This window comes from Collinsella sp. AF19-1LB, from assembly GCF_003459655.1.
In the GTDB taxonomy this organism is placed as follows: Bacteria; Actinomycetota; Coriobacteriia; order Coriobacteriales; family Coriobacteriaceae; genus Collinsella.
The window spans coordinates 1-56,101 of the sequence record NZ_QRWO01000003.1 but is presented as its reverse complement, the minus strand read 5'-3'; the positions used below and the strand labels follow the sequence as shown (position 1 = coordinate 56,101).

The 56,101-nt window shown below is 59.9% G+C and carries 52 protein-coding genes and 1 riboswitch (1 of these 53 cut by a window edge); of the genes, 27 read left to right on the top strand and 25 right to left on the bottom strand.

Translation table 11 applies throughout. From position 1 onward, the window contains the following. Nucleotides 1–2,304, bottom strand: the 5' portion of a protein-coding gene (locus tag DWX39_RS01625) for a transporter substrate-binding domain-containing protein (protein WP_117758275.1). Its footprint begins 501 nt before the window's first position; 2,304 of the gene's 2,805 nt are visible here — the first part of the coding sequence; its start codon is at nucleotides 2,302–2,304; its stop codon lies off the left edge, out of view. Nucleotides 2,305–2,517: 213 nt separating this feature from the next. Between DWX39_RS01625 and DWX39_RS01620 the strand changes: the two genes are divergently transcribed. The 3 genes from DWX39_RS01620 to DWX39_RS01610 all read left to right on the top strand — a co-directional run bounded on the left by DWX39_RS01620 (nucleotide 2,518) and on the right by DWX39_RS01610 (nucleotide 4,943). After that, a complete protein-coding gene (locus DWX39_RS01620) occupies nucleotides 2,518–2,943 on the top strand; it encodes a potassium channel family protein (protein ID WP_055252221.1) in 426 nt (141 codons plus the stop codon). Nucleotides 2,944–2,979: 36 nt separating this feature from the next. Continuing rightward, nucleotides 2,980–3,513, top strand: coding sequence for a TIGR00730 family Rossman fold protein (locus DWX39_RS01615; RefSeq protein WP_117758274.1), 534 nt, complete (start codon nucleotides 2,980–2,982; stop codon nucleotides 3,511–3,513). A gap of 125 nt (nucleotides 3,514–3,638) precedes the next feature. Next, nucleotides 3,639–4,943 (top strand): chloride channel protein, encoded by a 1,305-nt coding sequence (locus DWX39_RS01610; protein WP_117758273.1) that lies wholly within the window; start codon nucleotides 3,639–3,641, stop codon nucleotides 4,941–4,943. A gap of 94 nt (nucleotides 4,944–5,037) precedes the next feature. Here the strand turns inward: DWX39_RS01610 and DWX39_RS01605 are convergent, their stop codons facing one another. From DWX39_RS01605 to DWX39_RS01590, 4 genes are all read right to left on the bottom strand, one after another. Then, nucleotides 5,038–5,913, bottom strand: a complete 876-nt coding sequence (locus DWX39_RS01605) for an EamA family transporter (protein ID WP_117640579.1) — start codon at nucleotides 5,911–5,913, stop codon at nucleotides 5,038–5,040. Nucleotides 5,914–5,981: 68 nt separating this feature from the next. Next, nucleotides 5,982–6,680 carry an ABC-2 transporter permease gene (locus tag DWX39_RS01600; RefSeq protein ID WP_117758272.1) on the bottom strand — a complete coding sequence of 233 codons (699 nt, stop codon included), beginning with the start codon at nucleotides 6,678–6,680 and terminating at the stop codon, nucleotides 5,982–5,984. Further along, nucleotides 6,677–7,558 carry an ABC transporter ATP-binding protein gene (locus DWX39_RS01595; RefSeq protein WP_117758271.1) on the bottom strand — a complete coding sequence of 294 codons (882 nt, stop codon included), beginning with the start codon at nucleotides 7,556–7,558 and terminating at the stop codon, nucleotides 6,677–6,679. Before DWX39_RS01595 ends, DWX39_RS01600 begins: the two co-directional genes overlap by 4 nt. A 23-nt stretch (nucleotides 7,559–7,581) precedes the next feature. Next, entirely contained in the window at nucleotides 7,582–7,962 is a 381-nt protein-coding gene (locus tag DWX39_RS01590; protein ID WP_117758270.1) for a GntR family transcriptional regulator, read from the bottom strand. Between the two features lie 559 nt (nucleotides 7,963–8,521). Here DWX39_RS01590 and DWX39_RS01585 point away from each other — a divergent pair. From DWX39_RS01585 to DWX39_RS01575, 3 genes are all read left to right on the top strand, one after another. Continuing rightward, on the top strand, nucleotides 8,522–10,135 hold the full coding sequence (locus tag DWX39_RS01585) for a peptide chain release factor 3 (RefSeq protein ID WP_117758269.1): 1,614 nt from the start codon (nucleotides 8,522–8,524) through the stop codon (nucleotides 10,133–10,135). A 156-nt stretch (nucleotides 10,136–10,291) separates the two neighbouring features. Then, a complete protein-coding gene (locus tag DWX39_RS01580) occupies nucleotides 10,292–11,014 on the top strand; it encodes a VUT family protein (RefSeq protein WP_231501599.1) in 723 nt (240 codons plus the stop codon). Nucleotides 11,015–11,023: 9 nt separating this feature from the next. Beyond that, entirely contained in the window at nucleotides 11,024–11,704 is a 681-nt protein-coding gene (locus DWX39_RS01575; RefSeq protein ID WP_117758268.1) for an SDR family NAD(P)-dependent oxidoreductase, read from the top strand. Between the two features lie 50 nt (nucleotides 11,705–11,754). Here the strand turns inward: DWX39_RS01575 and DWX39_RS01570 are convergent, their stop codons facing one another. Beyond that, the gene (locus DWX39_RS01570) at nucleotides 11,755–12,480 is read right to left on the bottom strand and encodes a uracil-DNA glycosylase (protein WP_117758267.1); all 726 of its coding nucleotides are present in this window, start codon (nucleotides 12,478–12,480) and stop codon (nucleotides 11,755–11,757) included. Nucleotides 12,481–12,568: 88 nt separating this feature from the next. Beyond that, complete coding sequence (locus DWX39_RS01565; RefSeq protein WP_117758266.1) at nucleotides 12,569–13,471, bottom strand: DMT family transporter; 903 nt, start codon at nucleotides 13,469–13,471, stop codon at nucleotides 12,569–12,571. 158 nt (nucleotides 13,472–13,629) lie between these two features. On the opposite strand from DWX39_RS01565, the gene DWX39_RS01560 reads away from it, so the two are divergent. Further along, nucleotides 13,630–14,496 (top strand): LysR family transcriptional regulator, encoded by an 867-nt coding sequence (locus tag DWX39_RS01560; RefSeq protein ID WP_117758265.1) that lies wholly within the window; start codon nucleotides 13,630–13,632, stop codon nucleotides 14,494–14,496. A gap of 27 nt (nucleotides 14,497–14,523) precedes the next feature. Here DWX39_RS01560 and DWX39_RS01555 read toward each other — a convergent pair whose 3' ends face one another. Beyond that, complete coding sequence (locus tag DWX39_RS01555; RefSeq protein WP_117758264.1) at nucleotides 14,524–15,906, bottom strand: MATE family efflux transporter; 1,383 nt, start codon at nucleotides 15,904–15,906, stop codon at nucleotides 14,524–14,526. A gap of 178 nt (nucleotides 15,907–16,084) precedes the next feature. Between DWX39_RS01555 and DWX39_RS01550 the strand changes: the two genes are divergently transcribed. Then, the gene (locus DWX39_RS01550) at nucleotides 16,085–16,897 is read left to right on the top strand and encodes a putative RNA methyltransferase (RefSeq protein WP_117758263.1); all 813 of its coding nucleotides are present in this window, start codon (nucleotides 16,085–16,087) and stop codon (nucleotides 16,895–16,897) included. Between the two features lie 125 nt (nucleotides 16,898–17,022). On the opposite strand, the gene DWX39_RS01545 is transcribed toward DWX39_RS01550, so the two are convergent. Continuing rightward, the gene (locus DWX39_RS01545; protein ID WP_117635536.1) at nucleotides 17,023–17,424 is read right to left on the bottom strand and encodes a hypothetical protein; all 402 of its coding nucleotides are present in this window, start codon (nucleotides 17,422–17,424) and stop codon (nucleotides 17,023–17,025) included. Between the two features lie 227 nt (nucleotides 17,425–17,651). Between DWX39_RS01545 and DWX39_RS10955 the strand changes: the two genes are divergently transcribed. Both DWX39_RS10955 and DWX39_RS01540 read left to right on the top strand, forming a co-directional pair. Then, nucleotides 17,652–17,795, top strand: a complete 144-nt coding sequence (locus DWX39_RS10955) for a hypothetical protein (RefSeq protein WP_158555292.1) — start codon at nucleotides 17,652–17,654, stop codon at nucleotides 17,793–17,795. Nucleotides 17,796–17,858: 63 nt separating this feature from the next. After that, nucleotides 17,859–18,563: a class I SAM-dependent methyltransferase gene (locus DWX39_RS01540; RefSeq protein ID WP_117758262.1), complete on the top strand. Its 705-nt coding sequence runs from the start codon at nucleotides 17,859–17,861 to the stop codon at nucleotides 18,561–18,563. 67 nt (nucleotides 18,564–18,630) lie between these two features. On the opposite strand, the gene DWX39_RS01535 is transcribed toward DWX39_RS01540, so the two are convergent. Beyond that, entirely contained in the window at nucleotides 18,631–18,927 is a 297-nt protein-coding gene (locus tag DWX39_RS01535; protein ID WP_055310006.1) for a hypothetical protein, read from the bottom strand. A gap of 76 nt (nucleotides 18,928–19,003) precedes the next feature. Here DWX39_RS01535 and DWX39_RS01530 point away from each other — a divergent pair, with 76 nt between their 5' ends. The 4 genes from DWX39_RS01530 to DWX39_RS01515 all read left to right on the top strand — a co-directional run bounded on the left by DWX39_RS01530 (nucleotide 19,004) and on the right by DWX39_RS01515 (nucleotide 25,518). Then, entirely contained in the window at nucleotides 19,004–19,492 is a 489-nt protein-coding gene (locus DWX39_RS01530; RefSeq protein ID WP_117736485.1) for a GNAT family N-acetyltransferase, read from the top strand. A 304-nt stretch (nucleotides 19,493–19,796) separates the two neighbouring features. Continuing rightward, nucleotides 19,797–21,800 carry a translation factor GTPase family protein gene (locus DWX39_RS01525; RefSeq protein WP_117758261.1) on the top strand — a complete coding sequence of 668 codons (2,004 nt, stop codon included), beginning with the start codon at nucleotides 19,797–19,799 and terminating at the stop codon, nucleotides 21,798–21,800. A gap of 93 nt (nucleotides 21,801–21,893) precedes the next feature. Further along, nucleotides 21,894–23,012: an AAA family ATPase gene (locus DWX39_RS01520; RefSeq protein WP_117736484.1), complete on the top strand. Its 1,119-nt coding sequence runs from the start codon at nucleotides 21,894–21,896 to the stop codon at nucleotides 23,010–23,012. Nucleotides 23,013–23,022: 10 nt separating this feature from the next. Next, complete coding sequence (locus DWX39_RS01515) at nucleotides 23,023–25,518, top strand: excinuclease ABC subunit UvrA (RefSeq protein ID WP_233504163.1); 2,496 nt, start codon at nucleotides 23,023–23,025, stop codon at nucleotides 25,516–25,518. A 29-nt stretch (nucleotides 25,519–25,547) separates the two neighbouring features. On the opposite strand, the gene DWX39_RS01510 is transcribed toward DWX39_RS01515, so the two are convergent. The 4 genes from DWX39_RS01510 to DWX39_RS01495 form a co-directional block, all read right to left on the bottom strand. Further along, nucleotides 25,548–26,147, bottom strand: a complete 600-nt coding sequence (locus tag DWX39_RS01510; RefSeq protein ID WP_117736482.1) for a tRNA (cytidine(34)-2'-O)-methyltransferase — start codon at nucleotides 26,145–26,147, stop codon at nucleotides 25,548–25,550. A gap of 95 nt (nucleotides 26,148–26,242) precedes the next feature. Further along, on the bottom strand, nucleotides 26,243–27,373 hold the full coding sequence (locus DWX39_RS01505; RefSeq protein WP_055252195.1) for a GTP-binding protein: 1,131 nt from the start codon (nucleotides 27,371–27,373) through the stop codon (nucleotides 26,243–26,245). A gap of 86 nt (nucleotides 27,374–27,459) precedes the next feature. Next, on the bottom strand, nucleotides 27,460–27,801 hold the full coding sequence (locus tag DWX39_RS01500; protein WP_022093957.1) for an arsenate reductase family protein: 342 nt from the start codon (nucleotides 27,799–27,801) through the stop codon (nucleotides 27,460–27,462). Beyond that, nucleotides 27,798–28,442 carry a flavodoxin family protein gene (locus DWX39_RS01495; protein WP_117758260.1) on the bottom strand — a complete coding sequence of 215 codons (645 nt, stop codon included), beginning with the start codon at nucleotides 28,440–28,442 and terminating at the stop codon, nucleotides 27,798–27,800. The genes DWX39_RS01500 and DWX39_RS01495 overlap by 4 nt, the downstream gene beginning before the upstream one ends. A gap of 334 nt (nucleotides 28,443–28,776) precedes the next feature. On the opposite strand from DWX39_RS01495, the gene DWX39_RS01490 reads away from it, so the two are divergent. After that, nucleotides 28,777–29,097, top strand: a complete 321-nt coding sequence (locus DWX39_RS01490) for a DUF3784 domain-containing protein (RefSeq protein WP_055252192.1) — start codon at nucleotides 28,777–28,779, stop codon at nucleotides 29,095–29,097. Nucleotides 29,098–29,381: 284 nt separating this feature from the next. Here the strand turns inward: DWX39_RS01490 and DWX39_RS01485 are convergent, their stop codons facing one another. Next, on the bottom strand, nucleotides 29,382–30,911 hold the full coding sequence (locus DWX39_RS01485; RefSeq protein ID WP_117758259.1) for a diguanylate cyclase domain-containing protein: 1,530 nt from the start codon (nucleotides 30,909–30,911) through the stop codon (nucleotides 29,382–29,384). A 126-nt stretch (nucleotides 30,912–31,037) separates the two neighbouring features. Then, nucleotides 31,038–33,755 (bottom strand): EAL domain-containing protein, encoded by a 2,718-nt coding sequence (locus DWX39_RS01480; RefSeq protein ID WP_117758258.1) that lies wholly within the window; start codon nucleotides 33,753–33,755, stop codon nucleotides 31,038–31,040. A gap of 319 nt (nucleotides 33,756–34,074) precedes the next feature. Here DWX39_RS01480 and DWX39_RS01475 point away from each other — a divergent pair, with 319 nt between their 5' ends. Then, nucleotides 34,075–34,944, top strand: coding sequence for a patatin family protein (locus tag DWX39_RS01475; RefSeq protein ID WP_187365011.1), 870 nt, complete (start codon nucleotides 34,075–34,077; stop codon nucleotides 34,942–34,944). Between the two features lie 101 nt (nucleotides 34,945–35,045). Here the strand turns inward: DWX39_RS01475 and DWX39_RS01470 are convergent, their stop codons facing one another. From DWX39_RS01470 to thiM, 3 genes are read right to left on the bottom strand one after another with little or no spacing between them, the layout of a single operon-like run. Next, nucleotides 35,046–35,741 carry a thiamine phosphate synthase gene (locus tag DWX39_RS01470; RefSeq protein WP_006234517.1) on the bottom strand — a complete coding sequence of 232 codons (696 nt, stop codon included), beginning with the start codon at nucleotides 35,739–35,741 and terminating at the stop codon, nucleotides 35,046–35,048. Continuing rightward, nucleotides 35,738–36,079, bottom strand: a complete 342-nt coding sequence (locus DWX39_RS01465) for a thiamine-binding protein (RefSeq protein WP_233502661.1) — start codon at nucleotides 36,077–36,079, stop codon at nucleotides 35,738–35,740. The genes DWX39_RS01470 and DWX39_RS01465 overlap by 4 nt, the downstream gene beginning before the upstream one ends. 3 nt (nucleotides 36,080–36,082) lie before the next feature. Continuing rightward, entirely contained in the window at nucleotides 36,083–36,922 is an 840-nt protein-coding gene (gene thiM / locus DWX39_RS01460; RefSeq protein ID WP_233502662.1) for a hydroxyethylthiazole kinase, read from the bottom strand. A 51-nt stretch (nucleotides 36,923–36,973) separates the two neighbouring features. After that, nucleotides 36,974–37,084: riboswitch (TPP riboswitch) on the bottom strand. 163 nt (nucleotides 37,085–37,247) lie between these two features. Between thiM and DWX39_RS01455 the strand changes: the two genes are divergently transcribed. From DWX39_RS01455 to DWX39_RS01440, 4 genes are all read left to right on the top strand, one after another. Beyond that, nucleotides 37,248–38,156, top strand: a complete 909-nt coding sequence (locus DWX39_RS01455) for an HAD-IIB family hydrolase (RefSeq protein ID WP_158549063.1) — start codon at nucleotides 37,248–37,250, stop codon at nucleotides 38,154–38,156. Between the two features lie 10 nt (nucleotides 38,157–38,166). Further along, complete coding sequence (locus tag DWX39_RS01450) at nucleotides 38,167–39,063, top strand: LysR family transcriptional regulator (RefSeq protein WP_117563541.1); 897 nt, start codon at nucleotides 38,167–38,169, stop codon at nucleotides 39,061–39,063. Nucleotides 39,064–39,218: 155 nt separating this feature from the next. Further along, nucleotides 39,219–40,352 (top strand): 5-methyltetrahydropteroyltriglutamate--homocysteine S-methyltransferase, encoded by a 1,134-nt coding sequence (locus DWX39_RS01445; RefSeq protein WP_233502663.1) that lies wholly within the window; start codon nucleotides 39,219–39,221, stop codon nucleotides 40,350–40,352. 123 nt (nucleotides 40,353–40,475) lie between these two features. Continuing rightward, nucleotides 40,476–41,810 carry a uracil-xanthine permease family protein gene (locus DWX39_RS01440; protein WP_117647422.1) on the top strand — a complete coding sequence of 445 codons (1,335 nt, stop codon included), beginning with the start codon at nucleotides 40,476–40,478 and terminating at the stop codon, nucleotides 41,808–41,810. A gap of 61 nt (nucleotides 41,811–41,871) precedes the next feature. On the opposite strand, the gene DWX39_RS01435 is transcribed toward DWX39_RS01440, so the two are convergent. The 4 genes from DWX39_RS01435 to DWX39_RS01420 form a co-directional block, all read right to left on the bottom strand. Next, on the bottom strand, nucleotides 41,872–42,537 hold the full coding sequence (locus DWX39_RS01435; protein WP_117655640.1) for an alpha/beta hydrolase: 666 nt from the start codon (nucleotides 42,535–42,537) through the stop codon (nucleotides 41,872–41,874). A gap of 207 nt (nucleotides 42,538–42,744) precedes the next feature. Further along, the gene (locus tag DWX39_RS01430; RefSeq protein ID WP_158561601.1) at nucleotides 42,745–44,499 is read right to left on the bottom strand and encodes a hypothetical protein; all 1,755 of its coding nucleotides are present in this window, start codon (nucleotides 44,497–44,499) and stop codon (nucleotides 42,745–42,747) included. A gap of 271 nt (nucleotides 44,500–44,770) precedes the next feature. After that, nucleotides 44,771–46,555: a hypothetical protein gene (locus tag DWX39_RS01425; RefSeq protein WP_117758256.1), complete on the bottom strand. Its 1,785-nt coding sequence runs from the start codon at nucleotides 46,553–46,555 to the stop codon at nucleotides 44,771–44,773. Between the two features lie 207 nt (nucleotides 46,556–46,762). Next, nucleotides 46,763–48,076 carry an NCS2 family permease gene (locus DWX39_RS01420; RefSeq protein ID WP_117582871.1) on the bottom strand — a complete coding sequence of 438 codons (1,314 nt, stop codon included), beginning with the start codon at nucleotides 48,074–48,076 and terminating at the stop codon, nucleotides 46,763–46,765. A 193-nt stretch (nucleotides 48,077–48,269) separates the two neighbouring features. Between DWX39_RS01420 and DWX39_RS01415 the strand changes: the two genes are divergently transcribed. Continuing rightward, nucleotides 48,270–48,689, top strand: a complete 420-nt coding sequence (locus DWX39_RS01415; RefSeq protein ID WP_117563534.1) for a peptide deformylase — start codon at nucleotides 48,270–48,272, stop codon at nucleotides 48,687–48,689. Between the two features lie 131 nt (nucleotides 48,690–48,820). Further along, a complete protein-coding gene (gene bsh, locus DWX39_RS01410) occupies nucleotides 48,821–49,786 on the top strand; it encodes a choloylglycine hydrolase (RefSeq protein WP_117758255.1) in 966 nt (321 codons plus the stop codon). A 102-nt stretch (nucleotides 49,787–49,888) separates the two neighbouring features. Here the strand turns inward: bsh and DWX39_RS01405 are convergent, their stop codons facing one another. Further along, nucleotides 49,889–50,800, bottom strand: coding sequence for a DMT family transporter (locus DWX39_RS01405; protein ID WP_117758254.1), 912 nt, complete (start codon nucleotides 50,798–50,800; stop codon nucleotides 49,889–49,891). A gap of 118 nt (nucleotides 50,801–50,918) precedes the next feature. On the opposite strand from DWX39_RS01405, the gene DWX39_RS01400 reads away from it, so the two are divergent. Then, a complete protein-coding gene (locus tag DWX39_RS01400; RefSeq protein WP_233508842.1) occupies nucleotides 50,919–51,776 on the top strand; it encodes a LysR family transcriptional regulator in 858 nt (285 codons plus the stop codon). A gap of 202 nt (nucleotides 51,777–51,978) precedes the next feature. Next, on the top strand, nucleotides 51,979–53,460 hold the full coding sequence (locus tag DWX39_RS01395; protein WP_117758301.1) for an aminotransferase class I/II-fold pyridoxal phosphate-dependent enzyme: 1,482 nt from the start codon (nucleotides 51,979–51,981) through the stop codon (nucleotides 53,458–53,460). 199 nt (nucleotides 53,461–53,659) lie between these two features. Here DWX39_RS01395 and DWX39_RS01390 read toward each other — a convergent pair whose 3' ends face one another. Further along, nucleotides 53,660–54,070 carry a peptide deformylase gene (locus DWX39_RS01390; RefSeq protein WP_117758252.1) on the bottom strand — a complete coding sequence of 137 codons (411 nt, stop codon included), beginning with the start codon at nucleotides 54,068–54,070 and terminating at the stop codon, nucleotides 53,660–53,662. 270 nt (nucleotides 54,071–54,340) lie between these two features. Here DWX39_RS01390 and DWX39_RS01385 point away from each other — a divergent pair, with 270 nt between their 5' ends. The 3 genes from DWX39_RS01385 to DWX39_RS01375 all read left to right on the top strand — a co-directional run. Next, entirely contained in the window at nucleotides 54,341–54,910 is a 570-nt protein-coding gene (locus tag DWX39_RS01385; RefSeq protein ID WP_117758251.1) for an MFS transporter, read from the top strand. Next, entirely contained in the window at nucleotides 54,901–55,230 is a 330-nt protein-coding gene (locus DWX39_RS01380) for a hypothetical protein (RefSeq protein ID WP_117758250.1), read from the top strand. The genes DWX39_RS01385 and DWX39_RS01380 overlap by 10 nt, the downstream gene beginning before the upstream one ends. 152 nt (nucleotides 55,231–55,382) lie before the next feature. Further along, nucleotides 55,383–56,101, top strand: a 719-nt coding sequence (locus DWX39_RS01375) for a hypothetical protein (RefSeq protein WP_117758249.1), incomplete at its 3' end; no start/stop codon positions are given.

The following is a 56,101-nucleotide window of genomic DNA, read 5'->3' as shown; positions in this document are numbered from 1 at the left end:
CTCACTCGAAATCTCAATCGTGCCGCCCATCATATCGATGAGCGATTTGACGATAGACATGCCAATGCCGGTTCCTTGGAACTTGCTGCGCGCATCGTCGCCTTCCTGGGCAAACGGCTCGTAAATGTGTGCCAAAAACTCGGATGTCATACCAATGCCGGTATCCGAGACGCTAAAGCAAAACACGGCGTGCTCGTCGTCGACCGGTTTGATGGTCGATGAGAACGTGACGGTGCCTCCGTGCTTGTTGTACTTGATGCTGTTGTCGAGCAGGTTGACAAGGATCTGCCGAATATGGGTGGGGCTGCCGATCATATATTGGTCGACAGCGTAGGGCTCGCTGGTGTCGAGCATGGTTATGCCGCGGTCCGATGCGCGGAGCTTGCACAGTACGAGCGCATTGTCGCACAGCTCTTTAAGGTTGAATGATTCGTGCTCGAGCGTCACTTTGCGCTCCTCGATCCTGCCCATCTCGAGGATGTCGTTAATCAGTGACAGCAGGTGATTGGCGGCAACGCGCGCCTTGGCGCGGCTTTCGCGGGCGACCTGCATGTCGCCTTCTCTCAATTCCTCAATTTCGATAAGGCCCAGGATGCCGTTGAGCGGCGTGCGGATGTCGTGGCTCATGCGCGTGAGGAAAGCGGTTTTGGCGGCGTTGGCGGCATCGGCTTTCTGCCGTTCCTCCTGTGCGCGGTAAAGCGACCAGACAAGGATGACGATGCCGGTGAGCAAAATGCAAATGACGACTGCCGCAATGACGATGCGGTTGCGGTAGAGAAGTCGGAACGCATCCGATTCTTGCGCCGAGTACGATGTGGGGAAATAGCTGTTTGCAGAGAGCGATTCACCTGCATTGACGATGCCCTTATTGATGATTCCCAGCAGCTCGGGCTTGCCGCGCGAAATTAAACACGATAGTTGTGCCGTGTTGGTGAGTTCCTGTGTTTCGAAATCCTCGATGTCGTAGATGTCGCGGAGAGTTTCCAGGCGCGTGCTGGGGACAATGATGCAACGTGCCTTCCCCTCATCGAGGGCTTTGAGCACCTCGCCGTCATTCGAATACTCGGTTACCGTTGCGTTCGGAAAGAGACTTTCGAGCTCAAAACGGTTAACGATTGTGCTCTTTGTACAAGCGATGTTCTTAAGGTCGCTGTTCAGGTTTTTGCCACTGTGAATGGCGGTCAGCGAAACCGTTCCCATCGAGTTTGACTGGATGACCCCTGTCTGTTCGGCGAGCCAGTAGTCGCGAAACAACGGCAGGGCGACATCGATGGTCCCGTTGGAAAGGGCTTTGATCATTTGCTTGTTGTTCGAGAGTGCGATTGTTTTGACCGTAATGTCAAACTTGTCGTGCAACGTCGTTGCAAGCGAGGCGAGCGACCCTTCCATCTCGCCGTCGTCATTTTGCGTACAGTAGGGAAGTTGGTTTTTAAGATAGCCGAGCGTGATGGTATTGCCGTTTTCTTTGAGCCAGGTGGTCTCGGTGCCGGTGAGCGATGACGAGCCACTGTTTTGGGTCGAGTAACTCGTTTTGACTTCCTCGTTATAGCGCGGGTTATCGCGGGCGATGGTCGTCATGGCGGCGTTGATGTCGTTCATCAGGTCAGGGCGGCTTTTGGGAACGGCAAAATAGTAGTCGCTCGAGCCTACGTAGAACATGGGTGACGCATCGGGCGACGAAATGGTGTCGTTCATGATGACGGCGTCGACCTCGCCGTCTGCAAGCGCCTCAAAGAGGGCGCTGCCGGTGTCGATTTCTTTATAGGTGCAGGTAACGTCTTCGTTGGCGAGCCACTGCTGGCCGACGATAGTTTGCATAACGCCAGAGTTGCAGCCGATGGTGAGGCCTTGGAGCGCCTGAGGGTCACCCTTGGCTAGATCGTCGCGGTCGGGCCTGGCGTAGATATAGTAGCGCTCGGTGCCCTCGGGATTTGAGGAAAAGAGCAGCTTCTGCTCGCGTTCTGCCGAATACGAGATGTTGGGCATGAGGTCGATTTCGCCTGCCTCGAGCATGTCCATAAGCTCGGAGAAGGTGCCGCTAACGTATTCGTATTGCCAGCCCTTTGTGTAATACGAGAGGGTCTGGAGGTACTCGTAGCCCCATCCCGAGAGGCGCTCGCCCGGCGTGCCTTCCTGGAAGCCTTTGTTGTTGACGAGCCAGCCAACGCGGACCGTCTTGACCTGGTGGTCGGAGTCGGCGGCAAAGGCGGGGGCAGGCATGACGGCGCTCAGTACGGTGAGTACGGCAACCGCGACGGCTAGGGTGCGATATAGAGCCAAACGAAGGATGGCGGAAGGTTTCACATGTAATCCTATCGAGTCGAGACAGTATCACATAAGGATACCAGCTCAACCTGCCCACTCAGCCACCGCACCGCTAAACGGTCAGGTAGTCATTGGGGACGTTCTTGTTTGACTAGTCATTTAAGAACGTCCCCAATGACTAGTTCCGTTTGCGGGGGAGGCGTGGGACAATACCGAGCGAATGTGATTGGGCGTCTGGGAAAAGAGGTCGCGATGAACAAGTTGAGGACGCTTGCTGACGTGTTGCGCCAGGCTGGCTTTGCGCGCATCACGGGCCTGTTTCTCGTCTTCTATCTGCTGTGCTCGACGGCCGTCTGGCTGTCCGAGCCCACGACCCTCACGTTTGGCGACGGCCTCTGGTTTAGCTTTGAGACCGTATCGACGATCGGCTTCGGTGATATCCCGGCCGAGACGCCGGTTGCCCGCGCTATCACCGTCGTTTTGAGCGTCATCAGCATCTTCTACATCGCCATGCTCACGGGCGTGGCGGTGAACTACTGCAACACGCTCATCAAGATGCGTCAAAAGGACACCATGGCGCGCTTTATGGACGATCTCGAGCATTTGGAAGAGCTCGATCGTGACGAGCTCGCCGACCTGTCGCGCCGTGTGCGCGAATATCGCCGACGCCAACGCTAGAACGGGCGACGCGCGTCACGACGAGGGGGACTGAATATGAATATCACGGTATACCTGGGCGCGAGCGTCGGCAACGACCCGGCGTTTCTGCCTGCAGTGCGAGAGCTCGGCACGTGGATTGGCTCCAACGGCCACGCGCTGGTATACGGCGGCTCCAAGTCGGGCCTGATGGGCGCGCTTGCCGATAGCGTGCTCAATGCTGGCGGGCATGTGACGGGCGTTGAGCCGAGCTTTTTTATCGAGGCAGAGTTTCAACACGACGGTATTGACGATCTCATCGTGACGAGTGACATGGCCGAGCGTAAGGCCAAGATGATCGAGCTCGGCGACGCGTTCATCGCCTTCCCGGGCGGTACGGGCACGCTCGAGGAGATTGCCGAGGTCATGTCCGCCGTGTCGTTGGGGCATCTCGATGCGCCGTGCATCCTGTACAACCTCGGGGGCTACTACAACGATCTTAAGTCGCTGCTCGGGCGCATGATCGACAAGGGCCTATCGAGCCCGCAGCGCCAGACCGGCATCTACTTTGCCGACGACCTGCGTCAAATCGCATCGATTATCGGCGCCTAAGCCTTAGGCTCATCGCTCGTGCGGCACCCAACGGCACCGTTCGCGGCGTAGATGGTTAGCCCGCCCGAGGCCTGCTCGTCCTACAATAAAACGTATCTTTGTCGATTTGACCACGGGAGGTCCCGATGGATACCCTTGCAAAACCCAAAAACCGTGCGCTGTTCTTAGTGAGCGTGGCTGCGACCGGTGCGTTTGCGGGCACCGCGGTCTGGCTGTTCTTCTTTGCGATGGAGCGCGGTATCGACTATCTATGGACCGAGATCCCGCATATGCTGGGCGTCGCTTCACCCGAGCTCGCGAGCGGCCCGTTCGGGTTTTTGCCGTATCCGTTTTTCGTCTGCCTGCTGGGCGGCCTGCTGATCGGCCTGTACGAAAAGATGACGGGCACCAAGACCGATGACCTCAACCAGGTAATGGCCAAGGTTAAGCAAGACGGTCGCTATCCGTACGACAACCTGGGCAAGCTTTCGCTCGCGGCGTTGCTGCCGCTGCTGTTTGGCGGAAGCATTGGACCGGAGGCCGGCCTGACCGGCGTTATCGCGGGTCTGTGCAGCTGGGTCGGCGACCGCATGCGTCGCTTTGGAGCTGAGTTTAGGGAGCTCACGCTGCTGGGCACCCAGGCTGCTCTGACGGCACTCTTTACCGCGCCCGTGTTTGGCTTTGTGGCGCCGCTCGCCGGAAGTGCTGACGGTCAGGGTGCCAACGAAGACGAGGATTCCGCCTCCGACGAGATCACCATCAAGCTGCCCAAGGCGCAAAAGACCGTGGTCTACGGCATCGCGATTGCCGGCGGTCTGGGTACCTACCTGCTGCTCGGCCAGCTTATGGGCGGCGGCATGGGCATGACCAGGTTCGAGTCCGCTCAGGTGGGCAACCTGGAACTTGTCTGGCTCATTCCGCTGGCGTTGGTCGGCACCGTATGCGGCTGGCTGTACTTTGTCTCTGAGCACGCGAGCGAAACGTTTGCCCGGGCCATAGGAGAGCGTCCTGTCGTTAAGGCAATGCTGGCCGGTCTGGTACTTGCCGCCTGCGGTACGGCTCTGCCCTACACCATGTTTGCCGGCGAGACCCAAGCCGACGTGCTCATGGAGACCTATCTGACCATTCCCGCCGGCGTGCTTATCGCGACCGGTCTTGTTAAGGCCATGCTGACGCCCGCCCTCATCAACCTTGGTTGGCGTGGCGGCCACTTCTTCCCGGTTATCTTCTCGGGTGTGAGCCTGGGCTATGGTCTTGCCATCCTCACCGGCGCCGATCCGGTCTTTTGCGTCGCCGTCTGCACCGCCTCGACGATGGGCGTCGTTATGCGTCAGCCGGTCATGGTTGTGGGCCTGCTGCTCATGTGCTTCCCGCTCAAGGGTATCGTCTGCATGATCATCGCCGCCGTCATCGCGGCGGGCATTCCGCTGCCCAAGCCGCTGCGCAAGTAGCACGGTAGCGCGCGGGCAATACAAACATCTCAAGCCCGGTGTGGGCGCTGTGTCACGGATTTGCGGGTGGACTGAATCTCGCCTGACACCGACGCTACTTCCAAATCGCGAGCGCGGCGGTGCCCAGCACGATGAGGAAAAGGCCGATGGCGCTTCGATGCGACAGCTTTTCGTTGAAGGCCAGTCGTGCGAACAGCACCGATACGACAATCGATAGTTTGTCGATTTGCACGACGACGCTCACCTGGCCTGCAGCGATGGCGTAGTAGTACAGCAGCCACGACGCGCCGGTCGCAATGCCCGATGCCGCAAGAAATGCGAGTTCGCGCGGGTCAATGCGCGCGACCTGCTCCAGCTTTCCCTTGGCAGCCACGATTGCCCATGCCATAACAAGTACCACACAGGTGCGGATTGCCGTGGCCAGGTTTGACTCGACACCTTCGATGCCGATCTTGGCGAGGACGGAGGTGAGTGCCGCGAACACGGCGGCGCCGAGGGCGTAAGCGAGCCAGGCTCGGTCTTGCTTTTGCTCTGCGCCGACGGACTGCTTTTTCTCGATCATCAAAAACGTGCCGAGCGTGATAACTGCGGTTCCCACGAGCTTGACCGCCAGGTTGCCTGTCTCACCAAAAAGCACTATGGCGATCAGCACGGCGAGCACGGTGCTCATCTTGTCGACGGGTACAACCTTGTTGACGTCTCCGATGCTGAGCGCCTTAAAGTAACAGATCCACGAGGCGCCGGTGGCGAGTCCCGAGAGGGTGAGGAATAGCCAGGCTTTGGCGGGAATGGCGCCGATTGCTCCGATGGATCCAGAAATGCCCGCCATTGCCCAGGCAAATACGAGCACCACGCAAGTACGGATGGCGGTTGCAACGTCGGAGTCGGTGTGCCTGATGCCGCATTTGGCCAAAATGGATGTGATGCCGGCAAAGAAAGCTGATGCAAATGCTGCTGTAACCCACGACACGGGTTGAGCGCCTCCTCATAAAAGACCGCGCCAGATCTGCGGCGCATGCCCGATGATACCGCGCTTGCCTACAGGTCGCGTGCTCGATAGACCTTGGTACTGATGGCGCAACTCAGTGCAAAGAGCACGAGGGCCAGTACGGCAATTCCTGCGCACAGGCAGCCGAGGACGGCGGGATCGGGATTCGCCCCAGCAATCGACATGAGCCAGTTGCTGATGGGGTTGGAGGAGCTCAGTGTGGCCATGGCAAGGCATCCGAGCAGGGCAAACAGGCCGACGGAAAGGCGCAGCGCCTCCATGTGTCCAAATCGAAAGAACAGCGGCTGTGCCAGAAACACCATCATGAGGGAGATGAGCATCGATGCGGCGGAGGCTATCGTGGTCTCAAAGACGATCTGTCCCGTCGAGGGCATGCCCATGTGATCGAAGAACGGAAAGGTGATGATGCTCAAAAGCGCGGCGGCGCAGGTCATAACGGCCGAGAAGGCAATGATGCTCAGGTAGCGTGCACAGATGATGTCTTTGCGCGAGATGGGCAGCGTCGCCCGATAACGCTCCCATCCGTTTTGATTGTCGAAGCCGGCCAGCGAACTCATGACTATGATGGGCGACATGGCACTGACCGCGCAGGCGCCGGCGCTCATACCGGAATCGCCATCCGATGCGTTGGCGAGGGCCAGTACGACGAAGATGAACAGGCCGACGCCCGCGATGCTCGGGGCGAGCGTGCGAACGATGGCGAGCTCGGACATAAAGGCGCGTTTCATTTCGAAGCCCCTTTCAGCATGAGGCGAAGATAGTCATCAATGGTTGCCCGATCGCAGGGAATCTCTGGAAAGGCCTCGAGCGTTTCGCGACGGTCGGGCACAAGCACGTCCACGCTGTAGGCGTGGTGGGCGGCGCGGGCGTCTTCGACGCAAGCCATAAGCTCGGCGGCCTGTGCCTGAGTGCAGTGAGCGATGCCAGCACGGTCAGTAATGTCCTCGCGCGGCAGGTCAAACACAATCGAGCCGTTATCGATGCAGATGACGCGGTCGGCGGTGTGATCGAGGTCGGACGTAATGTGGCTCGAGAGCAGCACGCTGCGCTGGCCGTCGGCGACAAAGGCAAGCAGCTCGTCGAGCAGTTCCTCGCGCGCCATGGGATCAAGGCCTGCGGTGGCTTCGTCCAAAACGAGCAGCTTGGCATTGTGACTGAGTGCGCAGGCAAGCTGCAACTTCATGCCCATGCCGCGGGAGAGGTCCTTGACCTTCGTCTTGGGATCGAGGCCAAATCGGTCGATGAATCCGGCGAACGTTTCGCAGCTCCACGTGGGGTACGCCGGGCCTACGAGCCTCTCGACCTGGCCCACCTTGAGCGTGGAGGGGAAGGGGCATGTGTCCAGGACAAGGCCGACGCGGGAGCGCAGGTGGCGCTGTGCCTCGTCGGGCGCGTTGGCGTCGCAGCGCTGTCCAAGCAGATGCGCCTCGCCGGCATCGAGCTTTATAAGCCCGAGCGCGGCGCGAATGGTCGTCGTCTTGCCGGCGCCATTTGCGCCCACAAAGCCAACGATCTGGCCGGGCTCCACGGCAAGTGTGACGTCTCGCAGTGAAAAACGGTCGCTCACACGGCGTGAGATGCCTTTGAGTTCTAGAAGGTTTTGCATGGTATAGCCTTTCTTGCAGATGGCTACTGCATGGTTTCGGGGGCTATCAGGTCGAGCATCTCGTGCAGCTTGTCGCGCGTAACGCCCAGGGCTTCGGCTTGGCTCGCCGCTTTCGCAAGCAGTTCTTCGATATGGCAGAGCTGGTTTTCGCGCAAGAGCTCCTGGTTGCCCTCGGCGACAAAACAGCCCTTGCCCTGCACGGTGCAGATAAACCCGAGCTGCTCCAGGTCGGCGTAGGCGCGCTTGGTGGTGATGACGCTCACGCCAAGATCGCTCGCGAGCGCGCGGATGCTGGGGAGTTTGGCTCCCGCAGTGAGTGTGCCCGAAAGGATCTGAGCTTTGACCTGTGAGGATATCTGTTCGTAGATAGGCTTATCGCTCGAATCGGATAGGATGATGTCCACAGCGGCTCCTTAGCTGTTGGGTTACACGTGTATATAACCGGTAAGCACAGTATATATACACTATGCACAGTTATGCAAGAGCTAAATGTGGAATAGCCCATCGGCGCCGCGCTTGCTCCAAAACAATCTCAATCTGTAACACCTGGGTCCGTTTTGGGTCGCCTGCTGTTACAGATCGAGATCTTATTTGCCCGCTTGCCTATTTGTCTCAGTCTGTAACAGTAAGAGTCGATTTGCGCGGCTAGATGTTACAGATTGAGACATTGGCTCCCTGCCTTCCTGTTTATCTCGATTTGTAACAGCTAGACCCAATTTGGGCGGTCAGATGTTACAAATCGAGATTGTGCCGGCGGGCCTGCCGGTTTGTCTTGATCTGTAACAGGTAGAGGCTCAAAACCCGTCTTACTGTTACAGATCGAGACAGTCCTTGAGGCGACTGCCAGGTGCACAGCGAGCTTGGCTAATGAATTTGTCCTGATAGGTGCCCTATGGCGGGATTTCGCGGCTACAATGGTGCGGTTACAACGACGTAATGCACTCAATGCAAGAAAGGATCCGCATGGCAAGCCTGTCGGATGAAATCTCGTCGCGCCGCACGTTCGCGATTATCAGCCACCCGGACGCCGGTAAGACCACGCTTACCGAGAAGCTGCTGCTCTATACCGGCAGCATCCAGACTGCCGGCTCGGTCAAGGGCAAGAGCTCGGCCAAGCATGCCGTCTCGGACTGGATGGACATCGAGAAGGAGCGCGGTATTTCCGTTACCTCCTCGGTGCTGCAGTTCACCTACAACGGCGCCTGCGTCAACATCCTCGATACCCCCGGCCACCAGGACTTCTCGGAGGATACCTACCGTACCCTTATGGCCGCCGACGCCGCAGTCATGGTCATCGACGGCGCTAAGGGCGTCGAGGCCCAGACCAAAAAGCTCTTTAAGGTCTGTACGCTGCGCCATATTCCCATCTTTACCTTTGTGAACAAGCTCGACCACGAGGCTCGCGATCCGTTTGAGCTCATGGAAGAGATCGAGAACGTCCTGGGTATCAATACGTATCCCATGAACTGGCCGATCGGCAGCGGGCGCAACTTCCGCGGCGTGTTCGATCGTCAGACCCGTCGCGTCATTGCCTTTGAGGGCGACGGCCACGCCAACGCCACCAAGAAGGTCGCCGAGGTCGAGGCCGAGCTGGGCGATCCGGCCATGGACGAGCTTATTGGCGAGGAGAACCACAAGAACCTGATGGACGACATCGAGCTGCTCGATGGCGCCGGTGACGAGCTCGACCTGGATGCCGTGGCCTGCGGCAAGCTGAGCCCGGCGTTCTTTGGCTCGGCACTCACCAACTTTGGTGTGGAGCCCTTCCTTAAAGAGTTCCTGCGTCTGGCCCCGACGCCGCGCGCCTATACCGATACACTCACCAGCGAGCCGGTCGCGCCCGCCGAGAACGACTTTAGCGGCTTCGTGTTTAAGATCCAGGCCAACATGGACAAGAACCATCGCGATCGCATTGCCTTTGTGCGCATTTGCTCGGGCAAGTTCGAGCGCGGCATGGATGCCTTCCATGTGCAGGGCAACCGCAAGCTCAAGCTGGCTACGGGCACCTCGATGATGGCCGACGATCGCGCCATCGTGGACGAGGCGTACGCCGGCGACATCGTGGGCCTGTTCGATCCCGGTATCTTTAGCATCGGCGACACCGTGTGCTCCGGCAAGCGCCACGTGCAGTATCCGCAGATCCCGACGTTTGCCCCCGAGATGTTTGCCCGCATTACGCAGGTCGACACGCTCAAGCGCAAGCAGTTTGTGAAGGGCATGGAGGAGCTTGCCCAGGAGGGCGCCATCCAGATCTTCCGCGAGCTGGGTGCCGGCATGGAGAGCGTCATCGTGGGCGTGGTCGGCGTGCTGCAGTTTGAGGTACTCGAGCGCCGCCTCAAGGCTGAGTACCGTGTCGAGGTTCGTCGCCAGCCGCTGCCCTATACGGACATTCGCTGGATCCAAAACGACTCCGACACCATCGATATCCCGGGTCTTTCGCTCACGCGCGACACGCTGCGTGTCGAGGACATGCGCGGCGGCAAGCTGCTGCTGTTCACGAGTCCGTGGAATGTTGACTGGGCGACCGACCACAACCCCGACCTTGTCCTGTCGGAGTTTGGCAACGTAACGTTTTAGTGCACCGGCGCGGTGGCCCTGCGGGGCTGCCGCACCGTTTGCTTGCCTGCCGCCGCGTGAGCGGCTATCATACCCACCGTCGCCTCAAGACCGTGGCGGCCGAGCAGTTCGGGTCCGATATCCTGCTCGTTAAACCTAAAACCAAAGGAGTACATAATGATCAAGAAGGTCATGGAGGACTACAAGGTCCTGTTGCGGAGCATTCCCGCGGCAACGGTTTCGCTGTTTTTCGTGAGCGTCATCATGATGAACCTGCTGGCCAACAAAGAGCTTATCAGCCTACCGTATCTGGCACTCGATTGCGGCTTTGTGGTGAGCTGGGTCTCGTTTTTGTGCCAGGACATGATCTGCAAGCGTTTTGGCGCCAAGGCATCCATCAAAATCTCTATCCTCGCGCTGGCGGTCAACCTGGCCGTAAGCCTGTGCTTTTGGCTGTGCTCGCTCACGCCCGGCATGTGGGGCGCCTACTATGACACGGGCATGATCGAGGTCAACACCGCCCTTAACGCCACCATCGGCGGCACCTGGTACGTGGTGTTTGGATCTTCGCTCGCCATGCTCGTCTCTGCCGTCGTTAACTCCACGCTCAACCAGTCGCTCGGCCGTATGCTCAAAAAGAATAACTTTGCGAGCTTCGCCTTCCGCTCCTATGTGTCCACGGGTGTTGGCCAGTTTATCGACAACCTGGTCTTTGCCATTGTGGTGAGCCACACGTTCTTTGGCTGGACCTGGGTGCAGGTTCTTATGTGCTCGCTGACCGGCGCTGTTGCCGAGCTGCTGTGTGAGGTCTTCCTGAGCCCCGTGGGCTACAAGGTCGTGCGTGGCTGGGAGCGCGAGAATGTGGGCGCCGAGTACCTCGAGCGTCACGCAACCGCCTAAGGAGCAAGTATGCGGGTTTTGATCACGGGTGCCTCGGGCGGTATCGGAGCCGCGTGCGTGCAGCGTTTTTTGGACGAGGGCCACGAGGTCGTGGGCTTTGATTTGCTGCCGGCGGCAGTCGAGCACGAGCACTATCGCCATCTGATCGTCGATGTCCGCGAGCCGGACTCGTTTCCGGACGAGCTTGAACCCCAGGTGATCGTGAACGTTGCCGGCACGCAGGATTCGGCCGACGATATTGCCGCCAACCTGTGCAGCACCATCAACGTGACCGAGCGCTATGCCTTTGTGGGGGAGGGGCTTGCCGCCAAGCCGGCGCCGGCCATTACATCCGTGGTCAATGTGGGGTCGGCGAGCGGGCATACGGGATCGGAGTTTCCCGCCTATGCCGCCAGCAAGGGCGGCGTTATCGCCTACACCAAGAACCTTGCAAACCGCTTGGCGCCGCAGGCCATCGCCAACAGTGTGGACCCGGGCGGCGTCATCACGCCGCTCAACCGTTGCGTGATGGAAGACGAACACCTGTGGAACCAGATTATGGAGCTCACGCCGCTTAAGCGCTGGGCCACCGCCCAAGAGATCGCCGAGTGGATCTACTTTGTGGGCGTGACCAACCGGTTTATGACCGGGCAGAGCCTGCTGATCGATGGCGGAGAGGCCGGCCGCACCCAATTTATTTGGCCCGAATAGGAAACGCGCCCGATGGAAAGCCGTCGGGCGCGTTTTTGATGTATCGATTTTTAGCCGAGGCAAGTCCAGTTGACGGGGGTCGAGCCGTGCTGTTCGAGTAGCCGATTGGCTGCCGAGAAGGGGCGCGACCCCATAAAAGCGGGGAGTTCTGCCGTGGCACGGTTGGCCGAAAGTGGCGAGGGGTGCGTGGAGGCCAGACAGAACTTGCCGCTTGCCTTGCCCGCGCCGGTCGCGGCGAGCTTGCCCTCAACCATCTGCTGGGCAAAGCGGCCCCATGCCAAAAAGACTACCGGCTGGGGCAGCTGACAGCAGCGTTCGATAACGTAGTCGGTGAGCGCGCTCCAGCCCAGCTTGGCGTGCGAGTTCGCGGCATGCTCGCGCACGGTGAGCGTAGTGTTGAGGAGCAATACGCCCTGCTGTGCCCATGGCGTTAGATCTCCCGTGGCGGGAACGGGGCAGCCCAGGTCGGCATTGAGCTCCTTATAGATGTTGCGCAGGCTCGGCGGCAGCTTGGTTTGCGTCGCGGGGACCGAGAACGAAAGCCCCATGGCCTGGTTGGGTCCGTGATAGGGGTCTTGACCCAAGATGACAACTTTGGCTTGGTCTGCCGGCGTGTAGACGAGGGCATTGAGGATGTCGTCTTGTGCCGGGTAGATGGTTTGCTCGGCACGCAAAAGGGCGATGCGCTCGAGCAGCTGGTTCGTAGTGTCACGTACCGGCTGCGGCGCATCGCCCAACCAAGTTGCTATGTTGCGGTTGCGGGTCGCGGTGTCCATGGGGCTCCTTTATGGCAGATGCTCTGTTGGCATCTATTGTAAAGGCACACCGGAAACCTTTATGCCGCGGCTGCATAAGGAGTGGGGACTACGAGACGCGCTCGGGCGCTCCTGCCATACGGGCCTGTCCATGTTCACGGAGGCGCGGAAGCTCGACGGTTGCCACCATGACGCCGGTGAGGATGAGGGCGGCGCCAAAGAAGGCGATGGGGCTCAGGACCTCGCCGACCAGGAAGAACGAGAAGACGGCAGAGCAGACCGGTTCGAGTGAGAAAGCGAAGCCGGTGGTCTCGGCGGGCACGTGGGGCTGCACGAGCGTCTGGGTGATAAAGCCATAGGCAGAGCAGATGAGTGCGAGGGCAACGACGACTACGACCTCGCCCGGCGTGCCGGGAAGCGTGAAACCGCCAAAGACGAATGCGGCGATGCCCGAGAACAGGCCGCCAAAGCCCAGCTGCCAAACGCCCAGAGCCAGCGGGTCGACATCTTCGACAAAGCGCTTCGCCACAATGATGTGGCCGGCATAGACAAAGGCCGAGAGCAACATGATGAGCGCGCCCGGGTTCAGGCTGGTGAAGTCGGCGCCCGAGAGCAGCAGCATGCCACAGGTGACGATGGCGGTGCCGACGAGAACTTTGCGCTCGGGGGCGCGGCGCAGCAGGGCGGCGTTGGCAAACGGCACGATTACGACCGTCAGGCTCTGCAAAAAGCCGGCGGTTGAGGCGGAGGTGAGGCTGGAACCCAGGCACATACAGGTGAGCTCGGTTGCCATGATGGCGCCGATGATGGCGGAGCGAACCATCACGTCACGGTTGATACGCAGCGCGTGCTTGTGGAAGAGCAGCAGACAGGCCACAAAGGCGATGATGCAGCGCAGCGCAACGATGCTCGTGGCGTTCATGCTATCCATGCCGATCTTCATGAGGGGGTACGAAAAGCCCCATGCGACGGGAACGGAAAATGAGAGCGCGATTGCTTTTTTGCGATCCATGGGACTCCTTTTGTTACAGAACGGTTTCGCAAAAAGGATTCTGCTCCCAGATGTGGATGTAGTAAAGCGAATGTATCTTCAGTATGATTAAGAAATACTAATGTTGCTAGAAAAAGCGCTGGCAAAACGTTTTACGGCTGCATTGATGTGGAGGCACGATGGCATCGCGGTATCAGATTGTTTGTATGGTGGTCGATCGCGGCAGTCTTAAGGGTGCAGCCGATGAGCTGGGCTATACACAAAGCGCGGTGAGCCAGGCCGTCAAGGCGCTCGAGCGCGAGCTGGGCACCACGATTATCGAGCGCGGTAAGCAGGGCGTATCGCTTACGCGCGACGGCAAACAGTATCTGCCGTATCTGCGCCAGATTGTAACTGCCGAGGCCGAGCTTGAGGGCAAGCGTCAGGAGTTGCTGGGGCTTTCGTCGACTGACATTCGCATTGCGACGTTTACCAACGTGAGTCGTACCGTGCTGCCGCGCGTGATCCGCGACTTTGGGGCCCTGCACCCGGGCGTTCACTTTACGCTCAAGCAGGGCGATTACACGCGCAACGCCCAGTGGGTGCACGATGGCGTGGTTGACTTTTGCTTTACGGCACGCGGATTTACCGCGGGGCTCGAGAAGCGCGTGGTCTATCATGACGAGTTGGTAGCATTGTTGCCGGCCGCGCATCCGCTGGCGGCAAAGGAAAAGGTGACACTCGCCGACCTAGCGTCCGAGCCGTTTGTGCTGCTGGATGAGGGCGAACAGAGCCTGGTGCTCGATGCATTTGCGGCGCATGGGCTGTCACCGCACGTGACGAGCGAGGTGACCGACGACTACACCATCATGGCGATGGTGGAGGAGGGCCTAGGCGTGAGTATGCTGTATCGCCGTACCGTCGAGGGCATGCGGGCCGATATTCGCGTACGACCCATCGTGCATGCTCCTTCGCGTGACGTGGTTGCAGCCTGGCGCAGCTGGGACACCATGCCTGTCGCCACGAGGCACTTTATCGACTATATGAGCTCGCATATTGTCAATTAATGACTGGCGTGGCGTTGAGTGTGGTGATTAGCGGGCTGTCGCTTTGGCTTGCGTCAGACGGTAGGTGTGTGCCGGATGGCAGAGCAATACCGCCACGACCATAAAGAACGCCGTGGTGCCCAGGCTGATGGGGTAGACCATCATGATGTTCGCAAAGGTGCGGAAGTGCGGGAACACGCAGAATACCCAGTAGAAGCGGATGCCGCAGACACAGATCATGGTGATGAGGGCGGGCATGAGCGAGATGCCAAAGCCGCGCAGGTAGCCGGACATATTCTCGTAGAACATGCTAAAGGCGTATGCCGGGAAGATCGAGCACACACGGATATAGCCGATCGAGACGATGTTGGGGTCGCTGTTGAACAGCGCCAGGATCTCGCGCCCCAGACCGACGATGATGACGATGGTGGTGAGTGCGACGATACCGCCTTCGACCAGGCAGACCTTGAGCGTCTTGGTGCAGCGGTCGATCTGGCGAGCGCCGTGGTTTTGCCCCACAAAGGTGGTGCAGGCCTGGCTAAAGCTGTTGAGCAGGTTGTAGCACACGTACTCCAGGCTCATGGCAGCGCTGGATGCCGCCATGACCTCGGTGCCCAGGCTGTTGATGGCGGACTGGATGATGATGTTGGCGACGGCAAAGACGGCGCTTTGGATGCCGGCGGGCAGGCCGATCTTGACGATGCGCTTGAGGGCGACGGGGTCGATAGCCAGATCGCGCAGGGTGACGCGGACGACGGAATCGGTCTTGAGCAGACGGATAAAGAGCGTGACTGCGCTGACGGTATAGGCGATGGCGGTGGCGATAGCGACACCCGCGACGCCCCAGTGGAGCACGGGGACAAAGATGAGGTCCAGGCCAATGTTGAGGACGGTGGACACGGCAAGCGCCTGCAGCGGCATGCGGGTGATGCCGACGGAGCGGAAGATTGCGGCCTCAAAGTTGTAGAGCAAGATCGAGGGCATGCTGAGCAAAAAGACGCGTAGGTAGAGTGAGGCGAGTGGCATGGTCTCGGCGGGAACGTTGAGCGCGGCGAGCATGGGCTCGGCAAAGATCTCGCCCAGGGCGATGACGACAAAGCCCACGAGCGCCATTAAAATCGAGGTATGGACGGCGCGTTTGACCATGTTCTGATCGTTGCGGCCGATAGCGTTGGCAATGACCACGTTGGAGCCAAGCGACATGCCGATAAACAGGTTGAGCATAAGACTGGTAAGCGGAACATTGGAGCCGACCGCCGCCATGGCGAGGGTTCCCTGGTCGCCTGAGAAGTTACCGATGATGACCGTGGCGATGAGGTTCGATAGCTGCTCCAAGATGCTCGTGGCGGCCACGGGGAAGGCGAACAGGGGAATATTGCGCCACAGTGAGCCGGTGGTCATGTCAATGTGCTTGGACGCGGTATCAGCCATACGCTCTCAATCTCTAATATGCTCTTTCGTGCTTATTTGCGCAGATGATGATACTCCTAATCGACTAGTCATTGGGGACGTTCTTGAATGACTAGTCGTTTAAGAACGTCCCCAATGACTAGGTGGGGAAGGCGTGCGACAATGGTGGGCGTTGTGTTGTTCGCGCTAAGGAGTTGCCATGTTGTTGTGTCCCGTTTGCCATGAGCCGTTGGTGGACGATGAGCGCGGTGCTGTGTGCGCGGGCGGACACCGGTTTGATCGTGCGCGCGAGGGCTATCTGTATCTACTGCGCTCGTCCAAGAGCGGCGACTCCATGGGCGATCCCAAGTCGCAGGCGCGTAGTCGTCGCGACTTTCTGAACCGCGGTTACTATGCGCCGTTGCGCGATGCGATGGTCGAGCTGGTGCGCAAGCAGGTGTCTGGGCGCGCGGCGTCTGCAGGCGTCCCCATGACCTTGCTCGATATTTGCTGCGGCGAGGGCTACTACACTAGCGCCATGGGTGCGGTGCCGGACGTGGATGCTTACGGTTTCGACCTGGGCAAGGAGATGGTGCGCCTGGCCGCCAAGCGCGGCGATGCGACCTACTTTGTGGCCAATATGAAGGACATCCCCGTGGCCGATGGCGCCTTCGATATGGTGACCGAGCTCTTCGCTCCCTTTAACGAGCGCGAGTTTGCCCGCGTGCTGGCGCCCGAGGGCTCGCTCTACACCGTGGTGCCGGGTGCCCGTCATCTGTTTGGGCTCAAGGAGGTGCTCTACGACACGCCGTACCTTAACGACGAGAAGCTGCCGAAGACGACCGAGCTCGAGTTGGTGGGAACGCAGCGGGTGTCTGCGAACATTACGCTCCAGACCCAGGCTGACATCGAGGCGGTGTTCCAGATGACGCCGTACTACTACCGTACGCGCCCCGCCGACAAAGAGCGCCTGGCAAACCTGGACACCCTTCAAACCGATATCGACTTCATCATCGCCGAGTACCGCCACTAATCTACCAAAAAGGGACAGGTTTATTTTGGCAGGTTTTATCTGGGCAAATGCAAAGGGCCGACCGCGGAGATGTGCGATCGGCCCTTTTTAGTTGCTTGGCTGCAGAGGCTATGAGAAGCGAGCGCTTACAGGCGGTCCTTGTTCTCGGCCTTGACGGCGTGCGCCTGCTGAACAAAGAACAGGTCGTACACCACGATGACAAAGGCGCCAAAGTTGATGGCGTCGCCGCCAAACGCGGGAAGCGTGAGCACCGCCTGGGCAAGCGTGGCGACTGCAGCAACGATACCGAGCTTAAACGCGCCGTCAACCTGCGAAGGCTTGTTGGCACCCTTGATGCCCGCAACGCCCGCGGCAAGATCGATGAGGCCCTTGGCGATAATCACGGCCGCGGCGAGCATGGCGTTCGATCCGTAGGTGGACTCGAACTTGCCGGTCGCGATGCCGGCGATTCCTATGACGAGACTGGCGATGCCCAGAACAAAATAAATCAGGGCAAGGATTTTGAGTGTCTTGCGAGTGAAGCTCATGGCTGGTCCTTTCGATACGAGTACGCCAACCTGGCGCACCCTATGTGCTGCACATATGGTGAAGCACATTGTAGTTCAACGCGGCGATGCATGCGCCTGAAAGCGTCTCTTGCCTGCACGGTTCAACCTTTCAAAAAGGAAAGCTGGACGTAAGTCAAATCGATGGCAGCGCATGCGCGGCGCTGCGATGATGAGGCCATGGTAAGAGCTGGACCGAAGGAGGAGCCATGATGTACGGAGTCAAGCAAGTGGATGAGCCGCGGTCGCTGGGAAGGCGCATGAGTGATTCTGTGATCGCTGCCGTGTGCACGGTATTGATGGCGGTGCTTTGCATTGGGATGCTGTGGACCATGTCGCATGTGGGACAATAACGGACGGTTGGGTGCCGACATGAATGGCGCCCATGTATTCGTTTTGTTTGCTAAGGAGTGTCCATGGGCGTCGTCGATCCCTTTTCTGTTGCTCGGGCTGCTGGGCTCGAGCTCGTGCGGACGTCCGAGGGCCTTACGCTCACCGACGGCACGATGGAGTTGCGTGCCGATTTTGGCCGCATGCTTCCACGGCTCAAGCAGGGTCGTCTGCAGCAAGAGCTGTTGGTAAAGGCTGCGCGCACAAAAGGCATCGAACAACCATGGGCGATTGACGCCACGGCAGGCTTTGGCGAGGATTCGCTGCTGCTGGCGGCAGCGGGCTTTACCGTCGATCTGTATGAGCAGGATTGCGTGATCGCGGCGCTGCTCCAGGATGCCCTGGATCGCGCGGCAGATGATTCGGCGCTTGCGGCCGCCGTGGCGCGCATGCACTTACATGCGGGCGAGGACAGCATTGCCGGCCTTCGCCATACGGCTGAGCTGGTCGAGCGCGATGAGCTCGCGGCTCCCGACGTGGTGTATCTGGACCCCATGTTTCCTGAGCGCACCAAGAGCGCGGCGGTCAAAAAGAAGTTCCAGCTCTTGCACCATCTGGAACAGCCGTGTGCCGATGAGGAGACGCTGGTTAAAACTGCGCTTGCAGTGCGGCCGCGCAAGGTCGTTATCAAACGGCCGGTGAAGGGCCCATTGCTTGCCGGCGTTAAGCCGAGCTATCAGCTTGCGGGCAAGGCCGTCCGCTACGATGTTTTGGTGCCGCCGCGCCCGTAGCCTGCGCGTGATGGCCGGCGATGTGTCGGTGCCGTGCCGCTGCGTGAGCGCCGCTCCGTTGCGGAGCCTATTTCCAAGGATGCGACGTCAGATGCCACCCGCCGCAGTATTCGCATTTGTAGCAGGCCAAACCACGCCGTCCACGGTTTTCGCAGTCGGCCATAACGGCCTCGGCCTCGGCGCGTGTGTCGTAGCGGTTTTTGCGCTCGCACGATTTGTAGCGCCAAGCCTCATCGCGCTCGGCGTCCAGGGCATCGCGGCGCTCGTCCTCGCGCGCAAACAGGTCGCTCATATCGCCGCCGGTGGCAGCGCCCAAAAACTCGCTTTTGGCCTTTGACCAGGCGGCTCGCTTTTTGCTTCCCATCCGCTCCTTGCCCTTTCCAAACGCTGGTATCATTGCTCAATCAAAGTGATACCAATAAACGTGAGGTCGCCGCGTGATGATCAGAAAAACCCTCGAGACCGACATTCCCGCCGTCATGGCTATCTATGATGCCGCCCGCGCCTTTATGCGCGCGCATGGCAACGCCACGCAGTGGCCCGAGGGCACGCCTTCGGCCGAGCAGCTGGCTGCCGATATCGCCGCCGGTGGCAGCTATGTGTGCGAAGTCGACGGTCGCGTGGTGGCGACGTTTGCCTTTTTGCCGGGCCCGGACGAGTGCTATGACGTCATCGAGGACGGTCAGTGGCGCAGCGACACTCCGTACGCCGTGCTGCACCGCGTGGCGTCCGACGGCACCGTGCACGGTATCGCGGCCGCGATGTTTGCCTTTGCCAAGGAGCGTGCCGACCATCTGCGTATCGATACGCACGCGGACAACCTGCCCATGCAGGGTGCGAGCCTCAAGGCAGGGTTCGAGCGCGCCGGCGTCGTGTATGTGTCCGACGGCACGCCGCGCGTTGCGTTCGACTGGCTGCGCGAGGCATAAGGGCCGAGTCACATACCAGCGTTTCATCGAAATGAAAATGGCCCCGCGTGGGGCCATTTTTGGTAAAACGCGTCGTTGTGGGACTCGCATTGTTACCGCCTCAGATGAGACCGGGCAGACAAAAGGGGAGGTGCCGGCTTTCGTAAGGCGCGAACCTACGAAAATCGCCGCGCGGCAACGCAGGGCGATGAGCTTGGTCGGGGGATAGGGCCCGCTTCGCCCGCCGGCCCGTAAATTGTATCATCCAGTGTGGAACGAGGATGCCCGTTGCCGAGTGCGACGGGCTTGCAATAAGAGGAGAGCCATGTCGAAGCAAGCGGTCGTTGGAATCTTGGCGCATGTCGATGCCGGCAAGACCACACTGGCCGAGGCCATGCTGTTCTGCGCGGGTCGCATTCGCAAGCGCGGCCGCGTGGACGATGGCGACTCGCACCTGGATACCAACGCCATCGAGCGCGAGCGCGGCATCACGATTTTCTCGTCGCAGGCCGTGTTCGACCACGGTGATACCCGCGTCATGCTCGTGGACGCTCCCGGACACGTGGATTTTTCGGCCGAGGCAGAGCGCACGTTGCGTGCGCTCGACTACGCGATTTTGGTGGTAGGTGCCAACGACGGCGTGCAGGGGCACACCGAAACCCTGTGGCGCCTGCTTGCGCGCTATGACATTCCGACGTTCATCTATATCAACAAAATCGATTTGGAGAATCCCGGCCGCGATGTTTTGCTGGCACAACTTGGGCAGCGTCTTTCCGAGGGCTGCCTCGATGCGAACGAACTGCTGGCGGGCGGCGCCGCTTGGGAGGACGCTGCCGCGTTGGACGAGGCAGCCCTCGAGGAGTTTCTTGAGACGGGTGAGCTTTCCGTTGCAACGCTTTCGCGCATGGTTGCCGAGCGCAGGCTCTTTCCCTGCTTTGCCGGCTCGGCGCTCAAGGATCAGGGCGTGGGCGAGCTGCTGGATGGTATGTGCACGCTGATGCGTGAGCAGGCGTGGCCGCCGGAGTTCGCCGCGCGTGTCTATCGTGTCAGCCGCGGTGTTCGTGGCGAGCGCTTGGCTTGGGTTAAAGTGACCGGCGGCACACTGCATGCCAAACAGATGATTGACGGGCGTTCCGGCGCCGAGGCATGGGAGCAAAAGGTCGATCAGGTGCGCATCTATAACGGAGAGAAGTACGAGCTTGCCCAGGAAGTTGCCGCTGGCGGTATTTGTGCCGTGACGGGTCTTGCGCACGTTCGCCCGGGGGATGCCTTGGGTGCGGAGCCCGGGTGCGATGCGCCCGTCATTGCGCCGGTCCTCACCTATACGGTGCTCCCGGGCGAACATGATGTCCATGCGGTGTTTAAAGCGCTGGCTGAGCTGACGGACGAAGACCCCATGCTCGGCGTAAGCTGGAATACGCATCTTGAGCAGATTCACTTGCAGTTGATGGGCGCCGTGCAACTCGAGGTCGTGCAGCGGGTGTTGGCCGATCGCTTTGACCTTTCGATTGAGTTTGAGCCCGGCGGCATTCTCTATAAGGAGACTATTTCGCGGCCGGTCGAGGGCGTGGGCCACTTTGAGCCGCTGCGCCACTATGCCGAGGTGCATCTGCGCCTGGAGCCGTTGCCGGCGGGTTCGGGTGTGCAGTTTGGCACCGTGACCTCGGCCGACGAGCTCGATCTTAACTGGCAGCGTTTGGCACTCACCAACGCTATGGAGCGCGACCACCTGGGCGTGCTGACGGGCTCGCCCATCACCGATGTGCGCATTACGCTCGCGGGCGGCCGCGCGCATGCCAAACACACCGAGGGCGGCGATTTTCGCCAGGCCACGTACCGCGCGATTCGCCAGGGTTTGATGCAGGCGCGCGAGGCCGGCGCGGCGGTGTTGTTGGAGCCGTGGTATCGCTTTGAGCTCGAGGTGCCGGGGGAGTGCGTGGGCCGGGCGCTCTCGGATGCCACGCGCATGAGTGCCGAGTACGAGCCGCCGACGATGGCGGGAGACCGGGCGAAGCTTGTGGGTCGCGTTCCGGCATCCGAGGTGCAAGATTATGCGCTGGAGGTGGCTGCCTACACGAGCGGTCGCGGGCATCTGTACCTGGAGTTCGCCGGTTATGCGGCTTGCCATGATGGCGAGCGCGTAATCGAGGCTGCCGCCTACGAGCCCGAGGCCGATCTGCCCAACACGCCCGACTCGGTCTTTTGCGCCCACGGCGCCGGCTACACGGTCAAATGGTACGACGCACCCGCTGCGGCGCACGTAAAGGTCGATCCCGCCACCTTCCGCCCCTGGCGAGCAGCAGACGCCGAGTTTTTCGGCCACATGTGACAAAGGGGCAGTTCCTTTGTCACATGCTATTGGTATAACTCGGTATAAGTTGGTATAACTGTTACCAGGGTTTGCCAATCCGAGGAGGCCGATATGAATCCAAATCCCTTTAAGCCCACAGCTGGTAAGCGGCCTCCGATACTCATCGGTCGCGAGTCGGTCATCGAAGATTTTGAGGAAGGGCTCGACAACGGCGCCGGAGCGCCGGGCAGGCTCATGCTCATTACGGGAAACCGCGGCTATGGCAAAACGGTTCTCCTGCGGGAGCTGCAACGTCTAGCCAGCGAGCGCGGATGGGCGGTTGTCTCCGATTCCGCTTCGCTTGGTTTGTGCGACCGCTTGGCCGACGCGCTTCGCTCGAATAAACCCGTTGTGACGTCAATGGAGTTTGGGCCGTCGTTTGGCCGGATGTCGGTCGAGGCGGCGCGGGCAAAAGGCGAGACATTGCGAGGGCTGGTCAACGAGCGTCTCAAGAAGCTCGGTCCGGGCAAGGGCGTCTTGTTTGCGATTGACGAGGCACAATCGGTGTCTATCGAGGAACTGGCGGCTCTTGCCGTCCTCTATCAGCAGGTGCTCGGAGACCAGGATGCCACGGGCTTGCCCGATAGCGACCAGCGCGGTCTTGCGCTGGCGTTCGCCGGCTTGCCCAGTATGGTTGACGATCTGCTCGAAGAGCCGAGCGTGACGTTTTTGCGGCGTGCCCAGCAGCGTACGTTGGGGGCAATATCTTTGCCCAAAGTGCGCGATTCGTATATCCAGACGGTCAAAGACGCTGGTCTTTACGTTGACGCGGAGACGGCGGACCTTGCGGCGCGCAAGAGCATGGGGCATCCCTATATGGTTCAGCTGGTGGGCTATTACATGTGGCGGTCTGCTGTCCGGCGTGGCTCGCAGGTCATCGAAAGGCGCGATGTCGAGAATGGCCATGCGGATGCCGTCTCCGAGTTCTACGAAGCGGTTGACGCACCTCTGTATTACGGTCTGCGCAGCCCTCAGCGCCTCTTTATCGAGGCTATGGCGGTTGACGAGGACAAGCCGACGCGCACGGCGGATATCATTGAGCGCTGCGACCGTACCCAGAGCTGGGCGAGTAAATATCGCGCAAGCCTGATTCGCGAGCGCGTCATCGAGGCCGCCGGATACGGCCTTGTGCGGTTTACCGTGCCCATGCTGGGCGAGTATATCCGCGACCGCGTTTTATGGCATGAGTAGGGTGATAAAGGTGACGGAACAGAAGATGAGCCCGCAGGCTATCGAGGTGCGCGGTGCACGTGTCCACAATCTCAAGGACATCGATATCGATATTCCGCTGGGGAGGCTCGTGGGCATTGCCGGCGTGTCGGGCTCGGGCAAGAGCTCGCTGGCGCTGGGAGTTCTTTATGCCGAGGGCTCGCGCCGTTACCTGGAGGCGCTCAGCACCTATACTCGACGTCGCCTGACGCAGGCCGAGCACGCCCAGGTGGACGAGGTATTGCACGTACCGGCGGCACTCGCGTTGCATCAGCGTCCCAGTGTGCCAGGCGTGCGCTCGACCTTTGGTACCATGACCGAGCTCAACAACAGTCTGCGTTTGCTCTTTAGCCGCTGTGCCCATCACGTGTGCCCACATTGCGGGGCGCGTGTGGAGCCGAGCCTTAACGTGGCTGCGGGCCTGTCGCTCACGTGCCCCGCATGCGGCCGCGAGTTCTACGCGCCGAGTGCCGAGGACCTTGCCTTTAACAGCGGCGGTGCGTGCCCTACCTGCGGCGGCACCGGTGTCATGCGCGAGGTGGACGAAGCGAGCCTGGTGCCCGACGAGTCAAAGACCATCAACGAAGGCGCGGTGCTTCCCTGGGGTACGCTCATGTGGGATCTGATGAAGCAGGTAGCCGGCGAGATGGGCGTGCGCACCGACGTGCCGTTTAACCAGCTCACGCCCGCCGAGCGCGACATTGTGTTCCACGGTCCGGCGGTTAAGAAGCACATTCTCTACGTTCCCAAAAAAGGCGAGGGCGCCACGCCGCTCGACTTCACCTATTACAATGCCGTCTATACGGTCGAGAATGCGCTCGCCAAGGTTAAGGACGATAAGGGACTTAAGCGCGTGGCTCGCTTTTTGCGCGAGGGCCCGTGCCGTGACTGCGGCGGCACGCGTCTCTCCGAGGCTGCGCGCCAGCCCCAGGTGCGTGGTATCAATCTGGCGCAGGCCGCGGCCATGACGCTGGGTGAGGCGATTGAGTGGGCGCGCGGGGTGCCCGCATCCTTGCCGGCCGAGATGCAGCCCATGGCGACGGATATCTGCGATTCGTTTTTGAGCGCGGCTCGTCGCCTGGTCGACCTGGGGCTCGATTACCTCTCGCTCGACCGCGCCGGTGCTACGCTCTCCACGGGTGAGCGCCAGCGCGTGCAGCTTGCCCGCGTGGTGCGCAACCGCTCGACGGGCGTGCTGTATGTGCTCGACGAGCCCTCGATCGGCTTGCATCCTGCCAATGTTGACGGCTTGGTAGGCGTAATGCGCGATCTGGTGGATGACGGCAACACCGTGGTCGTTGTCGACCACGACACGCGCGTATTGGCGGAAGCCGATTATCTGGTCGAGATGGGCCCCGTTGCCGGAGCGGGCGGCGGTAATGTGATCGCCGCCGGTACGGTGGATGAGGTCGAGCAATCGCAGGACAGCCGCATCGCCCCGTTTTTGCGCTCGGAGCCCAAGCGCTTGCGGCCGCAGGTGGCTGACGACGAAATGTTCGACCAGGGCCATATCCGCATGGCGACCGATGCCATCCATACCGTCAAACCGCTCGAAGTCGATATACCGCGCGGTCGTCTCGTCGCGGTGACGGGCGTTTCGGGTTCGGGTAAGACGACGTTGGTGCTCGAGACGCTCATCCCGGCGCTCAAGGCTCAGGCAACTGGCGAGCGCCTGCCAAGCCATGTGCGCTGGATCGATGCCGAGGGCATCGCACGCGCCAACCTGATTGACGCTACGCCCATCGGCGCCAACGTGCGCTCGACGGTGGCGACTTATGCCGACATCCATGACGAGCTGCGTCGCGCCTTCGCCCGTACGCCCGAGGCCAAGGCAGCTGGCTACAAGGCGGGCGCATTTAGCTACAACACCGGCGCCTTGCGCTGCCCTACGTGCGATGGCACGGGTTCGATATCGCTCGACGTGCAATTTTTGCCCGATGTCGAGATCGTCTGCCCGTCATGTCGCGGCTCACGCTATGCAGACGCGGCCTCGCATATCCATCGCGAGGGCAAGGACGGGAGCCTGCTTACGTTGCCGCAGCTCATGGACATAAGTGTGGACGAGGCCCTCGACGCTACGGTGGGGCTCAAGAAAGTTCAGGCGCGCTTACAGACCCTGCACGACCTGGGCTTGGGTTATCTCACGCTCGGCGAGCCCACGCCGGCGCTTTCGGGCGGCGAGGCGCAGCGCCTTAAGCTCGCGAGCGAGATGGGCCGCGTGCAGGATGATGCCGTATTCGTGTTCGACGAACCCACAATTGGCCTGCACCCGCTCGATGTTCAGGTGCTGCTGAGTGTGTTCGACGGCCTCGTTGCCAAGGGCGCCACAGTCGTCGTAATCGAGCACGACCTCGACCTTATCCGTAACGCCGATTACGCAATCGACATGGGCCCAGGTGGTGGCGACGCAGGCGGGCAAATCGTCTGCGTCGGCACGCCGGGCGACATCGTGGCATGCCCCGCAAGCATCACCGGCCGCTACCTATAACCGAATGTGACAAAGGGACCGTCCCTTTGTCACATTCCCAGAAAGCCTGTTTGGCGCAGAGCCTCGTAGAGGACGATGGCGGCGCTGTTGGAGAGGTTGAGTGCGCTGATGCGGTAGTCGTCCGGATTGACGAAGTTGCCGCAGATATCCTGTCGAAGGATGGCTTCGTGGCTGTCCTCGGTATGCCCGAGCGACTCCTCGTGGGCCTCCCAGGCGTCGGCGTTTTCGAGCGAGTCGCAATCGCGCAACATGGGGATGCGCTCGCAGCGCTCGGGCGCCGCGGCAAGCAGTGGCTCGGGAATCCCCGAGCTCTCGCTGCCAAAGACCAAAAAGTCACCGTCGCGGTAGGTACTTTGCGCATAGGTGCGGCGCGCCTTTTTGGTCAGCAGATGCAGGCGTTCGTCGGCGGGGGAGAGGCCGTTGCGCGCAAGGAAATCCTCCCAGCCGGCATAGGTCGTCACGTCCAAATTTTGCCAGTAGCCCAGGCCGGCGCGACGCACCGTCTTGTCGTCGAGCGAAAACCCCAGCGGCTCCACCAGATGCAGGCGGGCGCCGGTAACCACGCAGGTGCGGCCGATATTGCCCGTATTGGCCGGAATCTCGGGCGCATACAGCACAATGTTGAACATGAATCTCCTTGGCTCAGAACGAAAAACCACCACGAAGGGCACCTTCGTGGTGGTTTGGCGGTTACGTAGGCGGAAAAATGCCCGCTTGGATAAATCTAGGCGCGGTGCCAGTCGGTCAGGCAGGCATCGAGGGAGGCGATGAGCGCATCCTTGTCCATGTGACGGCCGATGATGCACAGGCTCGTCATGCGGTCGCCCGTCTCGTCGTCCCAAATCTGCATGATCTCGGGGTTCTCGTCGATGATCTTCTGCTTCTCGCCCTCGGGCGCGGAGTCAACGAACAGACCGTTCTCCATCAGGCGCATTTGGTGGCCGGCCTGCTCGAACATGTAGCACATGTCCGGATCGCCGGTCTGCCACAGCGGACCCTTGACGCGGATGACCTCGTCGGGCCACTCCTGCTCAACAAAATCGGTGAACTTCTGCAGGTCAAACGGCTTGCGGCGCGAGTACACAAAGGTCTCGATGTCGTACTCGAGCACCTCGGGGTCGTCGTGCTCCTCGGGATGCTCCATGGCCTCGATCCAGGCGGCGGAGTTGTAGGCGCGCATAAAGTCGAAGCGGTCGGTGTCGAGCAGCTCCTCCATGGGGACCTCGCCGTTTTGGGCCTCGACAATCACGGCGTCCTTCTGCAGGCTGCGCACGATAGCCTTGAGCTCGGCGATCTGCTCAGGGCTCACGGTATCGGTCTTGTTGAGGATCAGCGTGGAGCAGAACTCGATCTGCTGGATGAGCAGGCTCTCGATGTCGTCCTCGTCGATATCCTCGGCCAGCAGGTCGCGACCGCCGTTGAACTCGTCGTACATGCGGGCGCAATCGACCACGGCCACGATGTTGTCGAGTGCAAGCTTGGGCTGGCCGCCCACCTTGGCCTCGTCGCAGAAGCTTGAGATGGTGTAGGCGATGGGGATAGGCTCGCAGATACCCGAGGCCTCGATGATGATGTAGTCGAACTTGCCCGAATCGGCGATGCCCTGCAGCTGGTTGGCAAGGTCGTCCGAAAGCGTGCAGCAGATGCAGCCGTTGGTGAGCGGGATGAGGTCGTCGGTCTCGGAAAGGCCGCCGTCGGCGATGAGGCTGGCGTCGACGTTGATCTCGCCGATATCGTTGACGATCACGGCGGCGCGGATGCCGCCGTCGTTAGCGAGGATGTGGTTGAGCAGTGTGGTCTTGCCGGCACCGAGGTATCCGGTAAGCATGATGATCTTCACGGGTTTGTTGGGCATGTGCCCTCCTTTGTTAGACATGGCTTACAGTTGAATCTTATGCCAAACGCCTGCTCTTATACCCACGCGCCGGCAAATAACACAGGCTACTCCCAGGCTCCCCATACATCGGGGCAATAACCGACGGTGGCCTTTTTGCCGTTGCGCACGATGGGCTCGGCTAGAACCTGCTGGTTCTCGAGCAACTTGTCGAAGCGCTGGCTAGGGGTGAGGTGCTGGATGAGCGCGAGCGTCTCCTCGTCCTTGGCCTTGGGGTTGAGCAGCTTGTCGATGCCGCCGACCGCCTGCATCACGCTCGTGAGCTCGCCTTTGCTCATCTCCTTTTCCTTCAGGTCGATAAATTGCACCTTAATGCGGCGCTCCTTAAAATAGCGCTGGGCCTTCTTGGTGTCGAAGGACTTTTTGGTGCCAAAGATTTGAATATTCATTGTTTGGTTCCGCCGTTCTGCCTGATGAAGTTGGTCCTAGCGCGATCGGCCTCGGGAGCTTCGATGCCAGCGGCCTGTCCTGCCTCGATACAATGCAGGAGCCAGGCCATGTTCTTGCCGATGTTGCGCATGGTGGCCAGACCCTCGGCATCTCCGTCGGCGTCGCCGGGCACGCAGCCAAACACGTTGTTCCAGTACGTGGACGCTACCACAGGCATCTGGTTGATGGTGAAGTACTTATTGAGCACGTCGAAGGTCGTCGACGTACCGCCGCGACGGGCGACGGCGACGGCAGCGCCCGGCTTGTGTGCAAAAGCTTTGCTACCGGCATAGAATGCGCGATCGAGTGCCGAGAGAATGCGGCCGCTGGGGTGCGCGTAGTAGACAGGCGAGCCAAAGACAAAGCCGTCGGCCTGTTCGGCGGCAGCGATCAGCTCGTTGACCACGTCGTCGTCAAAGGTGCAGCGACCGCCAAGCTTGCCACACTGGCCGCAACCGATGCAATCGCGAATAGGCTTGGCGCCCAGCTGAAACATCTCGGTATCGATGCCCTCGACGTTGAGCTGCTCGGCGACCTCGGCGAGTGCGCGGGCCGTGTTGCCGTTTGCCTTGGGGCTGCCATTGACCAAAAGAACCTTCATCACAAACTCCCTCTGCTGTCGGTGACTTCTGCAGAGGATTATCGCACGAGCGGGCAGATGGCGTGGGGCACGATGCCGGCCCCGAGGGCCCACGGCAGGCACGCTCACCAGGTACGAGCGGGATACGGTCCAGAGGATGTTGGAGTGCGGGGCCTCGTGCGAGCAGATTGTAAGGGGTCTGGGCGGGTCGCCCTCGATGGCGAGCTTTGAGGCCTTGGAAGGCGGGCTGCTGCGGCGGCTATGGTTTATACTAAGGCGGTTGCTATCGAGTAATTCATACTTGGTTTGATTCGATTGTGAATGCGTAACTAGGATGGAAAGCAAAGGAAACTCTATGGAAACAGAGGATGCTGTTTGCTTGATGACTTCGATTGCCTTGATTGTCCTTTCAATCCAATACCGAAGAGGAAGATGGCTCTGCTCAATTGCTGGATATGATGTCACAAAAAGGGAGAGCGAGATTGATATACGCCCTTACGCAAAGCTGATTTCTTCTGTGACGTTATGGATGGGGCTGCTGTTTTTCTTGTGGGCGGTAGAGGACTGGGTACGCGATTGGAATACCAGCGTTTTTGAAGTTTTGGTTCTACTTCTGTTCAGCTTGGCCTCTTTGTCGTTCGTGCGGCTCGTTAGGTTTGTGTTTATGAGGCGGTAGCCAGCGGAAGTGGCTGGACGACAAAATGGACCAATGCAGCCAATTGTCAATAGAATTTGATAGGCTTGGCTTAACAGATTTACTCGAGGGCATATCCGTGGCGAGGGATAGGTTCTATCTTGTTGAGCACTTATTTGCATCAGGCAAAGTAAACCAAGAGTATCGAAACGGTGCCCCCGGGCCCCGGGAGGGACTGCGGGGACGTTCGGCTAACTGCGGGTACGACCTATTTGCCCAATGTGTTCGGTTGAGATCGGAAATTAACCATCATGCGCCCCATAACGCTAGTCCAGCTTGGTGCCCGGTACTTGTGGTGCCTCTTCAAGTAGCGCTTTGAGCTCGTTCAAAATGGAAACGGGCTGTCGGTCGACGGCGTCCAGATGAAGTGTGGCCACACGAATGGGCGGCTGATATTCAAATGAGCCAAAGAGTACGGGCGACCCCAAGAACCGCTCGATTTCTTCTGCGATCGTGTCGGTCTCTTCGGGATCAAGGTCATCGAAAAGCGCCACGAACATCGGTCCGGTCGAGCGGAACAGACGGCCCTTGCCGCGCGAACAGTCCATGAGGCAGGCGGCACTTTCTGCCAAAACGCGGTCGCCCGCATCAAAGCCAAAGCGGGCATTGACCTTGGCGATGTCGTCGATTTTGATGGCGACCAGGCCTGCCTTGCGCGCCACGCGACGCATTTCGCCAATGGCGTTGACCAGGGCGTGGATATCGCCCAGGCCGGTCACGGAATCGGTCGTATCCGCCAAGCTTCGGTTGATGATAATGCCCACATACATGTTGGGCTCGGTTTCGGTGCTATCCAAGCGGTAGCCCGTACACTCGCACAGCGCATATTTACCAGCGGTATTCATGACGCGATACTGCATGTAATGGAAGTGCCACGCGCCGTTTACCACCATATCGAGCTCGCTGCGCACGTTGTCGCGGTCCTCGGGGTGAACGCGGGCGAGCCACATATCGAGCGAGTTATAGGGATGCTGGGAGGGCAGGTCAAAATCGCGCACGGCATTAATCGACCATTGCGATTCGCCGGTATCGAGGTTAAGGATAAACGGATAGCGCGTCTCGGAGCTCATGGAGATCGCTTGGAACACCCGGTCGTTGCAGGGAGGCTGATCGGCGATTGGGCGCATGGATGCGTCGTTTTCCTTCGGCTGCTGCACACGGTGCATGAGCTTGTAGCGATACATTTTGCGGTCGGCGTCCATGGTCATCTGGCGACGCGTATCGCCAGCGAGTGGGTCGACGCGCGAGCAGCCAAAGCTAAAGCTAGCGATCATGGGCGCTTTGCCGCCCGATGTTGCCTCGATAAGGTTGGTGCGCGTCCGCTCCAGGCGCTGCTCGAGTTCGGCTTCATCTGTCGTGGGGGATACGAGTACAAATTCGTCTCCACCGATACGGAACAGCAGGTCATTGGGTTCCATTGTCTCGGTGAGTGCACGGCAGATGCTCAGGATGTAGCGATTGCCCTCGGTGTGGCCAAACGTATCGTTGCAATGCTTAAGGCGATCGATATCGATATAGGCGCAGGTGAAGGGGGTGCCTTTGTGCCAAAGCAGCTCGGCATAACGGTGGAGTCCAGCACGGTTGCCAAGATTGGTGAGCGAATCGATATAGGCGCCGCGCTCAAGCAGCTCGCGTTCTTGCTGCAGGATGGCAAATGTCTTCTGTAGCTGCTCGCCGATGGCGCACAGCTCCGTGGGCAGCGCGGCAACATCGAGCTCGGCGGTCGAGACCCCGTTCGCAAGTCGCTGAAGATAAGCAATGATCGATTGCTCGCCCAGGCGATACGACTCGTTCATGATGGATAACCTCCTTGGGCACAACAGTGGTTTGCATCATATCCCCAATTCGGTTTGGATTGGGGGCATAAGTTAGCCAATGGGGACAAGCGCCCCTTCGGCGGTATCGTTTTGCGCGCGAGCGTATCAGTTTTTGTTACCGCCATCGAGCAATGCCTCAAAATCCTTTGCCTGCATGGGGCGGTAGTAGAGGAAGCCCTGAGCGTAGTGGGCACCCATTTGGAGCAGCATGTTCGCCTGCTCGTTTGTCTCGACGCCTTCGATTACAACGGGCAGATGGAGCGATTGCGCCATCTCGAGCATTGATGAAACGATTTGCGCGCTACGGCTTTGATCGCGGTCGGTGGGCACAAACGTGCGATCAAGCTTGATGACGTCGACGTTGACGTTCTTGAGCATCGCGAGCGTAGACTGGCCGGTGCCAAAATCGTCCATGTAGGTCGAGAAACCGCGAGTGTGTAGGTCGGCCGTCAGCTTATCCACGGCCTCGGACTCTCCCGTATAAGCCGTCTCGGTGATCTCAATGCGCATGAGCTCGGGCGGTAGGTTGTATTGGGCGGCAAGCGCCCCCATATGCTCGGCGACGTCGCAGGCAAGGATATCCACGCGCGACACATCGAGCGAGATCGGAACTACGCGCAGCCCTCGATCGATGCACTCACGCAGCCACGAGGCGACGCCCTGCCAAACATATTTGTCGAGCGTCACCACAAAACCGCTTTCCTCGAGAGCGGGGATAAAGGTGGTAGGTGAAATGAGGGAGCCATCCTTGTCAATCCAGCGTGTGAGCGCCTCGGCGCCAACGATCTCGCCGGTTTCCATGTCGACCTGGGGCTGCAAGTAGTAGGTAATGCGGCCGTTTGAGAGCGCATACTGGAATTCGGTCAGCGTGCGGTGGAACGCGATTTCGTGTTCGTATTCCTCGGGGCGGAAAATGGCAATGCGCTCCTTAAAGTCGTTTTTTGCGCGCCGATTGGTAAACATGGCCTTGGCCTGCGCATCGATGGTGATTTCCTCGTTGGAGTCGATGGGGTAGACGCCCATGGACGGCCAGAAGCCCACGCCGTCATCATGCTTGGCCACGGCCTGGCGAATGCGGCTATAGATCTGATGGACGGTGTCGTGTTCAAAGGGGATGAGTACGCAAAAATCGTCTTGGCCCCAGTACCCTGCGACGCCCATGGCGGCATTCTCGATGTCCTTGAGAACCGTGCCCACATCGGCGAGTACGCGGTCGCCCTCGGCCTGTCCGTGCCATTCGTTGAACAGTCGCATGTGCCCCATATCGACGGTGGCGATACACCAGGCGCCGTTGCGCCTTGTCTCGAGAAATTCGTTGGCGCGGCGCATAAACTCGCTGGGTCGATAGAGACCCGTGAGCGGATCGATGCGTTCGGCGATGGCGCTTTTGCGCTCCACCTCGGGTATGGGGAGGCTGTCGTTGGGAACAAGCCCGCCGGCCGTGCGAATGCGACGGTCGAGTTCGCCTAAAACGGCGGCCGTTTGATTGGTCAGGTGCTCGTAAAAGGCCGGAACGACAAGACAGACGGGGGTAATAGTGTCGCCCGCGATTCGAACGGGAGCGAAAACGGCCTCTTTGAGATGTTGGATCAGTTGCTCGAATGCTTCGTGATCCAAATTGTTGCTAAGCACGACGAACTGGGCGTTGCGTGAACGGAAGACGCGACTCCTGCCGCGAGTAATCGACAGCATGCGGCCTGCGTATTCGGCGAGCATGTTGTCGACGGCCTCGGCCCCGTAGAGCTCGTTGAGCTTTGCCGTGCCGCGAACGCGCACTGCTATAAGCCCCGTCTCGCAACGGTCGCGACGGCAGGCATCGATAGCGTTGATCAGCGTGCGCTGTGTTCCGAGACCCGTGGCGGCGTCGACGGTCTCGGCAAGCGAGTGGTTGACGAGCTCGCCGACATAGAGCGAGGGGACATTTCCGTCGCCGTCGATACGAAACCCGCGAGCACGGCCGAGGATGTAATCGCCGGCGGCATTGCGCACGCGGTACTGCATGACGTGACGATGTTTGGAGCCGTCATAGATTTGGTCGATGTCGTTGGTATAGGCCTCAAGGTCATCGGGATGGACACGCGTTTTCCAGTAATCGTGGCAGTTGTCTATATGCTCCGAAGGAAGACCAAGATCGCGCAAGGCGCCTTGTGACCAAAGGGTTCGATGTTTGTCCAAGTTCTCGATAAAGAAATATCGGCCTTCGTTGAGCATCGAAAGGGCGTCGAAAATGCGATCGCTTATTTCGAAGTCGTCGGTGTGGGCTTGTGCGATATTGCGTCGATCAAGGTGCACGGCATGACGTAGCTTGTAGTCGTACATGCGATGATCGGCATCGTTCGTCAAGCGATTGGGGGCTTCGCCCAGGGCGGGGTCGGCGTGTGCCACTCCGTAGCTAAACGAGTGAGGCATCTTGGAAGCGTTGTTTTCGAGCAGTACCGTTCGGCAGTGTTCCAGACGTTCGGCAAGGTCGTCCTCGGTCGCAATCGTAGATAGGATGGCGAACTCGTCGCCCCCCAGACGAAATGCCGCCTCGTCCACCTTCATATACAGTTTGAGATAGAGGCTCACCTGCAAGATATAGCGGTTGCCCTCGTCATGTCCAAAGATGTCGTTGCAGTGCTTAAGGTTATCGATGTCGATAAACGCCATGGTCACGGGCAGTTCCTGCTCCCAGAGTTCCTCTAAGGAACGGGTAAAGCCGCCGCGGTTGCCAAGTCCGGTGAGCTCGTCGGTAAAGGCGGTCCTGATCAGATCGTCCTGACGCTCCAGAAGGTCACGGATGGTCTTTTCGAGCGTTTCGGTATTATTGCTGGCGTTATCCATACTGTAAGCGGCTTTCTGAGGTCGGGGCGGATTGCGTCGGGCGAGCTCGTTGTGCACATGCGTTGCTGCTCAACGCCTTGCGTGTTTCCAAGCCCCCGCCTTGCTGCGTCGTTGGGTTTATTTGTCGGTTCGTGCTCTCGGCTGATAACTACTGAGTAGTATAAACAAGTGTATGGAATTATGTAGGGGTGCCCATGTTGCGGGCGGCCATTATTCGCCAAACGGTAACGCGACGATGTTCGATGAAAATGCGACTGAGACGATATTTGTTGATGGGTATACTTGTTCCGTTTTAAAACGCAGGAACGGAGATGGTCGCATGGCACAGTCAAATATGACGCGCACGGTGGGGCTGGCGCTCGAGGGAGGCGGCTACCGCGGTATGTATACGGCGGGCGTGCTCGACGTTTGGATGGAGCACGGTTTGACCTGCGACCATATGGTGGGCGTCTCGGCGGGCGCGGCATTTGGCTACAACTTTAAATCGCGCCAGATCGGCCGCGCCATTCGCTATAACAAGGCCTATTGCGCCGACAAACGCTATGCGAGCGTGACCAGCTGGCTGCGAACCGGCGATATGTTCAATGCCGATTTTGCCTATCACGAGGTGCCCATCGAGCGCGATCCCATCGACCTGGAGGCGTATCGCGCCTGCCCCATGCGGTTTACGTGCGTGTGCACCGATATCGAGACGGGCAAGGCCGTCTACCACGACCTGCCCTATGGCGACGAGCGGGATATCGAGTGGATCCGGGCATCGTCGGCGATTCCTGTGGCGACGCGTCCCGTTGCTATTGACGGGCATAAGTATCTGGATGGTGGCGTGGCTGATTCTATTCCCAGCGCATGGCTGTTTGCGCAGGGGTATGACCGCAATATCGTGGTACTCACGCAGCCGGCGGGCTTTGTGAAGCAGCCCAACAGCGTGATGCCCATGCTGCGGCGCGTGTTCCGTCACTATCCGGAGTTTGTTGCAGCGCTTGAGCATCGGCATGAGGTCTACAATGCCACGCTCGATGACCTGGCACGTCGAGAGGCTGCCGGGGAAATCTTTGTGGTGCGGCCGAGCGAATCGGTGAAGGTGCCGTCGCTGTGCCGCGAACCGGATGAGCTCGAGCGCATCTACCAGGTCGGCCGCCACGATGCAGAGGCGACTTTGCCGGCGTTGGAAGCGTATCTGGCGGGGTAAGGGTCGCATACGGAAAGCGCATCCCGGAATGGAGGCCCAAACTGGGATGCGCTTTCCATTGCTGAAGATATGAGGCTGCGAATCAGCTGTTCGGCCTATGCCTATGCCTGCTGCCAGGTGTCGACAAGCTCCTTGGCCGCGGCGTAGGGATCGTCGGCGCTGCAGACGGCGCTCACCACAAAGAAGCCGTCGACGCCGGTTGCCTTAAGCTGCGGCAAGTCGGCCGTCTTAACGCCGCCGCCCACCACGATGGGCACGGGGCTTGCCGCGTGGAGTGCGGCCAGGTCCTCAAAGCTCTTGGTGATGATGGAGCCATCGGCTGCGCGTCCGCAGTCGCGCTTGGTCTCGGTCTCGTGGAGCGGGCCGATGCCCAGGTAGTCGACCAGACTCATGTCGGCGGTCTTGACGTACTCGAGCATTTCCTCGCAACGGGCCGAAAGGCCCACGATGGCGTCGGGGCCCAGCAGCTTGCGACAGACCTCGACGGGAATATCGCTCTGGCCCACGTGCACGCCGTCGACCGCAATGCCCTGCTCGCGTGCGGCGAGTACGCAGTCAAGGCGGTCATCGATCAGCAAGGCGACCTGACCGGTCTTGCCGGCCTGTGCGATTGCCTGCGCGGCGTCGCCGGTCAGCGCAATGATCTCGCGGGCGCTTGCCACCTTGGAGCGCACCTGAATGCAGGTAAAGCCGGCGTCGAGCGCCTGGGCCACCACATCGCCCACGGGGCGTCCGAGGGTGTTTTCGGGGCCGAGCACCAGATAGGCCGAGATATCAAGGTTGTCGCGGATGCTCATCGTGCTTCCTCCTGCTTTTTGATCTGCGCTTCCATGCGCTCGAGTTTGCCGGTCATGGTGTCGGTAAATCCAGGTCGAATATCGGCTTTGAGCACGACTTCGGTTCGGATGCCCTTGTTCGCTAACACAAAGGTCGCGTCGCGCACGACCTGCATGACCTCGTCCCAGTCGCCCTCGATCTCGGTGAACATCGAGGTGGTGCGGTTGGGAAGGCCGCTCTCGCGAATGACGCGCACGACCTCGGCGACCTCGGCGGACAGTTCATCGCCGGTGCCGCACGGGGCGATGGCCACAGCGACGAGCGTGTTCATGCCGGCATTGGTTGCGGGCTCGGACATGGCTTATGCCTCCTCGAGCTCGAGTTGGTTATCGGCGATGTCTTGGGCGGTTGCGCGGTAGAGCTCGTCGATAAAGGCGACCTTAAAGCTTGCCGGGGCATCGGCGACGGCGGCGGCACGCGTGCCGGCGACGTTGTAGACGGCGGTACCGCAGACGGCTGCCGTAAACGGATCGGCAGCGCAGGCGTACACGGCCAGCACGCCGCCCTGCGAGCAACCGCAGCCGGTAATCTTGGACATGAGCGGGCTGCCGCCGTGGGATTTGGCCACGGTCGTGCCGTCGGTAATCAGGTCGACTTCGCCCGAGACCACAACGGCGCCGCCGGTGTAGCGAGCGAGCGCCACGGCGGCATCGCGGGCGGCGTCGACCGTGTCGGTGGTATCGACACCACGTACGCGGCTCAGATCGGCCGACTCGCCCTCAAGACCCCACAGGCCGGAGAGTGCGATGATCTCGGAGGCGTTGCCGCGTACGATGGCGGGCTTGTACTGCTTGAGCTCGTTTACCAGCTGGGTGCGCAGGCTACCGATGCCCAGACCCACCGGATCGAGCACCCAGGGCTTGCCGGCGTCGTGTGCCGCCTTGGCCGCGCGGGGAATCGTCTGCTCGTAGATGGGGAAGAGCGTGCCCATGTTGAGATAGATGGCGGCGCCGCCGGCAACGAGCGCCTCGCCCTCGTCGGGCAGATAGACCATGGCGGCCGAACCGCCCACGGCGAGCTGCGCGTTGGCGACAAAGTCGATCGTCACCGTGTTGGTGATGGAGCCGGCCATCGGATTGGTGGCTCGAATCTCCTCTACGGCCTTGACCATATGTTGCTTAAGCTGTTCCGAATCAATCACTGCACATGCCTCCTTGGCATAGAAAAGGGGCGCTGTGCATAGACAGCGCCCCTGTAAAGGCGGCATGCTCCCTACGCCAGCATTAACTGACAGGTTCAAAGGATTGGGCCCTATGCCCTCTCAGCCTTGTGGTTTGCACCGCCGGCACTCCCGCATCGAATCTGTTGTTCCCTATACTAGCGCACCTGCCAATATGGGACAGGTTTATTTTGGCAGGTGGCAACAGGGGCGCTGCATTTTCCCAGATAAAACCTGCCAAGATAAACCTGTCCCTTATTGGCAGGTCGTTACAATAGACGGGATAAAGAATGACCGAGGGGACCTTATGATCAAACTTGTTCTGACCGATATGGACGATACGCTGATTCCTGCTGGACACGATGGCGCCAGCGACTGCGCCATCGAGGGCATTCATGCCATGCAGGCGGCGGGCCTGCATTTTGGCCCGGTTTCGGGTCGCCAGCCGTCCGCGATGAGCTGGATGTTCCGCAATCGCTCCGAGTGCTTCTCGACCGGTGCGTTTTGCAACGGCCAGGTGATGTTTGTCGATGGCGAGGCGGTTGCCTCGCGCGCAACTGATAACGATGCCCTTATGCGCCTGGCCGACTACCTGGAGCAAGAGACCGACGATACCTATTTGAAGGTCTACCGTCTGGGTGATGACTTTTGGGACAACGACGCCTATTGCGTGACAAGCGATCCCGAGCGTGTGCGTCGCGCCATGGAGTCAGGCGGCAACGCGTGGCTCAAGGGCGAAGAGGCTCCCTGTCGCCCTGTCGTTGACGATGCCCCGGTATACAAGGCGAATATCTGGAGTGCCCGTTCGCGCGAGGAGCTCGCCGAGCTGCGCGAGCGTGTTGCCGCCGAGGTGCCGGAGCTCTCGCTCGTGTTTCCCAACAACCGCGTGCGCCTGTTCGACGTTCTTCCGACCGGCTGGGACAAGGGCTGTGCTGCGCTGGAGCTGGCGCGCGCTTTGGGCCTGACGCCCGACGAGGTGGCCGTATTCGGCGATTCCGATAACGATTTGCCCATGATCGATGCCGTTCCCAATTCCGTTGCAGTCGCCAATGCCAACGAGGCCGTCACGGCTGCCGCGCGCTGGCATATCGGCGCTGCGGCAGATGATGCGGTTGCCGGGGCTCTGCATCAGATTGCCGCCTGCGCCGCGACGGGGGAGATGCCGTCGTTTATGCGTCAGATGGACGCGACGGGTTTCGACGTCACGAACGTCTAGGGAGAAAGCCATGAAGCTCCAGCAGCTCAGATATGTCGTCAAAGTTGCCGAATGCGGCAGCATCACCGAGGCCTCGCGCCGGCTCTTTGTGTCGCAGCCTTCGATTACCGCGTCAATTCGCGATCTCGAAAACGAGATGGGTGTACACATCTTTGAGCGCACCAACAAGGGCGTCATTGTGTCCGAGGAAGGCGAGACCTTCTTGGGCTACGCGCGCCAGGTGCTCGACCAGGCCGACCTGCTCGAGGGCAAGTACAAAGGCACGTCCGAGCAGGTGCCGCACTTTAGTGTGAGCTGCCAGCATTATTCCTTTGCCGTTAATGCATTTGTCGATGTGATCCGCGAGTTCGATGCCGCGCGCTACGACTTTACCCTGCGCGAGGAGCAGACCCACGAGATTATCGAGGACGTCGCGCATATGAAAAGCGAGCTCGGCATCCTGTATCTGTCGGAGCACAATCGCGAGGTCATCGAGCGCATGCTGGCGGCCAACGAGCTCGTATTCGAAGGACTCTTCTGCGCTACGCCGCATGTCTTTGTGTGCTCCGACCATCCGCTGGCGGGTCGCTCGAGTGTGACGCTCGAGGACTTGGAAGACTACCCGTTCCTGTCCTATGAGCAGGGCAGCTACAACTCGTTTTACTATTCCGAGGAGCTGACCTCGACCTTTGAGCGCCGCAAGAATATCCGCGTGCGCGACCGTGCGACGCTGTTCAACCTAGCTATGGGCCTTAACGGTTACACGGTGTGTTCGGGCGTGATCAGCCATGAACTTAACGGCCCCGGCATTATCTCCATTCCGCTCGATGTAGACGAGTACATGGAGATCGGCATCATCACGCGCAAGAACACGACACTTACGCGCTACGGGCAGGCCTATATCGAAGCGATTCGTCAGCACATCTAGACTGCTGCGTTCTGCACGGGTCAAATCTCTTTATGGCAGTCCCAACTAATATAGGAAGCATCTATATCAAACTGATATAAACGCATATTTTACGATGTCCATATGAGCGCTCATACTCTGTCCCAGTAAAGCAACCAATGCAAAGGGAGATATCTATGAGCACTTCGATTCAACCGAACGCGCCGTTTCGTGCCGATATCGTCGGCAGTTTTCTTCGTCCGCAGGCTGTAAAGGACGCCCGTGCCGCCTATGTCGCGGGTAAACTCGACGCTTCCGGCCTTAAGGCCGTCGAGGACGAGGCCATCCGCGACTTAGTGGCCAAGCAGAAGGCTGCCGGCCTGCAGGTGATTACCGATGGCGAGTTCCGCCGCAGCTACTGGCACCTCGATTTTATGTGGGGCCTCAACGGCATTGAGCGCCGCGCCTCGCGCACGGGCTACATGTTCCACGATGAGGAGACTACCGCCGACACCGCCGTGGTAACCGGTCCCATTAGCGGTGAGAATCATCCGTTCGTCGAGCACTTCAAATTTATCAAGTCGCTCGAGGGAGAGGGCCAGGTCGCGCGCCAGACCATTCCGGCGCCGATCCAGACGTTCTCCGAAGTCACACTCGACCGCTGCGATGGCCAGCAGGAGAGTCTGCACGCCGTCTACAAGACCGACGAAGAACTCGTCGATGCCATTGCCGCAGCATACCGCACCGTGATTGCTGACCTGTATGCCGCGGGCTGCCGCAACATCCAGTTTGATGACTGCACCTGGGGCATCTACTGCGATACCGACTTTGTGTCCAAGACTGGCATGAGCCCGGTTGACCTGCAAAGGGTGAGCGAGCTGGGCGTGGCGCTCAACAACGCCGCCATCGAGGACAAGCCCGACGACCTCGTCATTAACACGCACGTGTGCCGCGGCAACTACCACTCTACCTATGCTTTCGAGGGCGGCTATGACCCCATCGCGCCGTACCTGTTTGCACATGAGGATGTCGACGCATTCTACCTGGAGTTCGATACGCCGCGCGCCGGCGGTTTTGAGCCGCTCAGCTACGTTGCCCCGGGCAAGAAGGTCGTGCTGGGCTTGGTGACCACCAAGGCCGCAGAGCTCGAGAACGAGGATGTTATCGTCGAGCGCATCCGCGAAGCCGCAAAGTACGTGCCGCTCGAGAACCTGTATCTGTCTCCCCAGTGCGGCTTTGCCAGCTGCGAGATTGGCAACAAGCTGACCGAGGACGAGCAGTGGGCAAAGATCGCCCTGGTCAAACGCATCGCCGAGCGCATCTGGAAGTAGTGCTGCCGTTCGCAGGGGGCGTCGTGGTCGGAGCGGCATGCATCGCGTACAATGGTTCGGATCGTATCGTTCGGGCAGGTAATCCGATATGCCCGAGCGCCCTTCCATTATGAAAGGACATCCATGTCCCAATCCTCGACGCCCGCCGTCGCCGATGCCATCTACGATGCGTCGTCGCTCGGTCGCCCGCGCATGTTCCTACTCGGTCTGCAGCATCTATTCGCGATGTTCGGTGCCACGGTGCTCGTACCCGTGCTCACCGGTCTCTCGGTGTCGGCGACCCTTTTGTTTGCCGGCCTGGGCACGCTGCTCTTCCACTTCCTATCGCGCGGCAAGGTGCCAGCGTTTTTGGGATCTTCGTTTGCCTTTATCGCGGGCTATGCCGCCATCGCGCCCAACGGCGAGGCCGAGCTTTTGCCCTACGCCTGCCTAGGTGTAGCCTGTGCCGGCCTGCTCTATCCGGTGCTGGCGGCCCTGTTTCGCGCGTTTGGTGCCAAGCGCGTTATGCGCTTCTTCCCGCCGGTAGTGACTGGCCCCATCGTCATTTCCATCGGCCTGATCTTGGCAAGCTCTGCCATCGCCAACTGCCAGACCAATTGGCTTGTTGCCGTTGTCGCTGTGGCGGTGATCGTCATCTGCAACATCTGGGGCCGTGGCATGGTCAAGATCGTGCCGATTCTGCTGGGCGTTGTGGTGAGCTATGCCGTTGCGACTGCGCTCGGCGAGGTTGATTTCTCGGGCGTCGCAGCCGCTCCCTGGGTTGGCTTGCCCGTCGTGTGGGATAACACCGTGTTTGCGCTCTTTGGCCCGCAGTTCGATAGCGGTCTTGCCACGACGGCCATCATCACCATTATGCCGCTGGCCTTTGCGACCATGATCGAGCATATCGGTGACATCTCGGCTATCGGCTCCACTTGCGAGCGTAACTACATCGCCGATCCTGGCCTGCATCGCACGCTGCTTGGCGACGGCCTGGCGACCATTCTCGCATCGCTCTTTGGCGCTCCGGCTAACACCACCTATGGCGAGAACACCGGTGTGCTTGCCCTAACGCGTGTGTTTGACCCGCGCGTGATTCGCATTGCCGCATGTTGTGCCATTGCGCTCTCGTTCTGCCCCAAGTTCGCGGCTGTCATTGCGGCCATGCCGGCGTGTGTAATCGGCGGCGTGTCGCTCGTGCTCTATGGCATGATCAGCGCCGTGGGCGTCCGCAACCTCATCGAGAACCAGGTCGATTTCCAAAACAACCGCAACGTGCTGGTGGCCGCCCTGGTGCTCGTGCTTTCGCTCGGCATTGCGTACAGCACCGCCGGCGCCATCGTGCTTGAGCTGGGCGGCGTGACGATTTCGCTTTCCGGCCTTGCCGTGGGCTCGCTGGTGGGCATCGTGCTCAACGCCATCCTGCCGGGTAACGACTTTGAGTTTGACGTCTCCGAGCTTGAGGAGGCTGCTGAGTAACAACTGCGTCCAGCTAAAACAAGATATGGTGCCCATGCGTATATGCGCGTGGGCACCATTTTTAATGCGTCAGTATCCAGTGGATGCCGCGGGCCATGCGCAAGTCGGTCTGGGAAAAGTGATTGCCGGGGTTGAGCTCCAGCGTCGTGGGAATACCACGTTCGCCGAGCAGCTTTTCCATTGCGCGCGTATCGTCGAGTACGTGCCGCATCATGCGGTTGGGAGTCTTGGTCTCCTTTTTACCGAGCGACAGATAGACAGCCTGCGGGCTGCCGGCAAATGGCGCCGTGCTGGCGCGATCGACAAAGTCGGGAAACCATAGCGACCCCGATGCGCTCGCGGCGCGGTCAAATGCGTCGGTTTGCCAGAGGGACCAGAGTGCGAAGAGGCCCGCGAGCGAGTAACCGGCAATGCCACGCCAGGTGGGCGGCTGAGGAAGCGATGACTCGACCTGGGGGATTATCTGATTCAGCAGCTCATCAAGAAAACCGGCAGCTTGGCCGCCGAAAGGCTCGGCATCGCGTACGGTCCCGTCGCATGCCCAGGGGCTCAGCTCGCGATTCCAATCGAGCCCGCCAATGGTGACGAGGGCGAATGGCGGACAGTCGAGCTCTCGGCAACACTTATAAACCTCGCTGCCGTCGCCCACGACCACAGGAAGGTAGATGACAGGCGCGCTTTCCGTATGATTCGAATAAACGGTTATCTGCTTTTGATGCGCTTCCATGACGGGCTTCTCTCAGTGTTGTGATATCGGCAGCCCCAATTGTCGCACGCCAGCGTATGCCGGTTGGGCTAGACCAAAGACAATCTCGTGCATCCCCTGCGGACGCATATGGAAAACGCCACCGCCGGAGGGGAGCTCGGCGGTGGCGTTGTTAAACGGTGCTGGGGCTCGGGGCCTTCGCGGGAGCTGCCATGTGCGCAGAGGCGTCTAAGAGCGCTTACGGCTCGCCATGGTGCCTGCGGCGATAGCGGCTGTTCCCGCAAGGACGGTTGCCACGATGGCCGCACCCGAGGTGTCGCCGGTCGCCGCGAGCACGCCGGTAGTCTTGGCTTTCGTGGTTGAAGCCGCAACGGCCTTGGTCGGCTTTGAGCCCTCAGGCTTGGGGTTCTGCTTGGTCTCGTCGGGCTTGGGGTCTTCCGGCTTGGCTACCTCGGGAGGTGCGATGGTCGTGCTTTTGGCGACTGCTTTGATATAGAGGGAGTCGACCGTGGCGTCGCCCGTGCCGATGGCTTGGCCTGCTTCGTAGATGCCGTCACGGAGCTTGCGATAGTCAATGACCTTGCCGCCTTCGGGCGTCTGGATGGCGGCGTTCTCAATCTTGATGGTGCCGATTGTCTTGCCGTCAGCGCTCATGGCACGGGCAAAGATTGCCGCTGTATCTCCTTCGACCGTTACCTTGCTGCGGATGATCGAGATGACTGCGGGTGTGACGCCCTCGCTGGTCTGGGCGATGATGCCGATGTTCTCGCCTTGGGGTTCGCGCCTCGTCTCGCCATCTTGGTTTTCGCTGTAGGGGATGGGGCCGTCGCCGTTCTCGACATAGCGGGCTATGGCCTTGACAACGGAGTCGCTGATGTAGATGTGGCCACCCTTCTCGTTGGGTCGATCGTTTCTGGTGGAGAATGCAGCCGAAACCTCGCCTTCCGCAAACGCGTCCACGGTGGAGCCGTTCTTGACGACGATGTCGTCCTGGTAGGTGAAGAGGGCGATGGCGCCACCGTATCTGCCTTTACTTGCACGGACCGTCACGTTTGCATGATCGAGGGTGATGCCCTTGTGGGCATAGACGCCATATTCAACACCGTTTACGTTGAGGGAGGCGTTTGTGGCTGCGAGGCTGCCCTTGGCCTCGATGGCAGCGTCTTTCTCGGAGCTTGCCTTGACCTGGCTGCCGTCCGAGATGTTGATATTGCCGCCGCTCCAAAGGGCCTCACCATCGGCTGAGCTTGCCTCGACTGCCCCGCCACCCTTTATGGTGAGGTTCTTGTCGGTTCCAATACCCTTGTCCTTGGTAGCCCTGGCGGTGACGGCTCCGCTGTCGTCAATCGTGATATTGCCGTTTGCCCTGATGCCATCCGATGCGCCCGTGGCGTTGACGTTGCCCGAACCTTTGATAGCGAGATCACCCCCGGCATTGATGGCATCAAACCCAGTGCTCGTGGCGTTGACGGATCCGGCTCCGTCGATTTTGATATTACCCGTGGAGAGGATAGCGTCCTCAGTAGATGTCACGCTGAGCGTGCCGCCCTCGTCGCCTTGGATATTGAGCTCGGCATTCTCGTTAGTGCCATGAGAAACGTTGATGCTTTCGATCCATTCGGCAGTGACGATGTTGGTTCCCGAGTAATTCACGTTGAGCTTGCCTGCGGCCTGGATCTCGCCGCCGTTATAGTTGCTGAGCTTCAAGTCGTCGGCGCCGTCCCACGACCAGGTACCGGCCTCGTCGCTCGCCGCGGTGTTGTACTTGTTGCCGCCGACCTTGACCCATTCCGCTGCGAGCGAGACGCTCGGCATGAGCAGCGAGCTTACCGTGAGCGCGCATACGGCTCCCACGACGATGCGGCGCGTCACGCGGCGCCAGCTGCCGTGCGCGAGTCCTATGCGACGGCGAACGTCGGGTTCGGCAACATGGGTTCCGGCGGTAGTGTCATTGCGTTTGGGGGTCGTGAACAAGGCTGCCATGGTTGCTCCCGTTCTCATAGGGCCTATACGACTAGATTCAGCGTATCTGCTGGATGTTGCCGGCGGTAGTGCCGTATGGAGGGCAAAATGGCCAAAATGGGGGAGAAATAGGCCGCACGCCGGTGCAGGGACCGGCGCTAAAAGAAAAGCGCGGGGCCGCATGGCGACTCCGCGCTTTATTGTTCAGCTTTTGTAGCCTTGCCCTTACGCTACGAAGAAGTAGACGAGGAAGGCAAGGGCCGCGATGCACCCGTCCTGTGCGAAAAAGTGTTTACGAGCGTTTGCGACTCGCCAGGGCGCCTGTGACGATGGTGGCCGTTCCTGCAAGGGCGGTCGCTATGATGGCCGCGCTCGAGGTGTCGCCGGTTGCTGCGAGTTTGCCGGCGATCTTGGCTCCCGTGGCTGCAACTGCAACGGTCTTGGTCGTCTTTGCGCCCTCGGGCTTGGAACCCTCGGGCTTGGTCTCGCCGGACTTTTCCTCGGGTTTGATCTTCTCGGGAGGTACGGTGAGCGTGCTCTTGGCGACAGCGGCGTCATAGGGAGAGTCGATCACGTCGTCGCCCGTGCCGATGGTTTGACCCGCCTCGCAGAGGATGCCGCCGCTGAGTTCTTCCTTGTTGCGATAGTTAATGATCTTGCCGCCTGCGGGCGCCTGGATGGGAGCGCCTTCGATCTCGATGGTGCCGATCGCCTTGCCATCCTCGCTTATGGCAAGAGCGAAGATTGCCGCCGTGTCTCCCTCGGCCGTGAGCTTGCTGCGGACGATCGAGATACTCGCGGGCGTGATGCCCTCGTAGGTCTGGGCGAAGATACCGATGTTCAGACCCCTAGGCTCAGGGATGACCTCGCCGCTTTGGTCGTTGCTGTAGTGATCGGGGCCATCGCCACCGGTCTCGACATAGCGGGCCATAGCCTTAACAACGGAGTCGCTGATGTAGATGTGGCCGCCAGCGACGTTTGGCTGGTGGTTTCTGGTAGAGATTGCAACCGAGAATTTGCCTTCTGCGAACGCGTCCACGATGGAACCATTCTTGATGACGATGTCGTCCCCATCAGTGATGAGGGCGATGGCCTGGCCGCCGCTCGCGCTTGTGCGGACCGTCACGGTCGCATGATCGAGCGTAACGCCCTTGTAGGCATAGACACCATATTCAACACCGCTTGCGTCAAGGGAGGCGTTCGTGACCGCGAGACTACCCTCAGCGTCGACGGCAAGATCTCCCTGGGAGCTTGCCTTGACCTGGCTGCCGCCCGAGATGTCGATGTTGCCGTCAGCCCAAATCGCCGCTTCTTCTATCGAGCTTGCTTCTACCTTGCCACCGCCTTTGATGATCAGGTCACTGCCCGCGGCGACGCCGTAACCTTCGCCTCCTTTAGCGATCACTGTGCCAGAGGAATCGATGGTGGTCTTGCCCTTGGATTGGATGCCTTCGGTACCGCCCGTTGCATTCACGGTGCCCGAGCCCGTGATAGAGAGATCGCCCTTTGCCTCAATTCCGTCGGAAGCAGTGCTTGTGGTGTTCACAGTGCCTGGGCCAGAAATGGAGAGGTCGCCTGTTGATTTAATTGCATCGGCCTCGGCTGTCACATTGAGCTCATCCGTGCTATTCGAGCTCGTTATGTTCAACTCTGCTTTCTGGCTAGTGCCGTCCTGCGCCTTGATGGCGGCTCCGGTGTAATCAGGCTCGGTTTTCACGGTGTTCTTGCCCTCATAGACAATGTTGAGCTTGCCTGCAGCCTTGATCTCACCGCCGTTATAGTTGATGAGCTTCATGTCGTCGGCGCCGTCCCAGCTCCAGGTGCCGGCGCCGTCGCCCGCCGCAGTGCCGGCGTTGTACTGGGTGCCGCCAACATCAATCCACTCGGCCGCGAGCGAGATGCTCGGCATGAGCAGCGAGCTCACCGTGAGCGCGCACACGGCGCCCGCAACGATGCGGCGCGTCACGCGGCGCCAGCTGCCGTGCGCGAGCAGTGCGCGACGGTGCACGTCGGGCTCGACAAAATGGGCTCCTGAGGTTTTGTCATTGCGCTTGGGGGTCGTGAACAAGGCGGCCATGGTTACTCCCATCCTCATAGGGCCTATGCGGTTATATCCAGCATATCTGCAGGATGTAGCCGTCGGTAGTGCCGTTTGGAGGGCAAAATGTCCAAAACTTGGGAAGCAATACATCGCGCGCCCGCGCGGTGCCTGGCTTTAAAAGCAAAGCGCGGAGCCGCTCGATGCGACTCCGCGCTTTGGTGTTTGGTATTGTGAATCTTGCCCTTACGCTACAAAGAAGTAGACGAGGAAGGCGAGGGCTGCAATCCACATGAGCGGCTTGATCTTGGAGGCCTCGCCCTTAAAGAGCGCGACGATCACGTAGGCGATAAAGCCCAGGCCAATGCCGGCGGAGATGGAGTAGGTGAAGGGCACGCCGGCGACAATCATGAACGCCGGGAAGCCCTGCGACACGTCGGACCAGTCGATCTCGGAGGCCTCGCTCATCATGAGGTAGCCGACATAGACCAGGGCACCGCAGGTGGCGGCACTGGAAACGATGGTGACGATGGGGGAGAAGAACGCGGCGAGAATGAACAGCACGCCGGTGGTGACGGAGGTGAGGCCCGTGCGACCACCGTCGGCGGCGCCGGAAGTGGACTCGACGAAGGTGGTGATGGAGGAGACGCCCATAAAGCCACCGGCAGCGGCGGCCACGGAGTCAACAACCAGGATGGGGCGGATGTCCTCGACATTGCCGTCCTCGGTCAGGAACTCGCCCTGCTTGGCGACGGCCATCGCGGTGCCCATGGTGTCGAAGAAGTCGCTCATGAGCAGCGAGAAGGCCACGACGAGCAGCATCGGGTCGGTCAGAACCTTCACGATAGCCATGTTGCCGTCGGCGGTGCTGGCAAACGGGGCGCCGAAGGTCGAGAAATCGAGCGGGGCGATGAGGCCCTCGGGGGCGTGGGTGACGCCCAGCGGGATGCCGGCGATAACGGCGACGATGATACCGATGAGCAGCGAGCCCGGCACGTTGCGGGAGGCCAGGGCAACCGTCACGACGATGGAGATGATGCCGACGATAAAGGTGGGGGAGGTGATGTCGCCCAGACCGACGAGTGTGCCGGCGCCAGCGGTGATAATGCCGGCGTCGCACAGGCCGATCATGGCGATAAACAGGCCCAGACCCACCGAGATGGCGTGGCGCAGGACCACGGGGATGGCGTCCATGATGGCCTCGCGCAGGCCGCAAAGGACGAGCAGCAAGATGACGATACCCTCGAGGAAGATAACGCTCATGGCGACGTGCCAGTCACCGCCGCACATGGTGGTGGTGATGCCCGCGATCATGGCGTTGATGCCCAGGCCTGAAGCGCAGGCGAGCGGGCGGTTTGCGAAGATGCCCATGCAGATGGTCATGATGCCGGCGCCCAGGCAGGTGGCGCAGGCGAGCGCTCCCGCATCAATGCCAGCGCCCGAGAGCACTGCGGGGTTGACGGCGATGATGTAGGCCATCGCCAGGAATGTTGTCAGTCCAGCGCGAAGTTCGGTCCCGATTGTGGACTTGCGCTCACTGACGTGAAAAAGTTCGTCCATGCATACCCTTTCCTTGTTCGGCCCCGAGTTTAGGCCGATTGACACGAACTCATTTACTATATCGCCTTTACAACCTTGCTGTTCCTCGCATGTTGATGTTCGGCGCTTTGTAACAGACGGACGGTATTTATCGCATGAAAATGTGTGGGTACCGTATACTTAAGCGGTTACAACGACCCCTATGGAGGAACGTATGATTAAAGAGCTTTGCCACGACGAGGCTATCCTGTCCCAGCGTTGCGAGGTTGCGACCGTCGAGGACGAGTCGGTTGCTCAGGACCTGATCGATACCATCAAGTCGCTCGATGATGCCGGCTGCTTGGCCGCCAACCAGATCGGCGTTACCAAGAAGGTCTGCGTCTACCTGGACGACGCCGGCGAGCCCCACGTGCTCTACAACCCCCGTCTGGTGTTTGGCCTGGGCGCCAGCAAGATGGAGGAGAGCTGCCTGACGCACGAGGAGGTCACCAAGTCCACGCGCTATATCAAGTGCAAGGTTGCCTTTGACCAGATCGTCGATGGCAAGATGCGCGAGCGCAAGCAGGACTTTGTGGGCTTCGAGGCGCAGATGGTCCAGCATATGATCGACCACTGTCTTGGAAAGTTGGTCTAAGGGGACCAAAGCACCGCACTTCGTCTCTTTTGGTCCGGGCGTGACATTGTTGTCATGTCCGGGCTTTTGTGTTTAGCGCCTTTTTGTTTGGTGACAATAACCTTAGCAGGACCGTAAAGCTAGGAGGCGCTATGTGCACGAGCATTCGATTTACCGATAATTCTGGCCACATGTATCTGGGCCGCAACCTCGACTGGAGCTTTGACTACGGCCAACAGGTTCGCGTGATGCCGCGCGGGTTCCACATTCCGTATTCGTTTATCGACGATGCGTCGGCGGCACACGCGGTAATCGGCATGTGCATCGATTACAAGAACTATCCCATGTTTTTCGACTGTGGTAACGATGCGGGTCTGGCTGTGGCGGGGCTCAACTTTCCCGGCTATGCCGAGTATGCCGAGGGCCCTGTCGACGGCAAGAACAATATCGCGGCCTATGAGTTTCCCCTGTGGGTGGCAGCGACGTTCTCGACGGTCGATGAGGTCGAGGCCGCGCTGCGCGACACGGTGATTGTCGCCAAATCTGCCGGAGAGGGGCTGGGCGTGTCGCTGCTCCATTGGATTATCGGCGACAGCCAGCGCAGCATCGTGGTCGAGATGATGGCTGACGGCCTGCATGTATACGACGATCCGGTCGACACCCTTGCCAACCAGCCGACCTTCCCGTGGCACATGGAAAACCTGCGCACCTATATCACCGCCACAAGCGATTTTCCGCAGACGGCGACATGGCGTGGCGCCGAGCTTAAGCCCTATGGAGCCGGTGCCGGCATGCGCGGCATTCCGGGCGATTGCTATTCGCCGAGCCGTTTTGTAAAGGCGGCGTACCTCAATGCCAATTACCCGCAAAAGGAGAGCGAGACCGAAAACGTCGTTCGCATGTTCCGCTCGCTCGAGGGCGTGGTGATGATTGAGGGGGCGTCCAGGATGGGCGATGGCAAGTTCGAGAAGACTATCTATACCGGATGCTTTAGCGCGCGCACGGGCAATTATTACTACGCGATGTATGGGGATCCGTCGATTCGTTACGTGAGCCTGATGGATGCCGAGGGCGCGAGCCCCGATAGGCTCGTGGTTCCCGAGCTGCGTCGTTCGTAGCCCATAGCTTTACTGCAGTGCAAAGCGCCCCTGCATCTCCTGTGAGGTGCAGGGGCGCTGCGACCTGGGCTTTATCCCGCATGCGCCCCGAGAAAATGTCCCTTAAGCGCGTGCTGCCTGGGCGATACCGGCCTTGGTGCTTGCGCGTTTGCCGGCGAGTTCGCAAAAGACCGCGCCGCCGATGATGAGCGCGGCGCCCATGAGGCGGATTGGCGTCATGGTCTCGCCCAAAAGGACGGCGGAGAACACGACTGCCGAAAGCGGCTCGAGGTAGCCGACAACCGCGACGGTCTGCACGGGCAGCTTGGCGACAGCACTAAAGTAGAGCAGGCAGCCGATGCCGGTGTTGACGACGCCGAGCATGGCGACGGCGCGCCAATCGATGCCGGCGGCAATGCTGGGGGAGAGGAACGAGGGGGCGCCCTGCGTGAGGAGCGTAAGGACCAGCGCGGTCATAAAGGCGGCGCTCACCTGGAGCGCGGAGTTTTCGAGGCCTTCGACGTGTGGCGCACCCTTGCTAGCGATGACCATCAACGCGTAGCAGAAGGCCGAGGCGATGCCGCAAGCGATACCCGCAATGGGCATATTGCCGCCTAGACCTTGTGCCGCAATGAGAAAGGCGCCGCAGGCAACGGCGATAAACCCGGCGATTTTGCCGCCGGTCAGCTTTTCGCCAAAAATGAGCGGGGAGAGGGCCATAACGATGATGGGGCCGCAGTAATACAACAGCGAGGAGATGCCAACACCGATCGTCTGATAGGCGCGGAACAGGAAAATCCAGCTGGCGCCCAGCGCGGCGCCCGAGACGATGAGCGCTGCGGCCTCACGGGGGCGAGACGGAGCCTGCAGGTTATGGCGCTTGGTTATGAAGAGGATGGCGGCAAGGGTGAGAGCGCCCAAAAACGTGCGCAGGAGCACGATATCGGAGCTCGGCAGCGCGATGGCAGCGGCGATGATGCCATTGGAGCCAAACAATAGCAATGCTGCTAAGTACGTAAACAGTCCGTTGTTCATGCGCTGACATCCCCTATATATCCGAACATGTTCACTATGGGTGAACTGGCTTTAGAAGAAAAGCGAATATAATGCATGGAAAACATGACAAAAACTCATGCAAGGGTGGGGGTGTACCGTGGAGACCAATATCCAAAAGATGCAAGTGCTGCTCGAGACGGTGCGTGCCGGCAGCTTTACGCGTGCTGCAGAGCGCCTGAGCTATTCGCAATCGGGCGTGAGCCGCATGGTGGCCGACCTCGAGGCCGACTGGGGCTTTAAGGTGCTCGACCGCAGCCGCGAGGGCGTGACGCTTTCTGCCGACGGGCGGCAGGTCATGCCGGCTGTCGAGGCGCTCTGCGAGGAATTCATTCGCTTGCAGCGGCGTGTGGATGAGATGCGTGGGCTCATGCGTGGCAAAATCTGCATCGGTACGTTTTCGAGCGTGGCGACCCACGTGCTGCCGCCGGTGATCGCGCGTTTTCGCGCCGATTATCCAGACGTCGATTACGAGTTACTGATGGGCGACTATTCAGAGATTGAACAATGGGTGGCGCAGGGCCGCTGCGATCTGGGCTTTATCCCGCATGAGTCCCGAGAAAATGGCATGACATCGCGATCTCTGGTGCGCGACGAGTTGATGGCGGTGGTGCCGACAGACTCTCTGCTTGCTAGTGAGGGGGCCGTCTCGCTTGCCGACTTGGCCAACGAGCAGTTTATTCTGCTGGAACGCGGCACCGATGACGAGATTACGCCGCTGTTCCGTCGGGCGGGGCTGACGGTGCGCTCAAAACTGTCGACCTGGGATGACTATGCGATTATGGCCATGGTCGAGGACGGCTTGGGCGTGAGCATCCTTCCGGCGCTCATCTCGCGGCGCTGCCAGTTCAATGTCGCCATTCGTCCGCTCGAGGGACGTCCCCATCGGCAGATTAACGCCATATATCGAACGGCCGACGTTTCGCTTGCCGCCGCTCGTTTTCTCGAATATCTCTAGGCGAGCGCATACCGTTGTCGCTTTGGGATAAATCTCGAGGTGTGGTTCGCTTTATTATTGAAATTGAACTTTTCGAAAGAGCACGGCGCTATACTGCTTGCTAAATTGAACCTTGGTTCAATTCGTGTTCTATAAATTGAACTTTGCCAGCAAGGAGGTTCCTGTGGCCCAAGAGACGTTTAGCGATCGCCTGCGACAGGCTATGTCCGATCGCGACGTTCGCCAGTCGGACGTGATCCGCGCATCGGAGATGCTCGGCAAAAAACTCGGCAAGAGTCAGATGAGCCAATATGTGAGCGGCAAGACGATCCCGCGGCGTGATGTGGCAGAGCTGCTCGCCCGTATTTTGGAGGTCGATGTTACCTGGCTGCTCGCCGGTGACGCCGATCAAGGCGAGACATCATCGCCCCGCAACGTTTCCAAGCCCGAACTCAATCCCTCAGCCCAAATTGCAAGGAGCGTCCCCATGCGTACTTTTTCTAAATCCACCAAACTCGACAACGTCCTCTACGACGTCCGCGGCCCCGTCGTCGATGAAGCCGCCCGTATGGAGGACGAAGGCGAGCGCATCCTCAAGCTCAACATCGGCAACCCTGCGCCCTTTGGTTTTCGCACGCCCGATGAGGTCATTAAGGATATGCGCCAGCAGCTGCCCGACTGCGAAGGCTATTCCAACTCGCGCGGACTGTTCTCCGCGCGCAAGGCGATCATGCAGTACTCGCAGATCAAGGGCCTGCCCAATGTTCAGATGGAGCACATCTACACGGGCAACGGCGTGTCCGAACTCATTCAGCTTTCGATGAACGCACTGCTCGACAATGGCGACGAGATTCTGATCCCCAGCCCCGACTATCCGCTCTGGACGGCGTGCGCAACCCTTGCCGGCGGTCATCCCGTTCACTATCTGTGTGATGAGCAAGCGGATTGGTATCCCGATCTGGAGGATATGGAGTCCAAGATCACGAGCGCGACCAAGGCCCTCGTCATTATCAACCCCAACAACCCCACGGGTTCCGTCTATCCGCGCGAGGTGCTCGAGGGTATCGTCGAGGTTGCACGCAGGCATCAGCTGATGATCTTTGCTGATGAGATCTACGACCGCCTGTGCATGGACGGCTACGAGCACGTCTCGATTGCCTCGCTCGCTCCCGACCTGCCCTGCGTCACCTTTAGCGGCCTTTCCAAGTCGCACATGATTGCGGGCTATCGTATTGGCTGGATGGTGCTTTCGGGCAACCAGCGCTGCATGAGCGACTTTATTATGGGCATCAACATGCTCTCGAACATGCGCCTGTGCTCCAACGTGCCGGCTCAGTCAATCGTCCAGACGGCACTCGGTGGACACCAGTCCGTCAACGACTACATCCGTCCCGGCGGCCGTGTCTACGAGCAGCGCAACTTTGTGTATGAGGCGCTCAACAAGATTGACGGCATCTCGGTGGTCAAGCCGCGTGCGGCGTTCTATATCTTCCCCAAGATGGATGTCAAGAAATTCAACATCACCGATGACGAGCAGTTTGCCCTTGACCTGCTACACGAGAAGAAGATCCTGATCACCCGCGGCGGCGGCTTTAACTGGGCCGAGCCCGACCACTTCCGCATCGTGTACCTGCCGCGCATGGAAGTGCTCAAGGAGTCCCTCGAAGACTTGGCTGACTTCTTCGATCACTATCGCCAGTCGTAGGGGATTAGATATGTGCCGCCGCGAGAACTGAAGCGTCGCAGGATAGGCAAACGACAGCGAGCGAGCCGCATTTGCGCCAAGGTGACGTGAAGCGAAAGGGCGCTGACCTTTTGGTCGCGCCCTTGAAGCTGAACGTCAGATTGGTGTGAATGCGGCTCGCGCAGCGTCAAGCGGTCCGCCGTTCGGTAGAACGGCGGAACTATACAACGATTCCGCAACAGTGGTCGATTTCGTGTTGGATGATCTCGGCGGTGTAGCCCGAGAAGTTCTTGATGCGGTGGACGAAGTTCTCGTCCAAATACTCCACCTTAATGCGACGGTAGCGGGTACAGGGGCGCTCGCCGATCAACGAGAGGCATCCTTCGCTCGTCTGATAGGCATTGACCTGCTCAAGAATTTGAGGGTTGTACATCAGCAGCGCCCTGTTGCCGTCCTTTACGCAGATGATGCGTTTGCGCACGCCGATCATGTTGGCGGCGAGGCCAACGCACTCGTGCTCATGCTCGAGGAGCGTATCCAGGAGGTCCTGCCCGGTCGCGGCATCATCGGGCCCTGCGTCTTCGGAGGGCAGGCGCAAAAAGAACTCGGATTTCATGATGGGCTTAATCATGGCGGGCTCCTCATGTCTCATGCTTTCGTGGACTTTTGATAATAGCGCGGAAGGAAAGCTGTGCGTCTGCGTTACAATCTTTCGACGTTGGACCATGTTGCCAAACTCGTCGCGTGCGGCGTCTGGCGTAAGTCTAGGGCTCATCCTCGCCCTGGACTGTTCCTCTGGGGCGATACGACTGTCGTTCCAAGAGGAAGGAAATGCAAGGGGAGCAAATCTCAGCAACAAGTTAGGGCAACGCCATCGGGCACTTCGGCGTTTCTCATCGTTATGTATATCGCAGCCTTTGTTGCCGCGTTTAACGAGAACATCATTAACGTGGCGCTGCACGACATTATGGCGGCCTTTTCGGTGAGTGCCACCACGGCGCAGTGGCTTGTTTCGGGCTACATGATCGTGACGTCGATCTTTACGGCCATCATGGCCTTTCTGTCTGGTTGTTTTTCGACGCGTAAGCTGCTGTTTTTCGCATGTGGATGCCTGGTCGCCGGAGAAGTCCTGTGCTTGGTCGCCCCAACGTTTACCGTCTTGCTGCCAAGTCGCATTTTGCAGGCTGCGGGATCGGGCATCTTGTTTCCGCTCATGATGAACGTGGTGCTGTCTTGCGCCCCGCGTGAGAAGCTCGGTCTGTACCTGAGTCTGGGCGGTGCCTGCATTACGCTAGGGCCGGCGTTTGGACCCGTGATCAGCGGTCTTATGTGCACGTTGTTTGGCTGGAGGGCGGTGTTCGTAGTGCCGCTGGTGGGCGGTGTCGTGGTCGCCGCGGCGGCAGCAAAGCTCGTTCGAAATGTTGGAGAGCGCTCGAACACTAAGCTTGAATTGGTATTGTCGTGGCGCTGACTGTTGTGGTGTATGCCGGTGTCGGTTTGGTGCTGAGCCCCTCGCAGACGGCCGGCCTGGAGACGTCGCCCGCCGCTGAGCATCCTCACGGAACGGCATTGCTCAACACGTGGAACATGATTGCCGCGTCGTTTGGCCCGTCCCTGTTTATCGGCCTGCTCTCGAGTTCTTCGGCGGTTGCCGGCGCCACTGGCGTTGCGGCGGACGTTGCCCAGGCGATTGGATTTGCAGCCGCCGTGCGCGTAGCGGCCGTGATTGCCGTTGTCGGGTTCGCGGTGTCGCTGGTGTACGCTCGCCGCGAGTCGCACATGTCGCATTAATGTGTGCACATAGATTCTGCAGCTAGATTGGATGGCGACACCATAAACTAATGGACGTTTTGCCGAGAGGCATGAATGTATAAAGCGCAAAGAGTGCGCGACGGGCCCCGCGAATGGGGCGATGATGCCCGAGAGGGCCAAGAAGGAGTCTCATGTCTGAGAACGAAGAGATCATGAACGAGACCGAGAACGAGACCATGGCTGCCGAGGTCGAGGCAGTCGAGACCGTGGAGACCGAAGCTGCCGAGGTTGAGGCTGCTGACGAGGTTTCCGCCGAGGAGGAGGCCGAGGTTGTCGAGGCCGCCGCTGATTACGATGACGAAGAGCTGATGGACAAGATGCAGAAGGCCGCCCGCCTGCTGCGCAGCCGTCGCTTTGCTATTTCCAAGGAGGAGGAGGCCAAGGCTGAGCGCATGGCGAACATCGAGCGCGCCATCAAGCTTCTTGACCTCAAGCCCAAGATGGAGCAGAAGGAGATGTCCGACCTGCTGGGCATGCGCCTTCGTGAGCTCGATGGCCTGATGGCCGAGGCCGAGGCTGCCGATCTGGTCGGCCGCATCGACGACGCCGAGGGCGATATGCGCAAGATCGTCGTCTTCGCTGCCGAGGATGCCGCCGAGGGCCTGGTCGAGCTTGCCAACAAGAAGGAGAAGCTCCTGCCCGAGCTTTCTTACGAGGAGGCCACCGAGTTGATGGCCGCTCTCGATAAGGTTATCGCTCCGCTCGTCGCCATGGGCCTGGACGAGGACCGCGGTCCTCGCGGTGGCCGTGACGATCGCGGTGGCCGTGGCGGCGACCGTGGTGGCCGCGGTGGCTTTGGCGATCGCGGTGGCCGCGGCGGTGACCGTGGCGGTCGCGGTGGCGATCGTGG

What these genes read in the sequence shown, in the direction of transcription:
- DWX39_RS01620 (WP_055252221.1), top strand. Translation starts at nt 2,518, where the DNA reads ATGAACAAGTTGAGGACGCTTGCTGACGTGTTGCGCCAGGCTGGCTTT.
- DWX39_RS01615 (WP_117758274.1), top strand. Translation starts at nt 2,980, where the DNA reads ATGAATATCACGGTATACCTGGGCGCGAGCGTCGGCAACGACCCGGCG.
- DWX39_RS01610 (WP_117758273.1), top strand. Translation starts at nt 3,639, where the DNA reads ATGGATACCCTTGCAAAACCCAAAAACCGTGCGCTGTTCTTAGTGAGC.
- DWX39_RS01600 (WP_117758272.1), bottom strand. Translation starts at nt 6,680, where the DNA reads ATGAAACGCGCCTTTATGTCCGAGCTCGCCATCGTTCGCACGCTCGCC.
- DWX39_RS01595 (WP_117758271.1), bottom strand. Translation starts at nt 7,558, where the DNA reads ATGCAAAACCTTCTAGAACTCAAAGGCATCTCACGCCGTGTGAGCGAC.
- DWX39_RS01585 (WP_117758269.1), top strand. Translation starts at nt 8,522, where the DNA reads ATGGCAAGCCTGTCGGATGAAATCTCGTCGCGCCGCACGTTCGCGATT.
- DWX39_RS01580 (WP_231501599.1), top strand. Translation starts at nt 10,292, where the DNA reads ATGATCAAGAAGGTCATGGAGGACTACAAGGTCCTGTTGCGGAGCATT.
- DWX39_RS01575 (WP_117758268.1), top strand. Translation starts at nt 11,024, where the DNA reads ATGCGGGTTTTGATCACGGGTGCCTCGGGCGGTATCGGAGCCGCGTGC.
- DWX39_RS01570 (WP_117758267.1), bottom strand. Translation starts at nt 12,480, where the DNA reads ATGGACACCGCGACCCGCAACCGCAACATAGCAACTTGGTTGGGCGAT.
- DWX39_RS01565 (WP_117758266.1), bottom strand. Translation starts at nt 13,471, where the DNA reads ATGGATCGCAAAAAAGCAATCGCGCTCTCATTTTCCGTTCCCGTCGCA.
- DWX39_RS01560 (WP_117758265.1), top strand. Translation starts at nt 13,630, where the DNA reads ATGGCATCGCGGTATCAGATTGTTTGTATGGTGGTCGATCGCGGCAGT.
- DWX39_RS01555 (WP_117758264.1), bottom strand. Translation starts at nt 15,906, where the DNA reads ATGGCTGATACCGCGTCCAAGCACATTGACATGACCACCGGCTCACTG.
- DWX39_RS01550 (WP_117758263.1), top strand. Translation starts at nt 16,085, where the DNA reads ATGTTGTTGTGTCCCGTTTGCCATGAGCCGTTGGTGGACGATGAGCGC.
- DWX39_RS01545 (WP_117635536.1), bottom strand. Translation starts at nt 17,424, where the DNA reads ATGAGCTTCACTCGCAAGACACTCAAAATCCTTGCCCTGATTTATTTT.
- DWX39_RS10955 (WP_158555292.1), top strand. Translation starts at nt 17,652, where the DNA reads ATGATGTACGGAGTCAAGCAAGTGGATGAGCCGCGGTCGCTGGGAAGG.
- DWX39_RS01540 (WP_117758262.1), top strand. Translation starts at nt 17,859, where the DNA reads ATGGGCGTCGTCGATCCCTTTTCTGTTGCTCGGGCTGCTGGGCTCGAG.
- DWX39_RS01535 (WP_055310006.1), bottom strand. Translation starts at nt 18,927, where the DNA reads ATGGGAAGCAAAAAGCGAGCCGCCTGGTCAAAGGCCAAAAGCGAGTTT.
- DWX39_RS01530 (WP_117736485.1), top strand. Translation starts at nt 19,004, where the DNA reads ATGATCAGAAAAACCCTCGAGACCGACATTCCCGCCGTCATGGCTATC.
- DWX39_RS01525 (WP_117758261.1), top strand. Translation starts at nt 19,797, where the DNA reads ATGTCGAAGCAAGCGGTCGTTGGAATCTTGGCGCATGTCGATGCCGGC.
- DWX39_RS01520 (WP_117736484.1), top strand. Translation starts at nt 21,894, where the DNA reads ATGAATCCAAATCCCTTTAAGCCCACAGCTGGTAAGCGGCCTCCGATA.
- DWX39_RS01510 (WP_117736482.1), bottom strand. Translation starts at nt 26,147, where the DNA reads ATGTTCAACATTGTGCTGTATGCGCCCGAGATTCCGGCCAATACGGGC.
- DWX39_RS01505 (WP_055252195.1), bottom strand. Translation starts at nt 27,373, where the DNA reads ATGCCCAACAAACCCGTGAAGATCATCATGCTTACCGGATACCTCGGT.
- DWX39_RS01500 (WP_022093957.1), bottom strand. Translation starts at nt 27,801, where the DNA reads ATGAATATTCAAATCTTTGGCACCAAAAAGTCCTTCGACACCAAGAAG.
- DWX39_RS01495 (WP_117758260.1), bottom strand. Translation starts at nt 28,442, where the DNA reads ATGAAGGTTCTTTTGGTCAATGGCAGCCCCAAGGCAAACGGCAACACG.
- DWX39_RS01490 (WP_055252192.1), top strand. Translation starts at nt 28,777, where the DNA reads ATGGAAACAGAGGATGCTGTTTGCTTGATGACTTCGATTGCCTTGATT.
- DWX39_RS01485 (WP_117758259.1), bottom strand. Translation starts at nt 30,911, where the DNA reads ATGAACGAGTCGTATCGCCTGGGCGAGCAATCGATCATTGCTTATCTT.
- DWX39_RS01480 (WP_117758258.1), bottom strand. Translation starts at nt 33,755, where the DNA reads ATGGATAACGCCAGCAATAATACCGAAACGCTCGAAAAGACCATCCGT.
- DWX39_RS01475 (WP_187365011.1), top strand. Translation starts at nt 34,075, where the DNA reads ATGGCACAGTCAAATATGACGCGCACGGTGGGGCTGGCGCTCGAGGGA.
- DWX39_RS01470 (WP_006234517.1), bottom strand. Translation starts at nt 35,741, where the DNA reads ATGAGCATCCGCGACAACCTTGATATCTCGGCCTATCTGGTGCTCGGC.
- DWX39_RS01465 (WP_233502661.1), bottom strand. Translation starts at nt 36,079, where the DNA reads ATGTCCGAGCCCGCAACCAATGCCGGCATGAACACGCTCGTCGCTGTG.
- DWX39_RS01455 (WP_158549063.1), top strand. Translation starts at nt 37,248, where the DNA reads ATGATCAAACTTGTTCTGACCGATATGGACGATACGCTGATTCCTGCT.
- DWX39_RS01450 (WP_117563541.1), top strand. Translation starts at nt 38,167, where the DNA reads ATGAAGCTCCAGCAGCTCAGATATGTCGTCAAAGTTGCCGAATGCGGC.
- DWX39_RS01445 (WP_233502663.1), top strand. Translation starts at nt 39,219, where the DNA reads ATGAGCACTTCGATTCAACCGAACGCGCCGTTTCGTGCCGATATCGTC.
- DWX39_RS01440 (WP_117647422.1), top strand. Translation starts at nt 40,476, where the DNA reads ATGTCCCAATCCTCGACGCCCGCCGTCGCCGATGCCATCTACGATGCG.
- DWX39_RS01435 (WP_117655640.1), bottom strand. Translation starts at nt 42,537, where the DNA reads ATGGAAGCGCATCAAAAGCAGATAACCGTTTATTCGAATCATACGGAA.
- DWX39_RS01430 (WP_158561601.1), bottom strand. Translation starts at nt 44,499, where the DNA reads ATGGCAGCCTTGTTCACGACCCCCAAACGCAATGACACTACCGCCGGA.
- DWX39_RS01425 (WP_117758256.1), bottom strand. Translation starts at nt 46,555, where the DNA reads ATGGCCGCCTTGTTCACGACCCCCAAGCGCAATGACAAAACCTCAGGA.
- DWX39_RS01420 (WP_117582871.1), bottom strand. Translation starts at nt 48,076, where the DNA reads ATGGACGAACTTTTTCACGTCAGTGAGCGCAAGTCCACAATCGGGACC.
- DWX39_RS01415 (WP_117563534.1), top strand. Translation starts at nt 48,270, where the DNA reads ATGATTAAAGAGCTTTGCCACGACGAGGCTATCCTGTCCCAGCGTTGC.
- bsh (WP_117758255.1), top strand. Translation starts at nt 48,821, where the DNA reads ATGTGCACGAGCATTCGATTTACCGATAATTCTGGCCACATGTATCTG.
- DWX39_RS01405 (WP_117758254.1), bottom strand. Translation starts at nt 50,800, where the DNA reads ATGAACAACGGACTGTTTACGTACTTAGCAGCATTGCTATTGTTTGGC.
- DWX39_RS01395 (WP_117758301.1), top strand. Translation starts at nt 51,979, where the DNA reads ATGTCCGATCGCGACGTTCGCCAGTCGGACGTGATCCGCGCATCGGAG.
- DWX39_RS01390 (WP_117758252.1), bottom strand. Translation starts at nt 54,070, where the DNA reads ATGATTAAGCCCATCATGAAATCCGAGTTCTTTTTGCGCCTGCCCTCC.
- DWX39_RS01385 (WP_117758251.1), top strand. Translation starts at nt 54,341, where the DNA reads ATGTATATCGCAGCCTTTGTTGCCGCGTTTAACGAGAACATCATTAAC.